This window comes from Mycobacterium sp. DL592, from assembly GCF_011694515.1.
Taxonomy (GTDB): Bacteria; Actinomycetota; Actinomycetes; order Mycobacteriales; family Mycobacteriaceae; genus Mycobacterium.
In genome coordinates this window covers 2630150-2687058 of sequence record NZ_CP050192.1, presented here as the reverse complement: position 1 = coordinate 2687058, position 56909 = coordinate 2630150, and the positions used below count along the sequence as shown (strand labels likewise).

Here is a 56909-nt window from a genome sequence, read left to right as displayed (position 1 = left end):
CCGTCGTCGCGGCGTTCGTCGTCGCGGTGGCCGGCATCATCGTCGGGCTGCTGTACAAAATCAAGTTCACCGGAGCGTTCATCCAGCCCGCCGACCAGGTGGCCGTCGCAACCCTCGGCGTGGTTCTGGGTGCGGCGATCCTGCTGCTGGCGATGCCGCGGGTGCGGGTCGGCCCTGCCGGAATCGCGGTGCGCAACCTTCTGCTGGAACGTGTAGTGCCCTGGGACGAAGTGGTCGACGTCAGCTTCCCCGAGGGGTCCCGCTGGGCGCGTGTGGACCTCGCCGCCTACGAGTACATCCCGGTGGTGGCCATCCAGGCGGTCGACGGCGAGCGGGCCGTCGAGGCGATGGAGGCCATGCGCTCCCTGATGGCGACCTATCGCAACGGCGTCACGCCAGCCTGAGTCGCATCGCCACCTCGGTGCGGCAACCGTCACCGATCTCGACGAATCCGAAGCCCTCGTAGACCGAACGGGCCACCACGTTGTCGCGCGCCATCCGCAGCGTCACCGCGCGCGCACCGCAGCGGCGGGCCCAGTTCAGCGCGGCCGCGACGAGCTCGCGGCTCAGGCCGCGGCCACGCACCCGCGGGTCCAGCCACAGCGAGTACAGGTACACGGTGCCGGGACTGGCCACGTGGGCGGCGATCAGGCCCGCCGGCCGTTCCGCGACGACCGCGACGAACTGGGCGTGCTCGCGCAACCGCTGGCGCCACTGCGGCGCCGACATCGCCGACTCGCTCAGGTACTGCTCATCGGAGGTGCCCAGCGCGTCGGCCAGCGCCCGCAACCGGAGCTGAGCGAATTGCTCCCAGTCCGACTCGGTGAGGCGGGTGATGCGCGCCGTGGGCACGCCCTCGACGGTACTAACCTGAGAACGTGCCCGATCCCGCGACGTACCGCCCGGCGCCCGGATCGATTCCCGTCGAGCCGGGTGTCTACCGATTCCGGGACCCGCACGGACGGGTTATCTACGTCGGCAAGGCCAAGAGCCTGCGCAGCCGCCTGACGTCCTACTTCGCCGACCTGTCCAGCCTGCATCCGCGAACCCGGCAGATGGTGACCACCGCGGCCAAGGTGGAGTGGACGGTGGTCACCACCGAAGTCGAGGCCCTGCAGCTGGAATACAACTGGATCAAGGAGTTCGACCCGCGGTTCAACGTCCGCTACCGCGACGACAAGTCCTATCCGGTGCTGGCGGTGACCCTCAACGAGGAGTATCCGCGGCTGTTCGTCTACCGCGGCCCGCGCCGCAAGGGCGTCCGCTACTTCGGGCCCTACTCGCACGCCTGGGCCATCCGGGAGACTCTCGACCTTCTCACCCGGGTGTTCCCGGCCCGCACCTGTTCGGCGGGAGTGTTCAAGCGGCACAACCAGATCGGCAGGCCCTGCCTGCTGGGCTACATCGACAAGTGCTCGGCGCCGTGCGTCGGGCAGGTCAGCGCCGAGGAGCACCGCAAGATCGTCGCCGACTTCTGCGACTTCCTGTCGGGCAAGACCGACCGGTTCGCCCGGGAACTCGAGCATCAGATGAACGCCGCGGCCGCCGAGCTGGACTTCGAACGCGCCGCGCGGTTGCGCGACGACATCGGTGCGCTCAAGCGCGCGCTGGAGAAGCAGGCTGTGGTGTTCGGCGACGGCACCGATGCCGACGTTGTCGCGTTCGCTGACGACGATCTGGAAGCGGCGGTCCAGGTGTTCCACGTCCGTGGCGGGCGGGTCCGCGGGCAGCGCGGCTGGGTCGTCGAGAAGCCGGGCGACCCCGGCGACTCCGCCGAGGCGCAGCTGGTCGAGCAGTTCCTCGCCCAGTTCTACGGCGATCAGGCCGAATTAGGCAGTGCTGCAGACGAATCCACCAACCCGGTCCCGCGGGAGGTGCTGGTGCCGTGTCTTCCGCCCAACGCCGGGGAGCTGGCCGACTGGCTGTCCGGGCTGCGCGGGTCGCGGGTGACGTTGCGGGTGCCGCAGCGCGGCGACAAGAAGGCACTCGCCGAGACGGTGCACCGCAATGCCCAGGATGCGCTGCAGCAGCACAAGCTCAAGCGGGCCGGGGACTTCACCGCGAGATCGGCTGCCTTGCAGAACATTCAGGAATCCCTCGGGTTGGCCGCGGCGCCGCTGCGTATCGAGTGTGTCGACATCAGCCACGTGCAGGGCACTGATGTGGTGGCATCGCTGGTGGTGTTCGAAGACGGGCTGCCTCGCAAATCGGACTACCGGCACTTCGCCATCAAGGAAGCTGCGGGGGAGGGGCGTTCCGATGACGTCGCCTCCATCGCCGAGGTAACCCGCCGCCGGTTCCTGCGCCACGTGCACGACCAACAGGACCCCGACCAGATGACCGCAGAAGGCAAGTCCCGCAAGTTCGCCTATCCGCCCAACCTCTATGTCGTGGACGGCGGCGCCCCGCAGGTCAATGCGGCGCAGGCGGTGCTCGACGAACTCGGCGTCGACGACGTCGCGGTGATCGGGCTGGCCAAGCGGCTCGAGGAGGTGTGGGTGCCGGCCGAAGCAGACCCGCTGATCATGCCGCGCAACAGCGAGGGTCTGTATCTGCTGCAGCGGGTCCGCGACGAGGCGCACCGTTTCGCGATCACCTACCACCGCAGCAAGCGCTCCAAGCGGATGACGGCCTCGGCGCTGGACTCGGTGCGCGGCTTGGGCGAGGCTCGCCGCAAGGCGCTGGTCACCCACTTCGGATCGCTGGCCCGGTTGCGTCAGGCCACGGTCGACGAGATCACCGCGGTGCCGGGTATCGGGGCCACCACTGCAGCGGCGGTACTGGAAGCGCTAGGGGTGTCGGTGGATTCGCCGGTATCGGCTGCAACCACCGACCCGGTCGACGATGATCGGACTGCGCAACAGGCATCGCGATGACCGAAGACGACACAGCTGAAGACAGGCGGATCCCGGTGGTGGCCGAACCCGATGCGGGTATCGACGTAGTGCTGGTGACGGGCCTGTCCGGCGCCGGGCGGGGAACTGCCGCCAAGGTCCTCGAGGACCTTGGCTGGTATGTGGCCGACAACCTGCCCCCGGAGCTCATCGCGCGGATGGTCGACCTGGGGCTGGCTGCAGGGTCGCGGATCACCCAGCTCGCTGTCGTCATGGACGTGCGTTCCCGTGGCTTCACCGGCGATCTGGACTGGGTCCGCAACGAACTTGCCACCCGCGGGATCCATCCGCGGGTCCTGTTCATGGAAGCTTCCGACGACATCCTCGTGCGCCGGTACGAGAACAACCGGCGCAGCCATCCGCTGCAGGGCAACCAGACTCTGGCTGAGGGCATCGCCGCCGAGCGGACCATGCTGGCCCCGGTGCGCGCGACCGCCGACCTGGTGATCGACACCTCGACGCTGTCGGTGCGGGCGTTGCGGGAGAGCATCGAGCGGGCGTTCGGGGGTGAGACGATCGCCCAGACCAGCGTCACCGTCGAATCGTTCGGTTTCAAGTACGGCCTGCCGATGGACGCCGACATGGTGATGGACGTCCGGTTTCTGCCGAACCCGCACTGGGTCGACGAGTTGCGCCCGCAGACCGGTCAGCATCCGGCGGTCCGCGATTACGTGTTGAGCCAAGCGGGCGCCTCGGAGTTCCTGCAGACCTACCATCAGCTGCTGGAGCTCGTCGTCGACGGCTACAGCCGAGAAGGGAAGCGATACATGACGGTGGCGATCGGCTGCACGGGTGGTAAACATCGCAGCGTCGCCATGGCCGAGGCATTGGCGGGCCTGCTCGACGACAACCGGCAACTCTCGGTCCGGGTCCTGCACCGGGATCTGGGACGCGAATGAGTGTGACGACCGGCGAGGTCAGCCCTCGCATCGTCGCGCTCGGCGGCGGACACGGCCTGTACGCGACCCTGTCGGCGGCGCGTCGTATCACCCCGCACGTGACGGCGGTGGTCACCGTCGCCGACGACGGTGGTTCGTCGGGGCGGCTGCGCAGCGAGCTCGATGTGGTGCCCCCGGGTGATCTGCGAATGGCGTTGGCCGCCTTGGCTTCTGACAGTCCGCACGGCCGACTATGGGCCACCATCATCCAGCACCGGTTCGGCGGCAGCGGTGCCCTTGCCGGCCATCCGATCGGCAACCTCATCCTCGCCGGGCTCAACGAGGTGCTCGCCGATCCCGTGGCCGCGCTCGACGAACTCGGCCGGGTACTCGGGGTCAAGGGGCGGGTGCTGCCGATGTGTCCCATCGCGCTGCAGATCGAGGCTGACGTCGCCGGGCTGGAAGGCGATCCCCGGATGAGCCGGGTGATTCGGGGTCAGGTCGCCGTGGCCACCACGCCGGGCAAGGTGCGCCGGGTGCGCCTGCTGCCCGGTGATCCGCCGGCCACCCGGCAGGCTGTCGACGCGATCATGGCCGCCGACCTCGTGGTGCTCGGACCGGGCTCCTGGTTCACCAGCGTCATCCCGCATGTGTTGGTCCCTGGTCTGGCCGCGGCGCTGAAGGCCACCACCGCGCGCCGCGCCGTGGTGCTGAACCTGGCCGCCGAGCCGGGGGAGACCGCGGGCTTCTCGGCCGAGCGCCATCTGCACGTGCTGGCCCAGCACGCCCCGGGCTTCGCGGTGCACGAGATCGTCGTGGACGCCGCTTCGGTGCCGTCGGACCGCGAACGTGAGCAACTTCGCCGCACCGCGAGCTTGATAGAAGCGTCAGTTCAGTTTGCCGACGTGTCCAGACCTGGTACACCTTTACATGACCCGGCGAAGCTGGCCGCAGCGCTCGAAGTTGTGCGCACACGGGGAACCGTTCCCGCGACACAGACGCTTCCTGCCGCTGCCCCCATGCGAGCCGGGGTGCCGCGACAGGGGGACGGGGTGGAGGGAACGAGTGAAAACGTACCGAGAGGTGACGACCCGTGGCGATGACTGCCGAGGTGAAGGACGAACTGAGCCGGCTGGTGGTCAACTCCGTAAGCGCTCGCCGGGCCGAGGTGGCTTCGCTGCTGAGGTTCGCCGGCGGACTGCACATCGTCGCCGGCCGGGTGGTCGTGGAAGCCGAAGTGGATCTGGGCATCATCGCCCGGCGCCTGCGTAAGGACATCTACGACCTCTACGGCTATAACGCGGTGGTGCACGTTCTTTCGGCCAGCGGTATCCGCAAGAGCACCCGCTATCTGGTTCGCGTTGCTAAAGACGGTGAGGCGCTGGCCCGGCAGACCGGTCTGCTGGACATGCGCGGCCGTCCGGTGCGTGGCCTGCCCGCCCAAGTGGTCGGCGGCAGCGTCGGCGACGCCGAGGCGGCCTGGCGCGGAGCGTTTCTGGCGCACGGATCGTTGACCGAGCCCGGCCGCTCGTCGGCGCTGGAAGTCAGCTGCCCGGGACCCGAGGCCGCACTGGCACTCGTCGGGGCCGCGCGGCGCCTGGGTGTCAGCGCCAAAGCCCGCGAGGTGCGCGGAACCGACCGGGTCGTGGTGCGCGACGGCGACGCCATCGGTGCGTTGTTGACCCGGATGGGCGCCCAGGACACCCGGTTGATCTGGGAGGAGCGCCGGATGCGCCGCGAGGTGCGCGCCACGGCGAACCGGCTGGCCAACTTCGACGATGCCAACCTTCGTCGCTCGGCACGCGCCGCGGTGGCCGCCGCCGCCCGCGTCGAGCGGGCACTGGAAATCCTGGCCGACACGGTGCCGGAGCACCTGGCCGCGGCGGGCCGGCTGAGGGTCGAACACCGGCAGGCCTCGCTAGAGGAACTCGGCCGACTGGCCGATCCGCCGATGACCAAAGATGCTGTGGCAGGACGTATTCGACGACTGCTATCGATGGCAGACCGCAAGGCCAAGCAGGACGGGATCCCCGACACCGAGTCGGCGGTCACCCCGGACCTGCTCGAAGACGCCTGAGCGTCAGCTCGAAAGCTGTTCGGCTGCAGTCACTTCCGGCTGGTTTGCGGCAAGGGCCCAGCGAATCGTGCCCACCAGTGCGCGGCCGGCGAAGCGAATCCCGGTGGCCTCTACCGGGGGCAGGTAGGGCAGCCGCAGCGGCAGCCGCGCCCACGCCGGCAGCATCGCCACCGATGCCGCGGCCAGTACGCCGTAGGGCATCCGCGCGACGAGCGGCAGCGGCGGGGTGAGAAGTAGGAATCGGGCCGCGTCGCGGGCGGCCTCGGTGCTGTGCAGCTCGGGGCGGAACGCGGCGATGCGCTCGGCCAGTTCGGCCTCGTTGCGCGGCGGGTTGGGGACGCCGAGTGCTTCGGCGGTGCGGGCGGTGTCGGCGACGTAGCCGTCGCGCCCCTTCTGGTCGAGCGGGGCGGCGCCGTAGAGCTGATGGGCCAGCAGGAAACTGTCCACCTCGGCAATGTGGACCCACTCCAGAAGATGCGGGTCGTCGGCACGGTACGGCCGGCTGTCGGCGGCGGTGCCGTGCACCCGCCGGTGGATTCCCCGCACCCGGTCGACGGCCCGCTGGGCGTCGTCGGCGGTACCGAACGTGGTGACCGCCAGGAACGTGCTGGTGCGCTGCAACCGGCCCCACGGGTCGCCGCGGTAGTCGGAATGCTGGGCGACACCGGCCATCGCCAGCGGGTGCAGCGACTGCAGCAACAGCGCGCGCAGGCCCCCGACGAACATCGACGCGTCGGCGTGCACCTGGCGGATGGGCCGGTCGGCCGCGAACCAGCGCGGTCCCGGGGTGTTGTGGATGCGGTCGCGGTTCTGCGGGCCGTCCGGTCCGGCAACCATCGCGAACAAGCCCTGCCCGAGGCGTTTCCGGACCGGGCCGAGGTCCGGGGTGATCGCCATGTGCGCGACGGTACGCGTCGCCGGAAGCGGCTGTCGATCCTGCGCGAGGTTCGTTACGGTTTCGCCATGACCGGCGGTGAAGGCGTGTTGCGCGTCGGGGCGGCGTTCCCCGATCCGCCGTTCAACTCGGCGGGTGATGACGGCCGCGGCGGCCTCGACGTCGATCTGATCGAGGCGATCGGCCACAGGCTGGGCCGCGCTGTGGAGTTCATCGCCTACCGGGGGCGCGATTTCAACGGCATCTTCGATGCACTGGATTCGGGCGAGTTCGACTGCGTCACCTCGGGCACCACCGTCACCGGTTCCCGCGCGCTCAAAGCATCGTTCTGCGATCCCTACCTGATCTCGGGCCAAGCCCTGGCCGTCGACACCTCCCGACTGCCCGGGGTGCACTCGGTCGACGATCTCGAGGGGCTGACGATCGGTGTTCAGCAGGGCAACACCAGCCAGCCGATCGCCAACCGGCTTGTCGCCGAAGGCAAAGCCGCCCGGGTTCGGGTCTACGACTACAGCAGTATCCGCACCATCGTGCGCGACCTGACCACCGGACGCTGCGATGCCTTCATGAAGCTGGCGCCGGTGCTCACCGACGTCGTCGCGCCGCTGCCCGGCGTCGAGGTGGTGCAGCGCGGGATCACCGCCGAGAAGATCGCGATCGCCGTACCCACCAGCGACGCGGCACTGTTGGCGCGGATCAACGTGGCGCAGGCCGACCTGGAACGGGACGGGACGCTGCCGTCGATCCGGCAGCGGTGGACCGGGTCGGACAGGCTCGACCAGACCGGCGCGTGAGCCGTATCGAACGGACATCGCAACCGGTCGCGCACGCTGTCGGTGTCGCTACTAGGCTGAGCCCGAGCACTGGAAGCGACTCAAGGAGACAGACGTGACGATCCGGGTTGGCGTTAACGGCTTCGGCCGCATCGGACGCAACTTCTACCGGGCCCTGGCGACGCAGCAAGCCGAAGGCAAAGCCAAAGACATCGAGATCGTGGCGGTCAACGACCTCACCGACAACACCACCCTCGCGCACCTGCTGAAGTTCGACTCGATCCTGGGCCGGCTGCCGGAGGATGTCAGCCTCGAGGGCGAGGACACCATCGTCATCGGCAACACCAAGATCAAGGCGTTCGAGGTCAAGGAAGGTCCGGCGGCTATCCCGTGGGGTGACCTCGGTGTCGACATCGTGGTCGAGTCAACGGGCATCTTCAACGACGCCCGGGCCCGCGGACACCTGGAGTCGGGTGTAAAGAAGGTCATCATCTCCGCGCCGGCCAAGGACGAGGACATCACCATCGTCATCGGCGTCAACGACGACAAGTACGACGGCAGCCAGAACGTCATCTCCAACGCCTCGTGCACCACGAACTGCCTCGGCCCGCTGGCCAAGGTCGTCAACGACGAGTTCGGCATCGTGCGCGGTCTGATGACCACCATCCACGCCTACACCGGCGACCAGAACCTGCAGGACGGCCCGCACAAGGATCTGCGCCGTGCCCGCGCGGCCGCGGTGAACATCGTGCCCACCTCGACCGGCGCCGCCAAGGCCATCGGGTTGGTGCTGCCCGAGCTGAAGGGCAAGCTGGACGGCTACGCGCTGCGGGTGCCGATCCCCACCGGCTCGGTCACCGACCTGACCGTCGAGCTCAGCAAGCACGCAAGTGCGGCCGACATCAACGCGGCGCTCAAGGCCGCGGCCGAGGGCAAGCTCAAGGGCATCCTGAAGTACTACGCGGCGCCGATCGTGTCCAGCGACATCGTCACCGACCCGCACAGCTCGATCTTCGATTCCGAGCTGACCAAGGTCATCGACAACCAGGCCAAGGTGGTGTCCTGGTATGACAACGAGTGGGGCTACTCCAACCGCCTGGTCGACCTCGTCGGCCTGGTCGGCAAGTCGCTCTAACAGCGATGACTGTCAAGACTCTTTCCGACCTGCTCGCCGAGGGTGTGGAGGGTCGGGGCGTCTTGGTGCGCTCCGACCTCAACGTCCCGCTCGACGACGGTGTGATCACCGATCCGGGCCGCATAATCGCCTCGGTGCCGACGTTGAAGGCGCTGGCCGAGGCCGGTGCCAAGGTCATCGTGACCGCGCACTTGGGCCGGCCCAAGGGCGGGCCGGATCCGAAGCTCTCGCTGGCCCCGGTCGCTGCGGCGCTGGGGGAGCAGCTGGGCCGCCACGTCCAGCTGGCTCGTGACGTCGTCGGCACCGACGCGCTGGCGCGCGCCGAAGGCCTCACCGACGGTGATGTGCTGCTGCTAGAGAACATCCGCTTCGACCCGCGCGAGACCAGCAAGGACGACGCTGAACGGCTGGCATTGGCCAAGGCGCTGGTCGAACTGGTCGGGGAAGACGGCGCGTTCGTCTCCGACGGGTTCGGGGTCGTGCACCGCAAGCAGGCCTCGGTGTACGACGTGGCGACGCTGTTGCCGCACTATGCGGGCACTCTGGTGGCGGCCGAGGTCAAGGTCCTCGAGCAGCTCACCTCCGCCGGCGAGCGGCCGTATGCGGTGGTGTTGGGCGGCTCGAAGGTGTCCGACAAACTCGCCGTGATCGAGAACCTGGCCACCAAAGCCGACAGCCTGATCATCGGTGGTGGCATGTGCTTCACATTCCTTGCTGCGCAAGGGCTTTCGGTAGGAAGCTCGCTGCTCCAGGAAGAGATGATCGACACCTGCCGTCAGCTGCTGGAAACCTATGGTGACGTGATCCACCTGCCGGTCGACATCGTCGTGGCGGCGGCGTTCGCTGCGGACTCACCGGCGGAAACCGTTGCGGCTGACAAGATTCCGGCCGACAAGATGGGCCTGGACATCGGGCCGGAGTCGGTCAAGAGGTTCAGCACACTGCTGTCGAACGCGCGCACCATCTTCTGGAACGGGCCGATGGGCGTGTTCGAGTTCCCGGCCTTCTCTGCGGGGACCAAGGGCGTGGCCGAGGCCATCATCGGCGCCACCGCGAAGGGTGCGTTCAGCGTGGTGGGCGGCGGCGACTCGGCGGCGGCCGTGCGTCAGCTCGGTCTGCCGGAGGACGGCTTCTCGCACATTTCCACCGGCGGCGGCGCATCGCTGGAATACCTTGAGGGCAAGTCACTGCCCGGTATCGAGATTCTGAATTAGGAGTCCTGTGTCCCGTAAGCCGCTGATCGCCGGCAACTGGAAGATGAACCTCAACCATTACGAGGCCATCGCTCTTGTCCAGAAGATCGCATTCTCGTTGCCCGACAAGTACTTCGACAAGGTCGACGTCACGGTTATCCCGCCGTTCACTGATCTGCGCAGTGTGCAGACCCTTGTCGACGGCGACAAGCTGCGGTTGACCTATGGAGCCCAGGACCTGTCGCAGCACGACTCGGGGGCCTACACCGGCGACATCAGCGGTGCGTTCCTGGCAAAGCTGGGATGCACGTTCGCCGTCGTCGGTCACTCCGAGCGGCGCACCTATCACCACGAGGACGACGCACTGGTGGCCGCCAAGGCCGCCGCGGCGTTCCGGCACGGCCTGATCCCGATCGTCTGCATCGGCGAGCACCTCGACGTGCGCGAGGCCGGCAATCACGTGGAGTACAACGTCGAGCAGCTGCGCGGCTCACTGGCCGGGCTGACTAATGAGCAGCTGACCAACGTCGTCATCGCCTACGAGCCGGTGTGGGCGATCGGCACCGGCCGGGTGGCCAGCGCGGCCGACGCGCAGGAGGTCTGCAGTGCGATCCGCGCTGAGCTGGCCAACATCGCAACTCCCCAGATCGCTGCGGGTGTACGCGTGCTCTACGGCGGCTCCGTCAACGCCAAGAACGTCGGCGAGATCGTCGCCCAGGAGGACGTCGACGGTGCCCTGGTCGGGGGTGCATCCCTGGATGGGGAGCAGTTCGCAATCCTCTCGGCGATCGCTGCGGGCGGGCCGCTGCCGTAACCGAGGCGCGAACCCGGTATTCTGGCTGCCATGGTTTTGACCCTGCAGATCATCCTGGTGGTCACCAGCGTCCTGGTGGTCCTGTTGGTGCTGTTGCACCGCGCCAAGGGTGGCGGCCTGTCGACCCTGTTCGGCGGCGGCGTGCAGTCCAGCCTGTCCGGTTCTACCGTGGTGGAGAAGAACCTCGACCGCCTGACGTTGTTCGTCACCGGCATCTGGGTGGTGTCCATCATCGGCATGGCGCTGCAGATCAAGTACTCCTGACCGGAAACCATCGGCCGTCGTAGACGGTCCCCAGCACCGGGATCGTGTTGATCGCCCCCGGGTTGACTGCGTAAGGGTCCTCGGCGAGCACCGTGAAGTTGGCCATCTTGCCCACCGTGATGCTGCCCAGCTGGTCTTCCATCCGCCACGAGTAAGCGGCCTCGATCGTGACGCCCCGCAGCGCGTCGTGCACCGAGATCCGCTGTTCGGGTCCGGCTATTCGCCCATCCGGCGTCCGGCGATTGACGGCGCACCAGGCCAGCGTCAGCGGCGCGGCAGGCCCCATAGGGAGGTCGGAGTGCAGCGACAGGGGAATGCCGCGGCGAAGGACCGATGCCGCACGCACCATCGTGTCGGCCCGTCCGGGGCCGAGTCCGTGGCGGGCGTACTGGTCGGCGAAGCCGACGGGGTAGTAGGGGTTGGCTGAGACGATGCAGCCCAACTCGGCGATGCGGTCGACCTGTTCCTCTGTCGAGTTGGCGAAGTGCACTATGACGGTCCTGTGATCGGCACGAGGATGAGCGGCCTGACATTCGGCAATGGTGTCGAGAACAAGGTCGAGCGCGGCGTCACCGTTGACGTGGATGTGCAGTTGCCAGTCGGCGTGCCAGTAGGCCTTCGCGAATGCGCGAAAGGTGTCGGGCTGCATCATCCACTCGCCGTGATGGCACAGGTCGGGGTGGCCCGCGTCGTCGAGATACGGGTCGCGCATCTGCATCAGCTGGCTGATGATCGCGCCGTCGGCGAACAGCTTCACCTGTTTGGGAAGCAGCCGCACCTTGCCCGCGGAGGCGCGAGCCACTTGGCGTTCGGCGTCCGCCACCGCATCACCCGGATCAAGCCCCGAGTCAGCCTGACTACGGGCGTCAACCAGAAACGTTGACAGGAAAGGGGTTTCGTCGTCCGCGAGGAGCTCCTGATACAGCGGCCACGGTTCGATATCCCACATGATGCCGGGCTCGTTGATCGCGGTGACCCCGTTGCGGTGCAGGTAGTCCACCAGCTGGCGTAGCCCCGCGGTGAGCCGCTCAGCATTCATGAACACCGGCGACAGCCGTGTCAGGAGCAGATTCATCCCCATCTCCCACCAGTGCCCGCCATCGAAGTCGACCATCTCGCCGGCTGGGCCCTGGTCGGCCATGTCGGCGGCGGTGAGGCCGAGCGCGTCGATGGCGGCGCTGTTGAGGAACCACTCGTGGCACGAGCGCTGCCACACCGCAATCGGGCGGGTCGAGCTGATGGCGTCGAGCGCCGCTCGGTCCAGCGGCCCGTGCCAGAGTTTGTGGTAGCCCCAGCTGAACAGCCACTCGGCAGGATCGGCCAGTCCCTGGTGGGCCACGGCGAGGCGAGCCCGGTAGCTCTCCGGCGACGTCGCGGCCGGACAGCTCCGTCCCGGGAGGTCCCAGTCTTCGATGGCGATGACCTCTGTGGTCAGCGTCGTCGCTCCGAGGATCGGATGCAGGTGCTGGTCGATCAGGCCTGGGCAGACAATCGCATCGGCGAACGCGTCGTCGACCTCGCCGGAGCCGCGTAGTTCGTCAACCTCGCCGACGGCGACGATCCGGCCGCCGGCCACGGCTACCGCGGTGGCCTCCGGATGCGCCGGATCCATCGTGATGACCCGTCGCGCAATGAATACCGTCGTCGAATCGCCCTGCACACCTGCGATCCTGCCCCGCCTCACGGGGAGTCGCCCCCGTCTTCGAGTAATCGCTCGGGGTGGTGGACCTCGTTGACCCGCGGGGGACCGGTGCCGTCCGACCACGCGATGCGTCCGTCCCCGGTCACCGTCGTGTCGTACACACCGTCGGTCGCCGCGTCGTGGTCGCCGTAGCAGCCGAAGTACAGGTTGTCGGCATCGGTCGGCCCGCCCGCTCGCCAGGCCCGTGCGTGATGCACTTCGCAGTCGTATCCCCGCACGAAGCAATTCGGTTTGGTGCAGCCGCCGTCTCGGGCGTGGCAGATGATCCGATGGTCCGGCGTTGCCAGGCGTTTGGAACGGCCAAGGTAGAGCGGTCGTGCCGAGTGGTCCTCGAATACCGCGAGATAGTGGACGGACCCACTGGCCATGCGGATCAGATCGCGCATCGGAAGCCGGCCGGTTCCCCCGGTCCGCGCCGGCGGCGGCATCGGCACGTCGGGATCGTTGACCGCACGCGCGGCCTGGTCGAGTTCGGACAGGGTGGTCGTCACGACAACGGTCACCGGCATTCCCCGATGCTTGCCCAGGGCACCTGACCCGATCGCCGCTCGCAGGGCCAGCTTCAGCGCGTCGTGGCCGCGTTGTTCGCAGCTTCGGGTGTCGCGCTCGTCGCCGTCGGGCTGATGGCGCCCGGGGCGCACCGCCGCGATCACCGCCTCCAGGTAGGAGCGGGCCTCGGGGTCGAGCCAGCCGGACAGTCGGCTCATCCCGTCGGCGCCCTGGCGGCCCAGCCGCAGGCTGCGGCGCCGGGCGCGATCCTCGTCGGTGAAGTTGCCGTCGGGATTGAGGCAGTCCGCGATCGTCGCGCCGACCACGGTGACGAACTGTGAATCCTGTTCGCGGGCATGGCGTACCAGCGCCCGCTCCGCCCTCTCCTTGTCGCGGGCTGACACCGACGCAGGCAACAGGTCCAGCGCCCGGCAGACGGCGCTGATGTGGTCGTCGCCGACGTCGCCCGCGTGCACCGCGGCGGCCAGCTCGGGCAGTTCAGGTGCGAGCGGTGGCCCGGTCAGCGATCGGCGGGGCCGGATCCGTGCCGCGACCCGGAAGCGTCGGCGCACCTCGCCGCCGGTCAGCCGAAGCCGGGCGGCCAGCGCGTCGCGCATCTTGACCCCGACGGGTAGCCGTCCGTCGTCAGGACCGTCCATCGGCTCGGCGATCTCGCCGAACATCCGGTAGGACAGCCCCCGGTTGGTTCGCTGCTGATATTCCAGCCGTTCGGCCATCTCGATCCGAAAAGCATTGCCCACCAGGTCAGTACATGTCGTCCGCAGCCGGGTGTAAGCACCCTCGATCGCATCGAGCTCGGCGCGAACCACCTCCTGCACCGCCTCGGCGGTCAGCGGTTCGCACGCGGTCATGAACCCACGTTATCGAACATATGTTCCCACTTGGCGGGCAAGCGGCCGGGCTGTGGATGAATCGGGATCTGTGGATGGTCTGGCGCCCCTCGTCCTGCGGGCTGGCCACCCCGCGCCGATACTGGACACATGGCAGAGGTCTCTGATGTGACGCTCGAACCGATCGGTGCCGTGCATCGCACCCAGGTCGGGCGGGAGGCCACCGAACCGATGCGCCGCGACATCCGCCTGCTCGGCGCGATCCTCGGCGACACGGTGCGTGAACAGAACGGCGAGGAGGTTTTCGACCTCGTCGAACGGGCCAGGGTGGAGTCATTCCGGGTCCGCCGCTCCGAGATCGACCGCACTGAACTGGCCCGGCTCTTCGACGGAATCGACATCCACCGGGCTATCCCGGTCATCCGCGCCTTCACCCACTTCGCCCTGCTGGCCAACGTCGCCGAAGACATCCACCGGGAGCGTCGCCGCGCCGTTCACGTCGCGGAAGGGGAGCCGCCGCAGAACAGCACGCTGGCCGCCACCTACCGCAAGCTCGAGGCGGCCGAACTCGACGCCGACACCGTCGCCGCGGCGTTACGCGGGGCGCTGGTCTCGCCGGTGATCACCGCCCACCCGACGGAGACCCGCAGGCGCACGGTGTTCGACACCCAGCACCGCATCACGCAGCTCATGCGGCTGCGGCTGCACGGCCAGGACGAGACAGAGGACGGCCGGCCCGTCGAAACCGAGCTGCGGCTGCAGATCCTCACGCTCTGGCAGACGGCCCTGATCCGGTTGTCCCGCTTGAAGATTCAAGACGAGATCGAAGTCGGCCTGCGCTACTACCCGGCGGCATTCTTCGAGGTGATCCCTAAGGTCAACGCCGAGGTGCGCGACGCGCTCCGCGCCCGGTGGCCGGGCGCCGAGCTGCTGCCCGAGCCGATCCTGCGCCCGGGGTCGTGGATCGGCGGCGACCGCGACGGTAATCCGAATGTCACCGCCGACGTCGTGCGGCTGGCGACCGGCAGCGCCGCCTACACCGCGCTGGCGCATTACTTCGCCGAACTGACCTCGCTCGAGCAGGAGCTGTCGATGTCGGCCCGGCTGGTCAAGACCTCTGACGAACTGCAGGAGCTGGCTGCAGGACTGGACGAGCCGGCCCGCTCCGACGAGCCCTACCGCAGGGCGTTGCGCGTGGTGCACGCCCGGCTGACCGCCACCGCCGCGAACATCCTCGACCGCCAGCCCGAGCACATTCTCGACCTGGGGCTGCCGCCTTACAGCACACCGGCGGAACTGCTGGCCGATCTCGACGTCATCGGTGATTCGCTGGGGCGCAACGGAAGTGGCCTGCTGGCCGATGACCGCTTGGCGCGCCTTCGCGACGCGGTGGACGCCTTCGGGTTCCACCTCAGTGGGCTGGACATGCGGCAGAACTCCGAAACGCACGAGCAGGTGGTCGCCGAGCTGCTGGCGTGGGCAGGCGTGCACGCGGACTACGCGTCGCTGCCCGAGCCGGAGCGGGTGGAGCTCCTGGTCGCCGAGCTGGCCACCCGCCGCCCGCTGATCCGCGACGATGCCGAGCTGTCCGAGCTCGCGCGCAAGGAGCTCGACATCGTGTTCGCCGCAGCGCGGGCGGTGCGGGTCTTCGGCGCTGCGGCGGTGCCCAACTACATCATCTCGATGTGCCAGTCGGTATCAGACATGCTCGAAGCGGCGATCCTGCTCAAAGAAGCAGGACTGCTGGATGTTTCGTCGGAGCAGGTGTACGCCCCCGTCGGGATCGTGCCGCTGTTCGAGACCATCGACGACCTGCAGCGCGGATCGTCGATCCTGGAGTCGATTCTCGACCTGCCGCTGTACCGGGCGATGGTGCACGCCCGGGGCGAGAGTCAGGAGGTCATGCTCGGCTACTCCGACTCGAACAAGGACGGGGGCTACCTCGCGGCCAACTGGGCGCTCTACCGGGCTGAGCTGGACCTGGTCGAATCCGCCCGCAAGACCGGAATTCGCCTACGGCTGTTCCACGGCCGCGGCGGCACCGTGGGACGCGGCGGCGGGCCGAGTTACGACGCCATCCTGGCCCAGCCGCCGGGCGCGGTCAACGGCTCGCTGCGGCTGACCGAACAGGGTGAGGTGATCGCCGCCAAGTACGCCGAACCCCGCATCGCGCACCGCAATCTGGAGACGCTGCTGGCCGCGACGCTGGAGTCGACACTGCTCGACGTCGAGGGTCTCGGTGACGCCGCCGGGCCCGCCTACGAAGTGCTCGACGACCTCGCCGCACGCGCGCAACGGGCATACTCCGAATTGGTCCACGAGACACCGGGATTCGTCGAGTACTTCAAGGAGTCCACCCCGGTCAGCGAAATCGGCTCGCTCAACATCGGCAGCCGCCCCACCTCCCGCAAGCCCACTACGTCGATCTCCGATCTCCGGGCGATTCCGTGGGTGCTGGCCTGGAGCCAGTCGCGGGTGATGCTGCCCGGCTGGTATGGCACCGGCACCGCCTTCGAGGAGTGGATCGCCGGCGACGAGTCCAGGCTCCACGTGCTGCAGGACCTCTATGCCAAGTGGCCGTTCTTCGCCACCGTGTTGTCCAACATGGCGCAGGTGCTGGCCAAGGCCGACATGGGGCTGGCGGCCCGCTACTCCGAACTGGTCGCCGACGCCGAACTGCGGCAGCGGGTCTTCGACAAGATCCTGGCCGAACACGACCGCACCATCCGCATGCACAAGCTGATCACCGGCCACGACGACCTGCTGGCCGACAACCCGTCGCTGGCCCGGTCGGTGTTCAACCGGTTTCCCTACCTCGAACCGCTGAACCACCTTCAGGTGGAATTGTTACGTCGATACCGCTCCGGGGACACCGACGAACTGGTGCAGCGCGGCATCCTGCTCACCATGAGCGGCCTGGCGACCGCCCTGCGCAACAGCGGCTAGCCGAACGTCGCGGAACCGGCGGCCGCCGGGCACCGTCGAAGTCGGTATGACGCAACCCGGTGAGGTCTCGATGGACAACACAGCCGAGCTGATCGGCCCTCTCCCGTTGGTGCCACCCCCGGTTCTGGCCGACTGGAGCGTGGCCGATCCGGCCGACGGCTGGTGGTGACCCCGGCGGGTCGAGGTTTGCCAGATTCTGCCATCCGGGTGTCATGGTTACGTTCGGTGCTCTTCGCCTGAGACACAACATTTTTGGTGGGCCGCGACATCGGCAATATTTGGGTATTGTCCGGGCCGGAACTATGACATCATTCAGCGGCCACCGGTGTCGCCGGCTGGGTGTCGCATCGCTGACCGGAGGCTCATTGACTGTGACCCACGTGCTGTTCGTCGCAGCGCCACACGCATCGGCCCGCGCCTTGGCCGAATCCATGCTGCAGTGTTTCGGTATCAACGCGGCGACGATCGCCGTGGCGGACCAGTGCACGGCCCAGACCGCGTCCGCGGCCGTCGGCCTACCGCTCGGCGTCGACTATCACGCCTTTCGCGGTCCGGAACTTCCCGCCAGGGTCAGCGCGATCAGCTTGACCGGTAGTTACCTGCGCAAGGTTCGCGAGGAGTTTGCCCACGTGCCCGAGTTGCCGACACTTCTGTTCGGCGCGACCCATGTCGTCCGGGTCGTTCACGACCTGGCCGAGGCTGCGGCAGAGACGGCGATCAACGGCTTCGGCCGGCACCACCGCATCCGTCGCCTCGAGGTCGAGAAGCTGCCGGGCTAGCGCTCAGTGGGCGGCGCGACGCACCGCGTTGACCATGCCGCGCACCGCCGATTCGGTCGCCGCCAGCGGTGACATCACCGCTTCGCCGATTCCGACGATCCGCTCCACTCGCGCGACGACGCCCTCCATCCGCGCGACGACGGCGTTGAGCCGCGGTGCCAGTTCGTCGATCCTGGTCAAGGTGGTGTTGAAGACGCCCAAGGTTTCCTCGAAGTACTCCATGGTGCCGTTCATCCCGCTCAACGTCTTGTTCAGATCGGTGAGGGCCTCACTCATGCCGACCAGGATCGTGTCGAGTTGATCGACGGTCACATCGGCGTTCAGCGCCGCCTGCGCGAGCGTCTTGATCCGGTCGCGGCCGCTTCGGGGCGGCGGCGTCTTGTCAACCATCAGGTCAGTGTGTCAGCTTGCTCGCGGCCGTGGCGTCGAGTAGCCAGACCGTCGCCTCGCGCCCGATCGCGCCTGCCGCCGGGATGTCCGCCGGTTGCGCACCGCCGATCGCCTCGGCCACTGCGTCGGCCTTGGCCTCGCCGGAGACCACCAGCCACACCTCCCGCGAGCGCTGCACCGCAGGCAACGTCAGCGTGATGCGCCGCGGCGGCGGCTTGGGGGAGTCGGCCACACCGACCACCAGACGTGTCGTCTCCAGGGTGGCCGCCGAGTGCGGGAACAACGAGTTGACGTGTCCCTCGCCGCCCATGCCGAGCAGATGGACATCGAAAACCGGTGCCGGCTCGCCGGGTTCGGCGATCGCGGCCAGGACGTTCGCATAGTCGGCTGCTGCCGCGTCGAGGTCGTCGCCGAACTCGCTGTCGCTGGCTGCCATCGGATGGACGTTGGCAGCCGGGATGGCAACATGGTCGAGGAGCGCTTCGCGGGCCTGCTTGGCATTTCGCTCGTCGTCGTCGGCAGGCACGTAGCGCTCGTCACCCCAGAACAGATGGACCTTGGACCAGTCGACGTCGTCGTCGTGGGCGCCGACGTGCTTGAGCAGCCCGATGCCGGTGCCCCCGCCGGTGAGCACGATCAGGGCCCGCCCGCGGGCGGCGATGGCGCCGGTGATCGCCCCGACGAGCCGGTCCCCGGCGGCGGCCACCAGGGCGTCGGTGTCGGGGTAGGTTTCGACGATTCGGGTCATGTCGGTGTCAGGCCCCTCACGAGTAGTTCACGTTGTCGATGCCGGCCAGCGCCTCGTGGTAGATCTCGTCCGCGTCGAGACGACGCAGGTCCTCGGCCAGACAGTCGCGGGTCTCCCGGCGTGGCAGCGGCAGCAGCGCCTGGGGCCGGGCCGTGCGGCTCAGCGTGGCGGTGACACCGTCCTGCGGGCGGCTCAGTGTCACCGTCTCCGACGGCCGGACCAGTTGGACCTTCAGTTCGCCGGTGGTGCGTGTGACGGTGCCATCTATCCGGCTGGCCAGCCAGCCGGCCAGGATGTCCAGTGCCGGTTCACTTTCCAGGCCGGACACCACGGCCGAGGTCACCGGCTCGTACGGCGGCTGGTCGATGGCAGAGGCCAGCAGCGCCCGCCAGTAGGTGATCCGGCTCCAAGCCAGGTCGGTGTCGCCATCGGTGTAGCCCGCGAGCCTGCTCTTGATCGAGGCCAGCGGATCTGCTGCTCCCGTGGCGTCGGTGATTCGGCGAATGGCCAAGCGGCCCAGAGGATCCTGGGCGGGCACGGCGGGCGCCGCCCCGGGCCACCAGGCGACCACCGGGGTGTCTGGCAGCAGGAACGGCAGCACCACGCTGCTGGCATGCGCCGACAACGGTCCGGAGATCTTCAGCACCACAACCTCGCCGGCACCCGCGTCGCCGCCCACCCGCAACTGGCCATCGAGGCGTGGCTCGGCGGCCAGGCGGTCGTCGGGCACCACCACGATGATGCGGCAGGGATGCTCGCGGCTCGCCGACACTGCCGCCTCGATCGCGTCCTCGACCTGATCGAGGCTGTCCGGGGCGACGACCAGGGTCAGGACGCGGCCCAGCGTGATCGCGCCGCCCTCCTCGCGCAGCGAGGTGATCCGCTTGTTGAGGTCATTCGTCGTGGTGGCAGGGAAATCGACGATCATGGCCGCCTCCATTCCCGGCCAGAGCGCTGCAGCATCTCGAAGGACGACTCCGGGCCCCAGGTGCCTGACTCGTACGGATCCGGCTTACCGTGTGACGCCCAATAGTCGAGCACCGGATCCAATATCTCCCAAGACAATTCGACCTCGGCGTTGCCGGGGAACAGTGAGGGTTCGCCCAGCAGCACATCGAGGATCAACCGCTCGTAGGCCTCCGGGGAGTCCTCGGCAAAGGCCGACCCGTAGGAGAAGTCCATGTTGACGTCACGCACTTCCATCGCACTGCCGGGCACCTTGGAGCCGAACCGCAACGTGATTCCCTCGTCGGGCTGGACGCGGATCACCAGGGCGTTCTGCCCGAGCTCCTCGGTCATGGTGGCGTCGAACGGTAGGTGCGGCGCCCGCTTGAAAACCAGTGCGATCTCGGTGACCCTGCGCCCCAACCGTTTTCCGGTTCGTAAGTAGAACGGCACCCCTGCCCACCGTCTGGTGTCGACGTCGAGGGTGATCGCCGCGAACGTCTCGGTGGTGGAGTCCTTGGAGAAGCCCTCCTCGTCGAGCAGCCCGACCACCTTCTCGCCCCCCTGCCATCCCGCAGTGTACTGCCCGCGCGATGTGGTCTGATCCAGCGGCTGGGCCAGCGAGGTGGCCGAGAGCACCTTGATCTTCTCGGCCCGAACCTCTCTGGGGTGGAAGCTGACCGGTTCTTCCATCGCCGTCAGCGCCAGCAGCTGCAGTAGATGGTTCTGGATCACGTCGCGCGCCGCGCCGATGCCGTCGTAGTAGCCGCCCCGGCCGCCCAGGCCGATGTCCTCGGCCATCGTGATCTGGACACTGTCGACGTAGTGGCTGTTCCAGATCGGCTCGTAGAGCTCATTGGCGAACCGCAGCGCCAGGATGTTCTGCACGGTCTCCTTGCCGAGGTAGTGGTCGATGCGGAACACCGACTCCTCGGGAAAGACGCTGTTGACCAACGAGTTCAGTTCGATCGCGCTCTGCAGGTCGTGGCCGAACGGCTTCTCGATGACCACCCGGCTCCAGCGGCCCTCCTGCTGGCGGGCCAGCCCGGACTTCTTCAGCTGCTCGCACACCTGGGGGAAGGCCTTGGGCGGAATAGACAGGTAGAAGGCGTGATTGCCACCCGTGCCGCGGTCGACGTCGAGCTTCTCCAGCGTTTCGGAAAGCCGGACGAAAGCAGCGTCATCGTCGAATGTCCCGCAGACGAACCGGATCCCCTCGGCGAGCCGGTCCCACACCTCCTGGCGGAACGGGGTGCGGGCGTGCTCTTTGACGGCGTCGTAGACGATCTTGCCGAAATCCTCGTCGGCCCAGTCCCGCCGGGCGAAACCGACCAGGGAGAACGACGGTGGTAGCAGCCCGCGGTTGGCCAGGTCGTAGATCGCCGGCATCAGCTTCTTGCGCGCCAGATCGCCGGTCACACCGAAGATGACGACCCCGCACGGCCCGGCGATACGGGGCATCCGCTTGTCGCGCTTGTCGCGAAGCGGGTTGCGCCACCCCGCCGGGGCGGGCGCAACCACTCCGGGGACCGGCTGCTGGTCGTCGCTCATTTCGCGGCGTCGAGCTGGCCCTGTGTCGCGTCGAGCAGTTCCTGCCACGACTTCTCGAACTTCTCCACGCCCTCGTTCTCGAGTGTCAGGAAGACGTCGCGAATGTCGATGCCGATGGCGTCGAGGTCGTCGAAGACCTTCTGCGCCGCCTGCGCGGTACCGGTGATCGTGTCGCCGGTGACCACGCCGTGGTCGGCGACGGCGTCGAGGGTCTTCTCCGGCATCGTGTTCACGGTGTTGGGTGCGACCAGTTCGGTCACGTACAGGGTGTCGGAGTAGTCCGGGTTCTTCACCCCGGTCGACGCCCACAGCGGTCGCTGGACCCAGGCACCGGCCTCGGCGAGCGGCTCGAACCGCTTGCCGCCGACGAACACCTCCTCGTAGGCCGCGTAGGCGAGGCGGGCGTTGGCGACACCGGCCTTGCCGCGCAGTGCCAACGCCTCCGGCGAACCGATCTTCTCCAGGCGGGCGTCGATCTCGGTGTCGACCCGGGAGACGAAGAACGACGCCACGGAATGAATGGTGTTCAGGTCGTGGCCGGCCTGCTTCGCGGCCTCGAGGCCGGCGAGGTAGGCGTCCATGACCGCGCGGTGGCGCTCCACTGAGAAGATCAGCGTCACGTTCACCGAAATGCCTTCGGCCAGAACGGCGGTGATCGCGGGTAGGCCCGCCTCCGTGGCCGGGATCTTGATCAGCAGGTTGGGCCGGTCGACGATCTTCCACAGCTCGATGGCCTGCAGGATGGTCTTGTCGGCGTCGTGGGCCAGACGCGGATCGACCTCGATGGAGACCCGGCCGTCGACACCGTCGGAGGCCTCCCACTGCGGACGCAGAACGTCGCACGCCTCCCGCACGTCGTCGGTGGTGACGGTGCGGATCGTCGCGTCGACGTCGGCGCCACGCTCGGCGAGCTCGGCCACCTGCGCGTCATAGGCGGTGCCCTTGGACAGGGCGGCCTGGAAGATCGACGGGTTGGTGGTGACACCGACGACACTCTTGGTGTCGATCAGTTCCTTGAGGTTGCCGCTCCGCAACCGGTCCCGGGACAGGTCGTCGAGCCAGACGGAGACGCCCGCGGCGGCCAGCGCCGCGAGGTTGGGATTCTGTGCCATGGCAGGTTCCTTGTGTGTAGTCGTCGGTCAGTTGTCGATTGCGCGTTCCGCGGCTGCCGCAACGGCTTCGGGGGTGAAGCCGAACTCACGGAACAGCGTCTTGTCGTCGGCGGATTCGCCGTAGTGCTCGATGGAGACGATCTCGCCGGTGTCTCCGACGTACTTGTACCAACTCTGGGCGATACCTGCCTCGACCGCGACGCGGGCCGAGACATCCGGCGGCAGCACGCTGTCGCGGTACTCCTGCGGCTGTGCCTCGAACCACTCCACGCAGGGCATCGACACCACGTAGGCGCGAATGTCCTTCTCCGCCAGGATCTTCTGCGCCTCGACAGCCAGCTGAAGCTCCGATCCGGTGGCGATGATGATCACGTCGGCGTCATCGGCGGGCTTGCCGCCGCCCAGCACGTAGCCGCCGCGGGCGACACCCTCCGAGCTGGTGCCCTCCAGAACAGGGATGCCCTGACGGGTCAGGATGAAACCAACCGGGCCGCTGCCGTTGCCGCGGGCGATGATCGAGCGCCACGCATAGGCGGTCTCGTTCGGGTCGCCGGGCCGTACCACCGACAGCTTCGGGATGGCCCGCAACGCCGCGAGGTGCTCGATCGGCTGGTGCGTCGGGCCGTCCTCGCCGAGCCCGATCGAGTCATGCGTCCAGATGTAGATGGTGTCGATGTCCATCAGCGAGGCCAGCCGCACCGCCGGGCGCATGTAGTCGGAGAACTGCAGGAACGTCCCGCCGAACGCCCGCGTCGGTCCGTGCAGCACGATGCCGGACAGGATCGAGCCCATGGCGTGTTCGCGGATGCCGAAGTGCAGCACCCGGCCGTACCAGTCGGCGGTGTAGTCCTTGGTCGAGATCGACGGCGGGCCAAACGATTTCACGCCGTTGATCGTGGTGTTGTTGCTGCCGGCGAGGTCCGCCGAGCCGCCCCACAGCTCGGGGAGCTTGGGTGCGACGTCGTTGAGTACCTGACCGAACGCCGCTCGGGTGGCCAGCGGTTTGGAACCCGGCTCCCAATGGGTGATGTCGGCGTCCCAGCCCTCGGGCAGCTCCTGGGCCAACAGCCGGTCCAGCAGCGCCTTGCGTTCCGGCTCGCGCGCGGCCCAGGCGTCGAAGTCGCCCTGCCACTTCTCGTGCGCCTCGCGGCCGCGGTCGACCAACTTGCGGGTGTGGGTGATCACCTCGTCGCTGACTTCGAAGGTTTTGTCCGGATCGAAGCCCAGCACCTTCTTGGTGGCGGCCACTTCTTCCTCGCCGAGCGCCGAACCGTGCACGCCGCCGGTGTTCATCTTGGTCGGGGCCGGATAGCCGATGATGGTGCGCACCGCGATGAACGACGGCTTGTCGGCGACCTTCTTGGCCTCGGCGATCGCGGCCTCGATACCGACGACGTTCTCGCCCCCGTCGACTTCCTGGACATGCCAGCCGTAGGCCCGGTAGCGCTCCAGAGTGTCCTCGGACAGCGCGATGTTCGTGTCGTGCTCGATCGAGATCTGGTTGCGGTCGTAGAAGACGATCAGATTCCCGAGCTGCTGGGTGCCCGCCAGCGAGGACGCCTCACTGGTGACGCCCTCCTCGATGTCGCCGTCGGAGGCGATCACGTAGATGTAATGGTCGAACGGGCTGGTGCCCGCCGGGGCGTCCGGGTCGAACAGCCCGCGTTCGTAGCGGGCGGCCATCGCCATCCCGACCGCCGATGCCAGGCCCTGCCCGAGCGGTCCGGTGGTGATCTCCACACCGAGGGTGTGGCGGAATTCCGGGTGCCCCGGGGTCTTGGAGCCCCAGGTGCGCAGCGACTCGATATCGGACAGTTCCAGGCCGAACCCGCCCAAGTACAGCTGCAGATACAGCGTCAGGCTGCTGTGCCCGCACGACAGGACGAACCGGTCGCGGCCGAGCCAGTGGGTGTCGCTGGGGTCGTGGCGCATCACCCGCTGGAACAGCGTGTAGGCCAGCGGCGCCAGGCTCATCGCCGTCCCGGGGTGGCCGTTGCCGACCTTCTGCACCGCATCGGCGGCCAGGACCCGGACCGTGTCGACGGCACGCGAGTCGACCTCGGTCCAGTCTTCGGGATGGTGCGGTTCGGTCAAAGCGGAAATCTCGTCGAGCGTGGTCACTAACTCACTCCTGGCGTCGTCAGGTTGGCTGGCAAGCTGGGCCTCCTTTCACCCTAGTGCCGGATGACGGATTGCCGCACAGTGCCGCTGCCAGCAGCGTTACCAGTAGACGAAGATTTACTCGTTCGATTGCCTCGCGGCGGTGAAATCGCCGTGAATCGCCCCTTGAGTTCCGGCGCAGGGGTGCCTCGGTCTACCATCGCCTGTAGTAGATCGTTGGCGTCGCCGCCGGTTGTCAGGAGTCAGTTGCGTGAGAGTTCGCGAAGTGCACCTCGTCGAAGGGGCGCCGGTCCGGTTCCGCGACAGACTGCTGGGCTACTTGGCCCTGACCAAGCCACGGGTCATCGAACTTCTCCTGGTCACCACGATCCCGGCCATGCTGCTGGCCGGCCGGGGCACCGTTGACCCGCTGCTGATCGCCAACACCCTGTTCGGCGGGATGCTGGCCGCCGCGGGAGCCAACTCCCTGAACTGCGTGGCGGACGCCGACATCGACAAGCTGATGAAGCGCACCGAGCGCCGGCCGCTGGCCAGGGCCACCGTGCCGCGCAGCCATGCGCTGGTGTTCGGCCTGGCGCTCTCGGTGGCCTCGTTCTTCTGGCTGTGGTGGACCACCAACATGCTCTCGGCGCATCTCGCCGCCGCGACCATCGCGTTCTACGTGCTCGTCTACACCCTGCTGCTCAAGCGCCGCACCTCGCAGAACGTGGTGTGGGGCGGTGCGGCAGGCTGCATGCCGGTGATGATCGGCTGGTCGGCGGTGACCGGCACGATCGGCTGGCAGGCGCTGGTCATGTTCGCGATCATCTTCTTCTGGACACCGCCGCACACCTGGGCGCTGGCGATGAAGTACAAGGACGACTACCGCGCCGCCGGTGTGCCGATGCTGCCCGTGGTCGCCACTGAAGAGCAGGTGACCAAGCAGATCGTCATCTACACCTGGTTGACGGTGCTCGCGACGCTGGCCCTGGTGCCCGCCACCGGCTGGCTGTACGCCTCGGTGGCCACCCTGGCCGGAGTGTGGTTCCTGGTGATGGCGCACCGGCTGCACGCCGGGGTGCGCCGCGGTAACCCGGTCAAACCGCTGCGGCTGTTCCTGCAGTCGAACAATTACCTTGCGCTGGTGTTCGTCGCGTTGGCCGTCGACTCCGCGCTGGCCCTGCCGACCCTGTTCTCCTAGGGCAGCCCATCGCGTAGCCCCGCCTCAGACGGGTCATTCCGAGGAGACGGTGAGGTAGACGAGGCCCGAGTTGCCGTCAATGGCTACTTCGCTGCCGTTGACCACTCCCGCGGCGGTAGCCCGGATGCCGCTCACCGCCGGGATGCCGTATTCACGCGCCAGGATCGCCCCGTGGGCCAGCATGCCCCCGGTCTCGATCACCAGACCGGAGAGCAGGGGAAAGACGCTGGTCCATCCAGGGTCGATATTCGGTGCTATCAGGATGTCACCGGCTTGTACGTTGCCCAGATCGCGTAGCGAGGCCGCGATCCGAGCTGTCCCGCGCGCGGTTCCCCGGCTGATCCCGGTTCCCCGCAGCGCCCCCACAGGCACATCCACATCGTCGTGCGAGGTGTCGACGATCTCGGCCTCGACGTCGTCGAAGAGGAATGTGGCCGGTGTCCGGCGCAGATAGATGGCGTAGTCGGCGCGGCGACGGTCCACGGTGGTGGCCAGGTCGCTGTCGACAGGTCCGCCGTCAGCGAGGGTGGTGAATTCGTCTTTGGTCAGCAGGAACACGTCCTCGGGACTGGCCAGGACGCCGCTCTCTGCCAGTCGCCGACCCTGTGCCATGACCAGCGACCGCATATGGGTGATGAGGTAGTCCAGAAAGTAGCGTTGATTCTCCCGATAGCGGGTGTACTGCCGGACGGTCTCGGTCAGTCGTTCGAGGATCAGCCGCCGCACACGGCCCACGGGGCCCCGACCGAGTGCGGCGACCATCGCGTGCTCGGCGTGAGCCCTGCGTAGCCGCGCGATATGTTCGCCAGCTCGGGAGCTGTCGAGTTCCGGTGAACGTAGTCTCGCTCGAACCAGTTCGAGGACCACTTCCGGTTCCTCGAACCAGCGCGGGCTGGCGATGTCACGGCTGGCCGAGCGGTGACCGTGTCGGCTGATGAACCCGTCGTAGCGCTGCCAGAACCCGTCGTCTTCGAAGCGCGACCGTAGTGAACGGTAGTCTTCGCCATCTGCGATCGCCGAGCACAGCGCACCGGTTGTCCTGGATTGTGCTGCAAGCGCGACAATTTCGTTGTTCAATGCGGCCGTGCGGGTGTCGTCGAGCCCACCGATCAGGTGTTGATACAGTTCGCCGCCGTCGTCGGAGCACCACGTCCTGAGCAGCTTGGCCAGCGCCGCGTGCAGGAAGGTGTTGTAGATCGTCATACCCCAACGCACCACGCGGAAGTGTTCGCGTCCGAGCGCCTCGCCCTGGCGGAACTGGAGCTGCCACTCGGCGGGTCCGAGAGCCGAATAGTCCTGGCTCAGCAGGGGAGCGATGTCACGCTCTATCAGAGCGCAATGCTGTTCCAGCGCAATCAGATTGCGTTTCAGCCCGCTATGCTGTCGATCCCGAAGTGGTGCCAGCAGAGCAAGTACCGTCAGTCGGGGCCGCCAAGGCTCGCTGTCGACCCACTCGTCAACCTGCGGCGGAAACCATTCGCTGGCTGTGGTCCTACGCATGGATTTCGGGAGCATCTGAAGTCCCGCCACGTAGTAGCGCGCGCTGAAGTAGGAGTAGCCCTGATAGAGCCGGACGGGCTGGCTAGCGGCCAGATCGGGTCGGCCCTGTAGCCCGGCCATCTCCTGAAAGGCCGCTTCGGTGATCCAGGGCACCATGAGTTCGCCGGGCAGTGGGAGATTGCATTCGGATAGATACTCATCGCCAAACCGCCGTGACCAGATGTCGGCCGGATTCCTGCTGGGCAGGTTTGTGATCGGGCGGTCCTGCAGGACGTAGAGCGTGCCGTCGGCGATGGCCCACTCGATGTCCCGATTCGAGCCGATGGTGCCGTCTGTCTGTTTGGCCACCTGCCACAGATCGCGAATCTGTCCGTCCGTCAGGCACGCCTGTTCACGTTGAGCGCCGTCGACTTCGCGTTCGACGATGCCACCGTCCCATACGATCTCGTGGCGCTTGTCACCGATCCGTCGCTCCAGAATCGCCCCGGTCGTCCGGTTCAGCCGAATGTGATCGGGATCGGTGTGACCGGACACCACCGCTTCGCCCAGCCCCCAGGCGGCATCGATGACGATCTCGTCTGCGAACGGGGCCAGAGGATTGGCACTCAGCAGTACCCCCGCGACCCGCGGGCGCACCATGCGTTGGATTATCAGGGCGATGCCGGTTCCATCGCTGGTCTGGTGCGCGCAGCGGTAGGTCACAGCGCGGGTCTTCGCCAGGGCGGCCCAGCATCTGTTCACGGCGTCGCACAGTCTGGCCAGTGAGTCGATTCCCAATACCGTTTCGTAGACCCCAGCGAACGAGGCATCCTCGAGATCCTCAGCCACCGCGGAACTGCGGACAACCCACAGTTGCCCGCAGTCATCCTCGCCGAGTTGCTCCCACCATGTCGGCAATGCGTCGGCCAGCAGTGACTGGCGCGCAACGTGATCCAGCGAAACGGCGGCGTCGATAGACCAGGCCTCCGGTACGGTGAACCCGGCTCGCATCAGTCGGATTAGGCCGGTTGCCTTGCCGCCAACTGTCGCAATGTCCGCGTTGGTGTCGGCGTGCAGTCGGGTGATCATTGCCGACCTGCCCTGATCGCGCCGATCAACACGGGTGCCAGCCGTGGCGCCCACCTCAAGGTCTCGAAAGCGCTTGCATGCCAAGTATGTTCGACGATGCCCGCACCACCGAGTCGCAGGCCGTCGACCTGAGCTTCGAATCGGGCATGGGTTTCGTCGAGCAGCATCCCACTCTTGAACAGCGGGATGTCACCGGTGACGGCTCCGGTGAGTTGATAATGGCAACCCTGGACGTCGCGGATCGTCAGACGCAGACCGGCCACTCTGTGTGGGCTCTGCCAGGACCGTTCGAGGTCAAAGGAATCGATACCGACACATCGCCCGTCCCGATAAACGAACCCGGATTGGGTTTGTGCACCGGGTTCCCCCGTCTGTGAGGCGGTCACGGCGAAGCGCCCGTCGAACTGGGCCGAGATCCAATCCCAGCCGGTGATGGTTCCCCAGTCGCGCGGCCCCCACGACTTGTCACGGGTGCCGAATCCGGCGATGCGGTATTCGCGCCCTCCTAGCCGGGTCGTACCTGTGACGGAACCGGGATGCTCGAAGTGGCGAGCGGCCAGCACATGACCTCCACCTGATTCGGCGAAATCAAACGGCGAAGCCAGTGCTGTCCATGTCAGGTCCAGGCTGTCTCGGCCGTTGAGGCCGATATGCCACGTCTGTAGTGGTTGTTCCATCCGGAAGGTCAGTCGGCCGACCCGAAAGCCCTCCCGCATAGACGTCGGCGCGGTGACCTTTTGGTTGACTGCGCCGTAGACGAATTCTCGCTGCCCGCCGCGCATCGTGATCACGACCGCGTCGGCGGTGCCTGCGTCGGCCCGGTAGCCGAGTCGCGCGAATCCCACGCTGTCCTCGGCGACCCAGTTGAAGTAGAAGCTTTCCTGCCAGTGGTCCTGCTCTCCGGGTGGGTGGAGTTCTTCGTCGCCGTCGGTGAGGGGAGTGAGCATGCTCACATTAGAATGTAAGTAAATGCTCGCTTTCAACTTGCATCCGGGCTAGCGTTCGAGCATGGCCTCCGTTCTGCGCAAACAGCCTCGGCAGCGCCGCGCCCAAGCCACCATCGAACGCATTGTTGATGCCGGTGCTCGCGTTCTGGTCGAGTACGGCTACGACGGCGCCTCCACCAACCGCATCGCTGAGGAAGCGGGCCTCAGCCCAGGCTCGGTCTATCAGTACTTTCGCGACAAGGACGCGATCGTGCTGTCCGTCATGCAACGTCTCAACGACGACCTGACCGGCAGGATCGCCGCGGCCGTCCCGCTGACCACCGCGCTGTCGCTCCACGAGTTGGCCCGCTCCGTCGTGACGTCCCTTCTCGACGCGCTGGCATCCCAATCGGATCTTCTGGCGGCATTCCTCGACAGGGTGCCCCGGATGGCGTCCGGCAGCCCCTTCGGTGATCTATTGAGCCGTGCCGGTGAACTGACTTACCTGCAGCTCGTTGCCAACCGTAATTGGGTTCGTCACGAGGATTTCGAAGTGACGACGTGGTTCATCGTGGAGACCACCTCACACCTGGCGTTGCGCTACGTCGTCGACAAGCCGGCGATCCCGCGGGACCGGTTCATCGACGAACTCACGGCGCTTCTGGTCGGATACGCATACCGACCCACCGATCCCGCTTGAGGCCGGTCTCAGGGCAGCAACACGATCGAGCCGGTGGTCTTGCGGCCCTGCAGATCGCGGTGCGCCCGCTCTGCCTCGGCGAGCGGATAGTGCCCGCCGACGGTGATGGTGATCGACCCGTCGGCAATCGCATCGAGGAGTTCGCCTGCCCGCCAAGCGAACTCATCGGGCGTGCGGGTGAAGTGCCCGAGGTTGGGCCGCGTCAGGTAAACCGAGCCGGCGGCGTTGAGCCGCTGCGGGTCCACCGGTGGCACCGGGCCACTGGAGGCGCCGAAGAGCGCCAGCGTGCCGCGCACGGCCAGGCTGGCCAGGCTGGCGTCGAACGTCGACTTGCCGACGCCGTCGTAGACGGCGGCCACCCCGTGACCCCCGGTCAGATCCCGGATCCTGGCGGCGAACTCGGCGGGATCCTCCGGATAGTCGAGCACCTCGATCGCACCGGCCTGCCGGGACAACTCGGCCTTGTCGGGTGTCGACGCGGTGGTGATCACCCGCGCTCCCAGGCTGGTCGCCCACTGGGTCAGGATCAGCCCGACGCCACCGGCGCCGGCGTGCACCAGCACCGTGTCGCGAGGTTGCACCTGGTACACCGACTTGATCAGATAGTGCGCCGTCATCCCCTTCAGCAGGGCTGATGCCACCGCGTCGGACTGCACCGCATCGGGAACATAGGCGACGAAATCTGCTGGCGCCGTGCAGAATTCGGCATAGGCACCGGCGGCGTTCGCCGTCACCACCCGGTCGCCAGGGGTGATCGCCACGACCTCCGCACCCACCGCGGCCACCGTCCCGCACACCTCGCTGCCCAGGACGAACGGCACCTCCCGCGGATACAGCCCGGACCGGAAGTAGGTGTCGATGTAGTTGACACCGATCGCGTCGGCCTGGATCAGAACCTCACTCGGGCCGGGGGAGGGCTTGTCCTTCTCGACATAGCGCAGGACCTCGGGACCGCCCGTCTCAGAGACTTCGATTGCGTGCATGTCACTATCATCCCCGGTGTGAAGCCGCCCGTGACGCTGGCACGTCCAGATCTGTTCCATCCCAAGATCGTGCTCGCCGGGTGCCCGCAACTCGTCGCCGGCGACGGCGATGACGACGGGCTGATCGCCGCGTTGCGCGCCCGCGGCCTGCACGCGCACTGGCTGTCCTGGGACGACCCGCAGACCGAGGCGGCGGATCTGGTGATCATGCGCGCCACCTGGGACTACGCCGAGCGGCGCGACGAGTTCCTGGCCTGGGCCACCCGGGTGCCCAACCTGTTGAACGCACCGGCGGTGGTCGCCTGGAACAGCGACAAGCACTATCTCGACGACCTGGCCGGCGCCGGTGTGCCGACACTGCCGTCGTCGTTCTTCGCTCCCGGAGAGAAGGTGCGGCTGCCCAAGGGCGAGGTCGTCGTCAAGCCGGCGATCGGGGCCGGCTCGATCGACACCCGCCGGTTCACCGATCGGTCGGCTGCCCGTGCGCACGCGGCCGCGCTGCAGGACAGCGGACGCTCGGTGCTGGTGCAGCCCTACGACGCCCGCGTGGAGGCCGGCGAGACCGCCCTGGTGTTCCTGGGCGGTGAGCAGTCGCACGCGTTCACCAAGGGACCGATGCTGCCGCCGGAGGGCAAGCTGCCCGAACTCGACGAGTCGGGCACCTTCGCCCAGGAGTCGCTGGCGGCCGCCGACCCGGACTTCGCGATGTGGGATGTCGGGTATGCCGCACTCGAGGCGGCCGCCCGGCAGCTGGGCATCACGCCCGCTGAGCTGCTGTATGCGCGGGTTGACCTGATCGGTGGCCCCGATGCGCCGGTGCTGCTCGAACTCGAGCTGATCGAACCCTCGCTGGGCTGGCGTCAGCTCGGCGAGGAGGCCAGAAGCCTGCAGCAGCGCACATTCGCGCTGTGCGTGGAGTCAGCGTGCGAGCGTCTTGGGCTCGGCCCGCTGTCGCATCGACGCCCATAACGCGGCGGTGGCCGCGGTGCAGGCGGCCGCGCCCGCGACGTGCAGAGCCACCAGGGCCGCAGGCACCCCGGTGAAGAACTGGACGGCCCCGAGCAAGCCCTGAGCGATCACCAGAGCGATCAGCACCGCCAGCCGCCGGATGATCAGGCGTGGCGCGTAGACGGCGACCAGGCCGGCACCCAGGCCGATCAGCAGCGACAGGTAGATGAACAGGAACGTCGAGTGGGCGTGGACCAGCGTGGTGATCTCCACCTCGAGACGTGGGACGACCCGCTGCGGGCTCTTGTCGCCGGCGTGCGGTCCGGCGCCGGTGACGGTGGTGCCGGTGACGAGTGTGGCGGACAAGGCCAGCGCGCTCAGTAAAGCTAAGTGCCGCAACGGTTTCGGAACCAGTGCGGTCGGGATGCCGTCGTCGGGCTCACCGATCTTGACGTAGAGCAGGGTGGCCAGCCAGACCATCAGCATCGAAGTCAGCATGTGGATGGCCACGGTCCACCACAGCAGACCGGTCAGCACGGTGATCCCGCCGATCACCGCCTGCAGCACTGTCGAGGCCGGCATCAGCCATGCGTAGACGAGCACCTCGCGCCGGCGCCGGGCCCGGGTGACCGCCAGCACCGCGAGGATCGCCGTGATCACGACGAGGAAGGTGATCATCCGGTTGCCGAACTCCACCGCCTGGTGGATGCCGGGCACTTCCGGGTGCGGTTGGGGGGTGAAGCTGCCGGGGAAGCACTGCGGCCAGGTGGGGCAGCCGAGCCCCGATGCGGTCACCCGCACGATGGCGCCGGTGACCGCGATGCCGGCCTGGGTCAGCAGCACCGCGGCGGCGATGATGCGCTGGGTGCGCAGGCTGGGCAGCGGAAGCAAGTCCACCAACCGCAGGAATAACCGCACGGCCCGATCGTAGAGGACTGCGAACTACGGCCCGTAGTAGGGCTGGGCTCAGGTGAAGCGGAACCAGCGCAGTGCCGCGACCGCCGACACCGCACCCCAGACCGCGAGCACCGCGATCCCGAACCAGTCGACCGACAACGACATCGCCCGGGTCAGCGCTTCGGTCAGCGCCCCCGACGGTGTAAGTCGGGCCACCCAGGAGACCGCACGCGGGATGGCCTGGGTCTCCAGGGTGAGCGCGCCGAGCCCGGCGAAGACGAACCACAGCAGGTTGGCCACGGCCAGCACGATCTCGGCCCGCAGCGTCCCGCCGAGCAGCAGACCCATCGCGGCGAAACCCGCGGTGCCCAGCGCGATGATCACCGCACCGAGCACCAGGCCGACCGGGTGCGGGCGCCAGCCCAGCGCCAGGCCGATCCCGCCCAGCAGCAGCGCCTGCAGGAACACCACCGTGACGACGGCAAGCGACTTGCCCGCGATGATGCCCCACACCGGCAGTGCGGTGGCGCCGAGACGTTTGAGCGCGCCGTAGCGCCGGTCGAAGGCCACTGCGATCGCCTGGCCGGTGAACGCCGTCGAGATCACCGCCAGCGCCATGATCATCGGGACGAACACGTCCACCCGGTGGTCGCCGAATGACCCCAGCGGCAGCAGCGTCAGACCGACCAGCAGGGTGATCGGGATGAACATCGTCAGGAGCAGCTGTTCGCCATTGCGCAGCAACAACTTCAGCTCCAGGCCGTACTGGGCGGCCAGCATCTTCGGCACCGTGTTGGGCCGCGGATCCGGGCGGAAGGTGCCTGCGGGGAAAAGGTCGGTCACGATCGCAGCTCCTTACCGGTGAGCTCGAGGAAGACGTCCTCGAGGCTGCGCTGCTCGACGCGAACATCGGTGGCCAGCACGTTGAGCCGGGCGCACCACGCGGTCACCGTCGCCAGGACCTGCGGGTCGATGTCACCTTCGACGAGGTATTCGCCGGGGGAGACCTCGGTGGCTGTGTAGTTCTCCGGCAGCGCACTGATCAGCAGGGTCAGGTCGAGACGGCGCGGTGCGGTGAACCGCAGCTGCCGCTCGGCGCCGCTGCGCATCAGGTCGGCAGGCGTCCCCGAGGCCACCGAGGCGCCATGGTCGATGATGACGATCCGGTCGGCCAGTTCCTCGGCCTCTTTGAGCTGATGCGTCGTCAGCACCACGGTCACGCCGTCGCGGCGCAGGGCGTCGATCAGCTCCCACACCACCAGCCGGGCGTGGGCGTCCATCCCCGCGGTGGGTTCGTCGAGGAACACCAGCTCGGGCCGCCCGACCAGGGCGCAGGCCAGTGCGAGTCGCTGCTGCTGGCCGCCCGAGAGCCGGCGGTAGGTGGTGCGGGCGGCGTCGGTGAGCCCGAGAGTGTCCAGCAGCCAGGCGGGGTCGAGCGGATCGGCGGCGTAGGAGGCGACGAGCTTCAGCATCTCGCCGGCCTTTGCCGCCGGGTAGCCGCCGCCGCCCTGCAGCATGACCCCGACGCGTTCGCGCACCCGCGCATTGTCGGCAACCGGGTCCAGGCCGAGCACCGAGATGGTGCCCGAGTCGGGGCGGACGAAGCCCTCGCACATCTCGACCGTGGTGGTCTTGCCCGCGCCGTTGGGACCGAGCAGTGCGAGCACTTCGGCGGCGTGCACATCGAGGTCGAGGTTCGAGACAGCTGTCGTCGACCCGTAGCGTTTGGTGACCCCGCGCAGCCGCACGGGGATTTCGGAGCCGGAACTCACGGGGACTCAGCGTAGGCGTCCGGCGCCGGACGTGGCGTGGCCGGTTGCGTCAGCGGGGGATAAGGCTCCTGACCGCTGAACGTTTCGGTGGTGCCCGGCACCTTGCGCCAGGGCAGCTGGTGGAGCGTCACGGCGATCAGCAGCACCACGATCACGGTGCTGGCCACCGTGGCATCGACGATCTGGAACAAGGCGAAGCGGTCACCGTTGGCGGTGGGCCCGAAGATACCGACGATCAAGGTCACCGCGATGGTGGCGATGCGGAAACCCGGGCGGGTGGCCCACGCGGCGAGCGGGATGATCGCCCACAGCAGGTACCAGGGCTGCACGACGGGGAACAGCAGCACCGTCGCCCCGAGCGCGACGCCGAGCCCGCCGACCGGGTGCAGCCGGCCGCGTAGAACGGCCAGCAGCAGCCAGGTGACGGTGATGGTGATGATCAGCACACCCATGGCGCGAGTCAGCGAGAGTACGGCGGTGGTGTGGTCGCCAAGGCCGAGCAGAATCCCGACCTGGCCGGTGCCCAGCGCCAGCAGCGTCGGCGGGGACATCCAGCTGCGCACCACGTTGGCGGTGCCGAGGGTGAAGATCCAGCCGAATCCCAGCCCGCTGACCCAGCCGATGACGGCCATCACCACCAACGAGATGCTCAGCATGAATGTGCTGGCGAGCAGGAAGGGTTTGACGGTGCCGCCCCAGCGGTGCGCCAGTGCCATCGCCACGAAGCCCAGGGCCAACAGCCCCGGCAGCTTGACTTGTGACGACATGGTGATCAGCACTGCACCGGTGAGGAGCATGGCCAGCGGCACCCAGGCCGCCCAGCCGTCCCGTCCGTGCGGCCAGTGCAGCGGGCGCGGCAGCAGCGTCTTGGCCGAGTCGATGCCGCGCAGCGCGAATTCGGTGCCGGTCAGCATCAAGCCGAGCATGAGTGCCTCGTTGTGGATCCCGGCGACCAGGTGCATGAGTAGCAGCGGATTGGCTGCGCCCAGCCACAGGGCGCTGACCTCGGCGACACCGCACCGGTGTGCCAGCCGCGGCACCGCCCACACGATCAGGCTGACCCCGATCAACACCACCACCCGATGACTGAGCACGGCGGTGACGATGTTCTCGCCGGTCAGCGCGGAGATGCCGCGGCCGATCCACAGGAACAGCGGGCCGTAGGGCGCCGGGGTCTCCCGCCAGAGGCTGGGCACCGACAGCGTGAAGACGTGGTCCAGCCCGAGCCCGGGTGCCGGGCCGACCTTGTACGGGTTGAGCCCGATCCGGGAGATCTGGCTCTGGGCCAGGTAGGAGTAGACGTCCTTGGAGTACATCGGCGGCGCGATCAGCAGCGGCACCATCCACAGCAGCAGGGTGTGGTCGAGCTGGCTGCGCGACATCCGCCGCGGCCCCAGGGTGAACCGGCCCAGCATCAGCCAGGCCAGCGCCATCATCACCGCACCGGTGGTGGTCATGGTCAGCGAGACGGTCTGGATGCGTGAGGGCAGGTTGAGCAGCCGCACACCGAAGGTGGGGTCCTGGACCACCGGCCGGGCCCCGGCGCCGAGCGCGCCGATACCCATCAGCACGGTGCCGGTGGCGCCGAAGAGCCGGGTGCGGCGCATGGCGCGCTCTTCGGCGGGATTCAAGGGCGGCGCCACGGTCCGTTCGTCGCCGTGCAGGCGGGCGATCGAGATACTCAGAGAGCGTTGGCGGGCTGCCACCACAGCACTCTAACCGCCGGGCGTTTCGCCACCCGAAGCCGCTGAGGGTGCCCTTGCTGGACACCGCCCGCCGAATTGCGTCACACTGGTGTTGTGAAAATCCCGTCCGACGTCTCCCCGGTGCCCGCTGCGGGTCCGGCGGCGCACGACGGTCAGACGCGGCGCGCCATCGTGCACCTGCTGCTGGAGTCGGGATCGATCACCGCCGCTGAGATCGGGCGCCGGTTGGGCATCTCCGCGGCCGGGGTGCGCCGGCACCTCGACGCGCTCATCGAAGGCGGGGACGCCGAGGCGCAGGCCGCGGCGGCCTGGCAGCAGGTCGGCCGGGGCAGGCCCGCCAAGCGCTACCGGTTGACCCCCGCCGGGCGCGCCAAACTCGAGCACACCTACGACGACCTGGCGTCGGCGGCGATGCGGCAGCTTCGGGAGATCGGTGGCGAGGAGGCGGTGCAGACGTTCGCGCGCCGACGCATCGACAGCATCCTGGCCGGAGTCACCGGCGGCCCCGACGATGTCGAGTCGACGGCCGAACGGGTGGCCGGTGCGCTGAGCAAGGCCGGCTACGTCACCACCACGACCAAGGTGCGCGGACCCATCCAGGGCATCCAGATCTGTCAGCATCACTGCCCGGTATCCCATGTGGCAGAAGAGTTTCCGGAACTGTGCGAGGCCGAGCAGCAGGCCATGTCGGAGATCCTCGGCACCCATGTCCAGCGGTTGGCGACGATCGCCAATGGTGACTGTGCCTGCACCACCCATGTGCCCCTGAACCCGGCACAACCCTAGAGCTTCACCTTCGGCGCACAGCCCCGCGTCGAAGCCACCACAACGCCGAAGGAGCGTCGCCATGACACTCACCCCGGACACCAAACCGGCCGAGCAGCTGACTCAGGACGAGGCCATCGCCTCGCTGGGCAACTACGGCTACGGCTGGTCGGACTCCGACGTCGCGGGCGCCTCGGCCAAGCGCGGCCTGTCCGAGGCCGTCGTGCGCGACATCTCGGCGAAGAAGAGCGAGCCGGAGTGGATGCTCGACATCCGCCTCAAGGCCCTGCGGACCTTCGAGAAGAAGCCGATGCCCAACTGGGGTTCCAACCTCGAAGGCATCCACTTCGACAACATCAAGTACTTTGTGCGCTCCACGGAGAAGCAGGCCGCGACCTGGGATGACCTGCCCGAGGAGATCCGCAACACCTACGACCGGCTCGGCATCCCGGAAGCCGAGAAGCAGCGCCTGGTCAGCGGCGTCGCCGCGCAGTACGAATCCGAGGTGGTCTACCACCAGATCCGCGAGGACCTCGAGGCGCAGGGCGTCATCTTCCTCGACACCGACTCGGGCCTGCGGGAGCATCCGGAGATCTTCCGGAAGTACTTCGGCACAGTGATCCCCGCCGGGGACAACAAGTTCTCCGCGCTGAACACCGCGGTGTGGTCGGGTGGCTCGTTCATCTATGTGCCGCCGGGTGTGCACGTCGACATCCCGCTGCAGGCCTACTTCCGGATCAACACCGAGAACATGGGTCAGTTCGAGCGCACGCTGATCATCGCCGACGAGGGCTCCTATATCCACTATGTGGAGGGCTGTACCGCGCCGATCTACAAGAGCGACTCGCTGCACTCCGCGGTCGTCGAGATCATCGTCAAACCCGGTGCGCGAGTGCGCTACACGACCATCCAGAACTGGTCGAACAACGTCTACAACCTGGTCACCAAGCGGGCCCGCGCCGAGGCCGGCGCCACCATGGAGTGGGTCGACGGCAACATCGGCTCGAAGGTCACCATGAAGTACCCGGCGGTCTGGATGACCGGTGAGCACGCCAAGGGCGAGGTTCTGTCGGTGGCGTTCGCCGGGGAAGGCCAGCATCAGGACACCGGCGCCAAGATGGTCCACCTGGCTCCGAACACGAGCAGCAATATCGTCTCCAAGTCAGTGGCCCGCGGCGGCGGCCGCGCCTCCTACCGCGGCCTGGTCCAGGTCAACAAGGGTGCGCACGGATCGCGCTCGAGCGTGAAATGCGATGCGCTGCTTGTCGATACGATCAGCCGCAGCGACACCTACCCCTATGTCGACATCCGCGAGGACGACGTCACCATGGGGCATGAGGCCACCGTGTCGAAGGTCAGCGCCGATCAGTTGTTCTACCTGATGAGCCGCGGCATGACCGAGGACGAGGCCATGGCCATGGTGGTGCGTGGCTTCGTCGAGCCGATCGCCAAGGAGCTGCCGATGGAGTACGCCCTGGAACTCAACCGGCTGATCGAGCTGCAGATGGAAGGTGCCGTCGGCTGATGAGCAACCTCAGCGAGGCGGTCGAGGGTTCGCGCCTCACCGCCATCAACTCGGGCTCAACGTTGGCTGCCGCCAACAAGGGCGAGCAGTTCGCCTCTTTCGACGTCGACGCCTTCGAGATTCCCGGCGGCCGCGACGAGCTCTGGCGGTTCACCCCGCTCAAGCGTCTCCGCGGACTGCACAACGGGTCTGCCCCGCCCACCGGCGACGCACAGATCGCGGTGGCCGAGCAGCCCGGTGTGACCGTCCATGCCGTGCGCCGCGGCGACGAGCGGCTCGGCCAGGCGGGTGTGCCCTCCGATCGTGTTGCCGCGCAGGCGTTCTCGTCGTTCAACGAGGCGACCATCGTGACCGTCGGGCGGGCAACGGTCCTCGAGGCCCCAGTCGAGATCGTCGTCACCGGTCCCGGTGAGGGTGCCACCGCCTACGGCCACCTGCAGATCCGGGTCGAGGAACTCGCCGAGGCCGTCGTGGTGATCGACCACCGGGGCAGCGGAACCTACGCCGACAACGTCGAATTCGTCGTCGCCGATGCCGCTCGGCTGACCGTCGTGTGGATCGCCGACTGGGCCGACGACATGGTGCACGTCAACGCCCAGCACGCCCGCCTCGGCAAGGATGCGGTGTTGCGCCACGTGGCCGTCACCCTCGGTGGCGAGGTGGTCCGCATGGCTGCCACCGTCCGCTACGACGCACCCGGTGGTGACGCCGAACTGCTCGGCCTGTACTTCGCCGACGACGGTCAACACCTCGAGTCGCGGCTGCTCGTCGACCACGCGCGGCCGAACTGCAAGTCCAACGTGCTGTACAAAGGTGCGCTGCAAGGCGATCCGGACTCCAAGAAGCCCGACGCCCACACGGTGTGGGTCGGTGACGTCCTGATCCGCGCCGAAGCCACCGGAACCGACACCTTCGAGGTCAACCGCAACCTGGTGCTGACCGACGGCGCCCGCGCCGACTCGGTGCCCAACCTGGAGATCGAGACCGGCGAGATCGCCGGAGCCGGACACGCCAGTGCCACCGGCCGTTTCGACGACGAGCAGTTGTTCTATCTGCAGGCCCGCGGCATCCCCGAGGACCAGGCCCGCCGGCTGGTGGTCCGCGGGTTCTTCGGCGAGATCATCGCCAAGATCGCCGTGCCCGACATCCGTGACCGCCTTACCGACGCCATCGAACGCGAACTCGCCATCAGCGAAGAGAGAACACAGTGAGCACTCTGGAAATCAAGGACCTTCACGTCAGCGTCGCTAACGAGGACGGCTCCGCCAAGGAAATCCTCAAAGGCGTCAACCTGACCGTGAACTCGGGGGAGACCCATGCGGTGATGGGCCCCAACGGATCCGGCAAGTCGACGCTGTCCTACGCCATCGCAGGGCACCCCAAGTACGACGTGACCTCGGGGTCCATCACGCTCGACGGCGAGGACGTCCTGACGATGAGCGTCGATGAACGGGCTCGTGCCGGGCTCTTCCTGGCGATGCAGTACCCGGTGGAGGTGCCGGGTGTGTCGATGTCGAACTTCCTGCGCACCGCCGCCACCGCCGTGCGCGGTGAGGCGCCCAAGCTGCGGCTGTGGGTCAAGGAAGTCAAGGCCGCCATGGCCGACCTCGGCATCGACCCGCAGTTCGCCGAACGCAGCGTCAACGAGGGATTCTCCGGCGGCGAGAAGAAACGCCACGAAATCCTGCAACTGGGACTGCTCAAGCCCAAGATCGCCATCCTCGACGAAACCGACTCCGGCCTCGACGTCGACGCGCTACGCGTGGTCAGCGAAGGGGTCAACAGGTACGCCGAAGCCGAGCACGCCGGTGTCCTGCTGATCACCCACTACACCCGCATCCTGCGCTACATCCAGCCGCAGTTCGTCCACGTCTTCGTCGACGGCCGCATCGTCGCATCCGGTGGGGCCGAGCTCGCCGACGAACTCGAAGAGAACGGCTACGAGCGCTTCACCCAGCAGGCCGCACCAGCGGGAGCATGACGTGACCGCCTCGGTAGATCTTGACGTCACCAACCTGGCCAAGATCCGCGCTGACTTCCCGATCCTGAGCCGGGTGATGCGAGGCGGACACCAGTTGGCGTACCTGGATTCCGGGGCGACCTCGCAGAAGCCGCTGCAGGTTCTCGACGCCGAACGTGACTTCCTCACCCAGCACTACGGCGCTGTGCACCGCGGAGCCCATCAGCTGATGGAGGAGTCCACCGACGCCTACGAGCAGGGCCGCGCCGACATCGCATCTTTCGTCGGTGCCGCCCCTGACGAGCTGGCCTTCACCAAGAACGCCACCGAGGCGCTCAACCTGGTGTCATATGTGTTGGGCGACAGCCGGTTCGAGCGGGCCGTGGGTCCGGGCGACGTCATCGTCACCACCGAACTGGAGCATCACGCCAACCTGATCCCCTGGCAGGAACTGGCGCGGCGCACCGGCGCCACGCTCAAGTGGTATGGCGTCACCGATGACGGCAACGTCGACCTGGACTCGCTGCAGCTCGACGAGCGGGTCAAAGTTGTTGCCTTCACTCACCAATCCAACGTCACCGGTACGGCACCCGCGGTCGCCGAGATGGTCGCGCGGGCCAAGGCGGTCGGTGCGCTGACGGTTCTCGACGCCTGCCAGTCGGTGCCGCACCAGCCCGTCGATTTCGGCGCCCTCGGCGTCGACTTCGCCGCGTTCTCCGGCCACAAAATGCTGGGCCCCACCGGAATCGGCGCCCTCTACGGTCGCGCCGAGCTGCTGAACAGCCTGCCGCCGTTCCTCACCGGCGGATCGATGATCGAGACCGTCACGATGGAGGGCGCCACCTACGCCCCAGCACCGCAGCGGTTCGAGGCCGGCACCCAGATGATCTCGCAGGTGGTCGGATTGGCCGCTGCCGCACGCTATCTCGACGCCATCGGCATGCAGGCGGTGGCAGCCCACGAGCATCGGCTGGTGGCCGCGGCGCTCGAGGGCCTCGCCGCCATCCCCGGGGTGCGGATCATCGGACCCACCAACGCCGAGCATCGGCACTCGCCGGTGGCGTTTGTGGTCGACGGTGTGCATGCCCACGACGTGGGTCAGGTACTCGACGACGACGGTGTCGCGGTGCGGGTGGGCCATCACTGTGCCTGGCCGCTGCACCGGCGCTTCGGCGTCGCCGCGACCGTGCGCGCCTCGTTCGCGGTCTACAACACCCTCGACGAGGTGGACCGGCTGGTCGCCGGCGTCCAACGAGCCATCGAGTTCTTCGGCAGCTAAGACGACGTGAGACTGGAGCAGATGTACCAGGAAGTCATCCTGGACCACTACAAGCACCCGCACCATCGCGGGCTGCGCGACCCGTACGGCGCCGAGGTCTACCACGTCAACCCCACCTGCGGCGACGAGGTGACGCTGCGGGTGGCGCTCTCGGCGGACGGTGAACTCGTCGAGGACGTGTCCTATGACGGCCAGGGCTGTTCGATCAGCCAGGCCGCCACCTCGGTACTGACCGACCAGGTGATCGGCCAGAGCGTCGGCGACGCATTCAAGACAGTCGCCGCGTTCACCGAGATGGTCTCCTCGCGCGGCACCATCGAGGGAGACGAGGACGTGCTCGGCGACGGCGTGGCCTTCGCCGGAGTGTCGAAGTATCCCGCACGAGTGAAATGCGCGCTGCTGGGCTGGATGGCGTTCAAAGACGCGGTAGCCCAGGCGTCGCACCGACAAGACGTGGAGGACAAGAAGTGAGCGAAGAAACAAGCGCAACGGTCTCCGAGGAGCTGCTGGCCGACATCGAGGAGGCCATGCGCGACGTCGTCGACCCCGAACTCGGGATCAACGTCGTCGACCTCGGCCTGGTGTACGGCATGAACGTCGAGAAGGGCGACACCGGCACGGTGGCCCTGATCGACATGACGTTGACCTCGGCGGCCTGCCCGCTCACCGACGTCATCGAGGACCAGACGCTGACCGCGCTGGTCGGCGCCGGACTGGTCAACGAGGCCAAGATCAACTGGGTGTGGAACCCGCCGTGGGGCCCGGACAAGATCACCGAGGACGGCCGCGAGCAACTGCGCGCACTCGGTTTCACGGTCTAGGCGGCCGTCGCGGTGAGTGCGCCGGCGTCCATCGTCGCGACCCGCCGTCAATTGCACGGGGTCGCCGAGAGTCTGGTCGCCGGTCCGCAGTATCGCAGCGCAGGCACCATCCGCCTCGCGGTGCGCCCCGATGGCTTCACCGCCACCGCGGTAGCGATCGAGGTGCACGGCACCACGTGGTCGTGGCCTGACGGTTCGGCGCCGCTGGCCGGTCCGGTGCGAACGCTGGTCGCGGCCTCCGGGCTCGACTTCGGCCCGCCGCCCGACGACATCTACCACTCGGTCGCGTCGCTGGAGCTCGACACCGTTCTCGATATCGACGCCGCCGCCGCCGAGGTGCTCTACCGCAGCCTCTACGCCGGCGGTTTCGCCATCAAAACCGTTTTGCCCGAAGCGCATCCGGTGCTGTGGCCGGAACACTTCGACGTCGCCGCGACCGACGACGAAGTCAACTACGGGGTATCGGCCGGCGACGACGGCCATCCGCTGCCGTATGCCTACGTGGGCCCATGGGATTTCTCGGAGAACCCGCGCACCGGTGCGGTGTGGAACGCCACCTTCGGGGCCCTGCATCCCTTGGACCTCGACGCCGACGTCGATGCACTGGCAGCCCAGATCACCGACTTCTTCCGTGTCGCACAGTCACGCCTCTAGGCCACTAGCATCTGCAGTCGATGATGACAGCCGCGGACGAGTCTGCTCTGATCGCGGCGCTGCGCGCCCGCGACCAAGCGGTGTTCGCCCGGCTCGTCGACCAGCACACCCCGGCGCTGCTGCGAGTCGCCCGCGGCTATGTACCCAGCCGCGAGATCGCCGAGGAGGTGGTGCAGGAGACATGGATCGCTCTGGTCAAGGGGGTCGACAAGTTCGAAGGCCGGTCGTCGCTGCGCACCTGGCTCTTCGCGGTGCTGATCAACATCGCCAAGGCCCGCGGTATCCGGGAGCGCCGCAGTGACGACGCCGAGATCGCCGCGTTCACCGGCTCGACCGTCGAGGCGTCCCGCTTCCGCCCACCGGGGCAGCGCTGGGCAGGCCACTGGAAGAGCGGCGAAGAGCCGTCGCCGTTCCCGGACACACCCGAGGGGTCGGTCCTGGGCCGCGAACTCGCCGATGTCGCACGAGCGGCGCTGGACTCCCTGCCCGAGCGGCAACGGCAGGTGGTGACGATGCGCGACATGTTGGGCTTCGATTCCACCGAGGTCTGCGAGCTCCTCGAGATCAGTGCCGCCAACCAGCGGGTGCTGTTGCATCGCGGCCGGGCCGTCGTTCGGCAGGCACTCGAGACCTATCTGTCGGAGCGCCCATGACGCCGTTGAACTGTGATGAACTCGTCGAGCTGGTCACCGCCTACCTCGACGGGGCATTGGACCCCGACACCCGGGCCCGGTTCGACCTCCACCTCGCCGAGTGCGACGGATGCGAGAACTACCTGCAGCAGTTCCGCGCCACGGTGAGCACCCTGGGGCGCATCGAGCGCGACGACCTCGACCCCGATTTCCGCGACCGGCTGATGCAGGCCTTCCGGGATTTCACCGACTGACCGTCAGCCCCGGGAATGGCGCCCGCCACTACGCGTGTTGACTAGCCACATGACCGAAGACGCTCGAGTGCAGGAACTGTTCGCCCCGCTGACCGTCGGCTCGCTGACCCTTCACAACCGCTTCGCGATGGCCCCGATGACACGGGCGGCCTCACCCGGCGGAATCCCCGGCTCGAACGTCGCGGAGTACTACGCGCGCCGCGCGGCAGGCGGAACCGCACTCGTCATCACCGAGGGGGTGCGGATGCCGCACCCGGCCGCAGGCTGGCCCGACGCCATTCCCGAGCTTGACGGCGCCGAGGTGCTGCGCGGCTGGCGGGCGGTCACCGACGCAGTGCACGCCGAAGGCGGCGCCATCGCCGCGCAGCTGTGGCATCAAGGGGTGGCCCGCGGCGAGCACGACGGCGACACCCCCGAGCAGCTGCCGGTCAGCCCCTCAGGTCTGGATGTTCAGGGCAATCCGGTCGGCCGCGCACTGGCGACCGACGAACTGCCCGCGGTGGCACAGGCCTTCGCCCTCGGCGCGCGCAACGCCCGCGACGCCGGGTTCGACGCCGTGGAGATCCACGGTGCACACGGGTACCTGCTCGACCAATTCCTTTGGGCGGAAACGAATCACCGCACCGACGGCTACGGCGGTTCGCTGGCGGCCAGGACCCGGTTCCCCGCCGAGGTCGTCGCCGCCGTGCGTGCCGCGGTGGGGCCGGGCTTCCCGATCATCTACCGGTTCTCGCAGTGGAAGATGAACCGCTACGACGCCGCGATCGCCCAGAACGCCGCCGAACTCGAGCAGGTGCTGGCCCCGCTCGTCGACGCCGGCGTCGACGTCCTGCACCCGTCCACCCGTCGCCACTACCTGCCCGGCTTTCCGGAGGAGGACCCGCAACTGAGCCTGGCCGGTTGGACCAAGAAGGTCACCGGGCTGCCAGTGATCGCGGTCGGGTCGGTCGGCCTGGAAACCGAATTCAAGCCCGGCGAGCCCGGCGGTCTGATCCCGCCGGCGGCCGTGGACCGGCTGCTCGACCAGTTCGACGCCGGCGAGTTCGACATCATCGCCGTCGGGCGCGCGCTGCTGGCCGACCCCGCCTGGGTCAACCACCTGCGCGAGGGTGCGCTTGGCGAGTTCGCCGGATTCGATGCGGCGACCGCCCTGTCCCGTTTGTACTGATTCCCACAGGGAACACACCGGATCTACCTGACGTTAGGATTTTCGTGGCTACTCGAGACCTCACCGCAGACGAATTCAACGACACCATCACCGGCAACGACATCGTGCTTGTCGACTTCTGGGCGTCCTGGTGTGGTCCGTGCCGCGCCTTCGCGCCGACGTTCACCGCTTCCTCCGAGAAGCACCCCGACGTCGTGTTCGCCAAGGTGGACACCGAGGCCGAGCAGCAGCTGGCCGCGGCCGCCGAGATTCGCTCGATCCCGACGCTGATGGCCTTCAAGAAGGGCAAGCTGGTGTTCAACCAGGCCGGCGCACTGCCGCCCGCCGCCCTCGAAGACCTGATCCGGCAGGTCAAGGAATTCGACATCGACGCTGCCGTCGCTCAATCCGAAGCCGAGGACGTCTAACTATCTCGGTTCGGCACGCGATAGCGTGCAACGGTGATTCGTGACTCTGGCTTCGTCCTCGTCGAACAACCGCAACCGCACGTCGCGCTCGTCACCCTGAACCGCCCGGAGCGGATGAACTCCATGGCGTTCGACGTGATGGTTCCGCTCAAAGAGGTGCTCACCGAGCTGACCTACGACAACTCGGTGCGCGTGGTCGTCCTCACCGGGACCGGGCGGGGCTTCTCCTCGGGTGCCGACCACAAGTCGGCGGGCTCGGTGCCGCATGTGGCGGGCCTCACCCGCCCCTCCTACGGTCTGCGGTCGATGGAACTGCTCGACGATGTGATTCTGGCCATGCGCCGGCTGCACCAGCCGATCATCGCCGCGGTCAACGGCGCGGCGATCGGCGGTGGGCTGTGCCTGGCGCTGGCCGCCGACATCCGGGTCGCCGCCAGCGACGCCTACTTCCGCGCGGCCGGCATCAACAACGGCCTGACCGCCAGTGAACTGGGGCTGAGCTACCTGCTACCTCGGGCGATCGGCTCATCGCGGGCCTTTGAGATCATGCTGACCGGTCGTGACGTCGACGCGGCCGAGGCCGAGCGGATCGGTCTGGTGTCGCGGCAGGTGCCCGCCGAGGACCTGCTGCCGACCTGTTACGAGATGGCTGCCCGGATCGCGGGGTTCTCCCGGCCGGGTACCGAACTGACCAAGCGCACGCTGTGGACGGGTCTGGACGCCAGTACCCTGGAAGGGCACATGCAGGCCGAGGGCCTCGGGCAGCTCTACGTGCGCCTGCTTACCGCCAACTTCGAAGAGGCGGTTGCCGCGCGTGCCGAGAAGCGGGCCCCGGTCTTCACCGACGAGAAGTAGAGCCCTGAGCGCAGCGACCCGGGGAAGGTAGAGGAGACACGCAGCGTGATAACCGCAACGGACCTGGAGGTCCGCGCCGGCGCGCGCACGCTGCTGCTCGCCGAGGGCCCGGCGCTTCGGGTGCAGCCCGGTGACCGGATCGGCCTGGTCGGGCGTAACGGTGCGGGCAAGACGACGACGATGCGGATCCTGGCCGGCGAGGGTGAGCCCTACGCCGGGACGGTGGTGCGGTCGGGGGAGATCGGCTACCTGCCACAGGATCCGCGCGAAGGTGACCTCGACATGCTGGCCCGCGACCGGGTGCTCTCGGCACGTGGCCTCGACACGCTGCTCGCCGACTTGGAGAAGCAGCAGGTCCTGATGGCCGAGGTGGTCGACGAGGCGGCCCGCGACAAGGCGGTCCGCCGCTACGGCCAGCTCGAGGAGCGGTTCGCCGCGCTCGGCGGGTATGCCGCCGAATCCGAGGCTGGTCGGATCTGCGCGAGCCTCGGTCTGCCGGAACGGGTGCTGACCCAGCCGTTGCGGACGTTGTCCGGCGGGCAGCGCCGCCGCGTCGAATTGTCCCGCATTCTGTTCGCCGCCTCTGATACAGGTTCCGGATCGGCGACCACGCTGTTGCTCGACGAGCCGACCAACCACCTAGACGCCGACTCCATCGGCTGGCTACGCACCTTCCTGCAGAACCACACCGGTGGGCTCGTGGTCATCAGCCACAACGTCGAACTCCTTGCCGAGGTGGTCAACCGGGTGTGGTTCCTCGATGCGGTGCGGGGCGAGGCCGACGTCTACAACATGGGCTGGCAGAAGTACCTCGACGCCCGCACCACCGACGAGCAGCGCCGTCGCCGCGAACGTGCCAACGCCGAGAAGAAGGCCTCGGCGCTGCGTACCCAGGCCGCCAAGATGGGCGCTAAAGCCACCAAAGCTGTTGCCGCACAAAACATGCTGCGCCGTGCTGAGCGCATGATCTCCGAACTCGACGCAGAGCGGGTGGCCGACAAAGTAGCCAAGATCAGGTTCCCCACTCCGGCGGTCTGCGGGCGGACGCCGTTGGTAGCCAAGGGGTTGACCAAGACGTACGGCTCGTTGGAGATTTTCACCGGCGTCGACCTGGCGATCGACAAGGGTTCGCGCGTCGTCGTGCTCGGTCTCAACGGTGCGGGCAAGACCACGCTGCTCCGGATCCTGGCAGGCGTGGAAAAAGCCGATGCCGGCGCCATCGAACCGGGTCACGGGCTCAAACTCGGCTACTTCGCGCAGGAGCACGACACCATCGACGGCGGCGCGACCGTCTGGGAGAACATCCGCCACGCCGCGCCCGACACCGGCGAGCAGGAGTTGCGTTCGCTGCTGGGCGCGTTCATGTTCACCGGCCCGCAGCTCGACCAGCCCGCCGGCACGCTGTCCGGCGGTGAGAAGACCCGGCTCGCGCTCTCGGGCTTGGTCGCCTCCACGGCCAACGTGCTGCTGCTCGACGAACCGACCAACAACCTGGATCCGGCCTCCCGCGAGCAGGTGCTCGACGCCCTGCGCAGCTACGTCGGCGCGGTGGTCCTGGTCACCCACGACCCCGGTGCGGCCGAGGCGCTCGACCCGCAGCGGGTGGTTCTGCTGCCCGATGGCACCGAGGACTATTGGTCGGACGACTACCGGGACCTCATCGAGCTCGCCTGACAACGGGCGCAAACCATTTCGGTCAATCCGGCCACATCCTCGACCGGCACTTCTACGCTGTGGGGCGTGGGGGCTGATGAACCGGGGAGGGTGTCGATGAGAAAGCCGAACCAAGCTCGTGACCAGATGGTCCACGACTTGCGCCATGCGTATGAGGGCGGTGCCAGTATCCGGACCCTGGTGGCGTCCACCGGCCGGTCCTACGGCTCCATCCATGCGATGCTGCGCGAGTCGGGGGCCGCGATGCGCAGTCGCGGCGGCCCCAACCACCGAACCCGCGCTCGCTAGCTGTCAGCGCGCACCGACGCCTCGACCACGTCGAGCACTGCCGACAGCCGGGCCGGATCCTCGCCCGCGGCCAGCCGGGCCACCAGCCCGTCGAGCACCAGATCCAGGTAGCACTGCAACACGTCCCTGGGCACGTCGTCGCGGAGTCGGCCGGCCTGCTTCTGCCGGTGCAGCCGGTCGCTGGTGGCCGCCGACAACTCCGCGGAACGCTCTGCCCAGCCCTGGTTGAACACCGGGTCGTTGCGCAGCTTGCGGGCGATCTCCAAACGCGTTGCCAGCCAATCGAATTGGTCTGGCGCGGCGAGCATGTCGCGCATCACCTGGATCAGGCCCTCGCGGGAGGCGACCTCGGCCATCCGCTCGGCGTCCTCGCGGGCCAGCTCGAAGAACAACGTGTCCTTGTCGCGGAAGTGGTGGAAGATCGCGCCACGTGACATTCCGATGGTCTGTTCGAGCCGGCGCACGGTCGCCTTGTCGTACCCGTACTGGGCGAAGCAGCGTCGTGCGCCGGCGAGGATCTGGCGGCGGCGGGCCGCCAGATGATCCTCGCTGACCCGGGGCATCTCCTTGTCCGATCGAGGTCCGGTCTAGCCGGCCCGCAACATGTTGCGCAGCACGTACTGCAGAATGCCGCCGTTGCGGTAGTAGTCGGCCTCACCTGGGGTGTCGATGCGCACCACCGCGTCGAACTCCACTGCACCGCCATCGGCCTTGGTTGCCTTGACGTGCACCGCCTTCGGCGTCTTGCCCGAGTTGAGGGCGTCAATCCCGGTGATGTCGAAGACCTCGGTGCCGTCGAGCTTGAGCGAGGCCGCCGACTCCCCGGCGGGGAACTGCAGCGGGATCACACCCATGCCGATCAGGTTGGAGCGGTGGATGCGCTCGAAGGACTCGGTGATCACAGCGCGCACGCCCAGCAGGCTGGTGCCCTTGGCCGCCCAGTCACGCGACGAGCCGGACCCGTACTCCTTGCCGCCCAACACCACCAGCGGGATTCCCGCCTTCTGGTAGTTCTGCGAGGCGTCGTAGATGAACGCCTGGGGCCCGTCGGGCTGGGTGAAGTCACGGGTGTAGCCACCGGAGACATCGTCGAGCAGCTGGTTCTTGAGGCGGATGTTGGCGAAGGTGCCGCGGATCATCACCTCGTGGTTTCCGCGCCGCGAGCCCAGCGAGTTGAAGTCCTCCGGCTTGACGCCGTTGGCTTCCAAGTACTGCGCGGCGGGGGTGCCTTTCTTGATGCTGCCGGCCGGCGAGATGTGGTCGGTGGTCACCGAATCACCCAGCAGGGCAAGGACTCTGGCGCCGGTGATGTTCTTGACCGGCTCCGGGTCGGCGGGCATGCCGTCGAAGTAGGGGGCCTTGCGCACATAGGTCGAGGCGTCATCCCACTCGAAGGTGTTGCCCGACGGTGTGGGCAGGTTGCGCCAGCGTTCGTCGCCCTTGAAGACGTCGGCGTAGCTGCTGGTGAACATGTCACGGTTGATCGAGGAGGCGATGGTGTCCGCGATCTCCTTCTGGGTGGGCCAGATGTCCTTGAGGAACACGTCGTTGCCTTCGGTGTCCTTGCCGAGCGGGTCGGACTCGAAGTCGAAGTCCATGGTGCCCGCGATGCCGTAGGCGATGACCAGCGGCGGGGACGCCAGGTAGTTCATCTTGACGTCGGGGGAGATGCGGCCCTCGAAGTTACGGTTGCCCGAGAGCACCGCGGTCACCGAGAGGTCGTTGTCATTGATGGCCTTCGAGATCTCCTCGGGCAGCGGGCCGGTGTTGCCGATGCATGTCGTACAGCCGTAGCCGCCCAGGTAGTAGCCGAGCTTCTCCAGGTACGGCCAAAGGCCGGCCTTGGTGTAGTAGTCGGTGACCACCTGCGAGCCGGGCGCCATGTTGGTTTTGACCCACGGCTTGGAGGTCAGCCCCTTCTCGACGGCCTTCTTGGCCAGCAGCGCCGCGCCGAGCATCACCGACGGGTTGGAGGTGTTGGTGCACGAGGTGATACCGGCGACGACGACCGCGCCGTGGTCGAGCACGAACTCGCCGTGCTCAGCCGTCTTCACCAGGACCGGCTTGGACGGCCGGCCCGAGGACCCGTTGGCGGCCGACGGCCGCGCGTCGACGGCGCCGTCGTCGGCGAAGGACAGCGACACCGGGTCGCTGGCCGGGAACGACTCCTCGACGGCCTCGTCGAGCTTGGTCTCCGGCGCCGGGTGGTTCTCCTCGACGTAGTTGTGGATGTCCTTGCGGAACGCCGTCTTGGCATCGGTGAGTTCGATGCGGTCCTGCGGGCGCTTCGGCCCGGCGATCGAGGGGACGACGGTGGACAGGTCCAACTCGAGATACTCGGAGAACACCGGCTCCTTGGCCGGGTCGTGCCACATGCCCTGCTCTTTGGCGTACGCCTCGACCAGCGCCAGTTGTTCCTCGGTGCGCCCGGTCAGCCGCAGGTAGTTGATGGTCTCCTCGTCGATCGGGAACATCGCTGCGGTGGAACCGAATTCGGGACTCATATTGCCCAGGGTGGCGCGGTTGGCCAGCGGCACCTCGGCCACGCCCTTGCCGTAAAACTCGACGAACTTGCCGACCACACCGTGCTTGCGCAGCATGTCGGTGACGGTGAGCACGACGTCGGTGGCGGTGACGCCCGGCTTGATCTCGCCGGTCAGCTTGAAGCCGACGACGCGGGGGATGAGCATCGACACCGGCTGGCCAAGCATGGCCGCCTCCGCCTCGATACCGCCCACACCCCAGCCGAGCACGCCCAGGCCGTTCTCCATCGTGGTGTGGCTGTCGGTGCCGACGCAGGTGTCCGGATAAGCAACCTGGATCTGTTCCCGCCCAGCTCCGCCCGCCCGACCGCGCGTCATCACGACGCGGGCCAGGTATTCGATGTTGACCTGGTGCACGATGCCGGTGCCCGGGGGGACGACCTTGAAGTCGTCGAACGCGCCCTGGCCCCAGCGCAGGAACTGGTAGCGCTCGCCGTTGCGCTGGTACTCGAGTTCGACATTGCGCTCGAACGAGTCTGCGGCGCCGAAGAAGTCGAGAATCACGGAGTGGTCAATAACCATCTCGGCGGGGGAGAGCGGGTTGACCTTGTCCGGGTCGCCGCCGAGTGCGGTGACGGCCTCACGCATGGTGGCCAGGTCGACGATGCACGGCACACCGGTGAAGTCCTGCATCAGCACGCGGGCGGGGGTGAACTGGATCTCGATGCTCGGCTCGGCCGAGGGATCCCAATTGGCGATCGCCTGAATGTGGTCTTTGGTGATGTTGGCGCCGTCTTCGGTGCGAAGCAGGTTCTCCGCGAGCACCTTGAGGCTGTATGGAAGCTTCTCGGTACCGGGTACCGCGTCGAGACGGTAGATCTCGTAGCTGTTGTCGCCGACCTTCAGGGTGTCGCGCGCTCCAAACGAATTCAGTGAATCATTGCTGCTCACATCAACTCCCGGCGTTGTCTTCGATGTCGACGGGCTGTGTCGACACCGGTCTCCATACTAACAGTACGGTTGTCCTGCAAAGCGGGCGGACCCCTTGCCGGTCCCGGCAGTGGTGCCTGGTATCAGTCTTGTCGCACTCGGCGCGTGGTGCCACCCCTGACAGTGCCGCGCGGTACGGTCTGGGATCGTGACGATTCCGCACGCGCCGACATATATACCGGTGGATGTGTGCAGCACCGTGGGCCTGGCCCCGGTTACGCCGCTCGAGCAGTGCATGGCCGCTGTGCAGTCCGAGGTGAAAAAGGGCGGGGTTGCCGCCCCGGGCGCGGATACCCCGGCCCTGCAGAAGATCGTCACCGCAGCCAACGAGAGGGGCATCGACCTCAAGGTCGTGGTGATGCCGACCAGCCCGCCCATCGACACCCCGTTGCGCGATATCGCCACCGAGATCGGCCACGCGAATCCCGGCGCGACGGTGCTGGTCCTTAGCCCCGGCTGGGCCGGTACGTACAGCCCCTCGTTCGATCGGGTGATCCTCGAGGCCGGCCAGGACGTGGCCAAGACCGCGCCCAACCCGGTGATCGGTACGCAGGCATTCGTCGACCAGTTGGAAACGCCCGATTTCTCCTGGATGGGATTAACGGTCGCATTGGTCGTCGGGGTCGCCGCAGCGGCGGTTTTGACCCGAGTTCTGCAGCGTCGGGCGGCGCATACGCGAAATAGCGAAAGTGCTGCTGAGCTGCAGAAATAGCCGACTCTGGCAAATCAATAAGATTACTTTTCGGCAACATCCCGTAAATGACAAAGATGTAATTCTTGCGTGAAGTTTCCCTTGCGACAAATGTGACGTACGGTGCAACTGTCGCCATTGTTATTGATGAGGCTCATGTGACATCTGTTGCTGGCGTGACTGTGTGTGTGGAGTAAAGGGGACCAGAGTCGAATGAGAAGTACCGATCGCGGCTCTCTCTTCCGGCCGGCGTTTCGTATCACGAAACCGATGTGCCCGCTGGTGCTCAGCGTCGGGCTGATGCTGAGCATGCCGGGGATGGCGCAGGCCGAGCCGAGCCCGGGGCCTAATTCGATGGCCGCGCTCATCGCCGACGTCGCCCAGGCCAACCAGCGCCTCGACGACATCGGCGCCCAGGTCCAGCAACAGCAGGAGAGCGTCAACAAGGCGATCGTCGCCGTTCAGGACGCACGGGACGCCGCCGCAACCGCCCAGCAGCAGGTCACCGCCAGCCAGGATGCCGTCAAGGCGGCTGATGCCGCGATCGGCGACGCCCAGAAGCGCTTCGACACCTTCGCCGCGGCCAGCTACATCAACGGGCCCTCGGCCTCGTTGGTGATGGCCACCAACCCCGACCAGATCATCTCCAGCGCCGCGGCCAGCCAGACCCTGGCCGTCAGCGCCGAGCAGGTCATGACCGACCTGCAGCGGGCCCGCACCGAAGTGGTGAACAAGGAATCCGCGGCGCGACTGGCCAAGCAGAAGGCCGACCAGGCCGTGATCGACGCCGAGTCCAGCCAGAACGCGGCCGTCACCGCGCTCACCGAGGCGCAGAAGACGTTCCGGACCCAGCAGGCCCAGATCGACCAGCTGGCCGCCGAGCGCAGGACCGCACAGCAGAAGCTCGACGCCGCCCGGCAGTGGTCGGCTCCGGCCGCTTCCGGGGCGGGTGCGCCCGCCGCGGTGCCACAGGCGGCGGCCCCGGGCGCAGGTGGCTCGGGGGACCGGTGGGATCCGGCCGCGCCGGGTTCGGCCGCGGCTCCCGGTGACGCCAAGGTGCCCTACGGCAACGCCTCGGAGTGGGATCTCACCCTGCCGGCGGTGCCCAGCGCTTTCGTCTCCGGTGACCCGATCCAGATCATCAACGCGGTGCTGCAGATCGCGTCGAGTTCCCTGCAGACCACCCAGCAGCTCGGCAAGAGCTTCCTGCAGAAGCTCGGCATCCTGAAGCCGGACGACACCGGGATCACCAACGGTGCCATCCCCTACGTCTATGGCTCACAAGCCATCGAATACGTCATCAAGCGAGGGATGTCGCAGATCGGTGTGCCGTACTCGTGGGGCGGTGGCACCGCCAACGGCCCCAGCAACGGCATCGACAGTGGTGCGGGCACAGTCGGGTTCGACTGCTCCGGGCTGATCCTCTACTCGTTCGCCGGGGTCGGCATCAAGCTGCCGCACTACTCGGGATCGCAGTACAACATGGGCACCAAGATCCCGACGTCGCAGATGCAGCGCGGTGACGTGATCTTCTACGGCCCCGGTGGCAGCCAGCACGTCACCCTCTACCTGGGTAACGGCCAGATGCTCGAGGCGCCCTACACCGGCTCGACGGTGAAGATCTCGCCCGTGCGCACCAGTGGCATGACGCCCTACGTGATCCGCTACATCAATTAGGGACGGAGTAAATCCCATGTCTCGCAATGCCTCTCGACGCCTTCACGCCGTCGGGACGATCCTGACCGTGCTGGCTCTGGCACTGGGTTTCGCCAGTCCGGCCCAGGCGGACCCGGGCGAGTGGGATCCGACGTTGCCGAAAATTCTGAGCGCCGGAGCGCCCGGTGATCCGGTCGCCGTCGCCAACGCGTCGCTGCAGGTGACTCAGCAAGCTGCCCAGGCCACGATGGACCTCGGTCGCAAGTTCCTCTCCGGCCTCGGGTTCGGTGGCGGGTCGCCCACCGCGCTGGCCGGCGGCAGGGTGAGCGGGCCGCAGGCCATCGAATACGTCATCGCCCGCGGCGCCTCCCAGCGTGGTGTCCCGTACTCGTGGGGCGGCGGCGCGGTCAACGGACCCAGCGCCGGCGTGGAGCAGGACGCCGGAAAGATCGGCTACGACTGCTCGGGCTTCGTGCGCTACGCATACGCCGGCGTTGGTGTCCTGCTGCCCAAGTACTCCGGCGACCAGTACACCGCGGGCAGGCACATTCCGCCCTCGCAGGCCAAACGCGGCGACTTGATCTTCTACGGCCCCGACGGCACCCAGCACGTCACCATCTACCTCGGCAACGGCCAGATGCTGGAGGCGTCGTCGGCCGCCGGGCAGGTCACCGTCAGCCCGGTCCGCACCGCGGGCATGACCCCGTATCTGACGCGCATCATCGAGACCTAGGCGCCGACTCCGGGCCCGGTCCCCGACGCGCCAGCAAGCGGGCACATCGACGGATTCAGGAACGCCTGGAATAGTTGTGTCAGGGCGCGCCCGTGCACAACGGTGGCGCCCGAGTAATCCAACAGCTGTGGAGGAAGTTGATGACGTCACCAGGTGGGTCGGTCCCGGGTTCTCCTGCCCCCGGGGGTTTTGCCGGCCCGAGTGGATCCCCGGCCGCGCCGCCGCCGAGCGGTAATGGGCTGGCCGGTGAGGTGCACACCCTGGAACGGGCGATCTTCGAGGTCAAGCGCATCATCGTCGGCCAGGACCAGCTGGTCGAGCGGATCCTGGTCGGGCTGCTCGCCAAGGGCCATGTGCTCCTCGAGGGTGTGCCCGGCGTGGCCAAGACGCTGGCCGTGGAGACCTTCGCCAAGGTCGTCGGCGGCACCTTCGCCCGCATCCAGTTCACCCCCGACCTGGTGCCCACCGACATCATCGGTACCCGCATCTACCGTCAGGGCCGCGAGGAGTTCGATATCGAACTCGGCCCGGTGGTCGTCAACTTCCTGCTCGCCGACGAGATCAACCGTGCTCCGGCAAAGGTCCAGTCGGCCCTGCTCGAAGTGATGGCTGAGCGCAAGATCTCCATCGGCGGCAAAACCTACCCGCTGCCCAAGCCCTTCCTGGTGATGGCGACGCAGAACCCGATCGAGAACGAGGGCGTCTACCCCCTGCCCGAGGCGCAGCGCGACCGCTTCCTGTTCAAGATCAACGTCGACTACCCGTCGCCGGAGGAAGAGCGCGAGATCATCTACCGGATGGGTGTCACCCCGCCGGAGCCCAAGCAGATCCTCGAGACCGGTGACCTGCTGCGGCTGCAGGATGTGGCCGCCAACAACTTCGTGCACCACGCACTGGTCGACTATGTGGTGCGTGTGGTCACCGCGACTCGGCGCCCCGAGCAGTTCGGGCTCAGCGACGTCAAGGCATGGATCGCTTTCGGCGCCTCGCCGCGCGCCTCGCTGGGCATCATCGCTGCCGCCCGGGCCCTGGCTCTGGTGCGTGGCCGTGACTACGTCGTCCCGCAGGACGTCATCGACGTCATCCCCGACGTGCTGCGGCACCGGCTGGTGCTGACCTACGACGCGCTTGCCGACGACGTCAAGGCCGAGACGGTGATCAGCCGGATCCTGCAGACCGTCGCGCTGCCCCAGGTGAATGCCGTTCCGGCACAAGGACATTCGGTGCCACCGGTGGTTCCCGCCGCGGCAGGTTCTAACGGTCGGTGAGCGAGTCCGAGACCGTCCACCCGCCGTCGTTCCAGCGCGGTGAGATCGGTGACGCCAAGCTGTCGGCCGCATTGCGGACCCTCGAGCTCACCGTCAAGCGCAAGCTCGACGGGGTGCTGCAGGGCAACCATCTCGGCCTGATCCCCGGCCCCGGTTCGGAGCCGGGGGAGTCGCGGATGTATCAGCCCGGCGACGACGTCCGGCGGATGGACTGGTCGGTGACCGCCCGCACCACCCACCCGCACGTCCGGCAGATGATCGCCGACCGCGAACTGGAGACCTGGCTGGTGGTCGACATGTCGGCCAGCCTCGACTTCGGCACTGCAGGGTGTGAGAAGCGCGACCTCGCCGTCGCGGCGGCCGCGGCGATCACCTACCTCAACAGCGGCGGCGGTAACCGCATCGGCGCCATCATCGCCAACGGCGACCAGATCGTGCGGGTGCCCGCGAAGTCCGGCCGGCAGCACGAGCAGACGCTCCTGCGTGCGATCGCCACCTCGCCGCGGGCCCCGCTGGGCGTCCGGGGCGACCTGGCGTCGGCGATCGACGCCCTGCGCAGGCCCGAACGC

55 protein-coding genes (2 of these 55 running past the window's edge) are annotated in these 56909 nt (G+C 67.6%); 36 read left to right on the top strand and 19 right to left on the bottom strand.

Annotated elements, in window-relative coordinates:
* Window positions 1-404: the 3' portion of a PH domain-containing protein gene (locus HBE64_RS12930; protein ID WP_167102557.1), read on the top strand. Its footprint begins 61 nt before the window's first position; 404 of the gene's 465 nt are visible here — the last part of the coding sequence; its start codon lies beyond the left edge, outside the window; the stop codon is at window positions 402-404.
* Here HBE64_RS12930 and HBE64_RS12925 read toward each other — a convergent pair.
* Window positions 391-852, bottom strand: a complete 462-nt coding sequence (locus HBE64_RS12925; RefSeq protein ID WP_243841309.1) for a GNAT family N-acetyltransferase — start codon at window positions 850-852, stop codon at window positions 391-393. The genes HBE64_RS12930 and HBE64_RS12925 overlap by 14 nt on opposite strands.
* A gap of 26 nt (window positions 853-878) precedes the next feature.
* On the opposite strand from HBE64_RS12925, the gene uvrC reads away from it, so the two are divergent.
* The 4 genes from uvrC to whiA are packed head-to-tail and all read left to right on the top strand — an operon-like array spanning window position 879 to window position 5849.
* Window positions 879-2876, top strand: a complete 1998-nt coding sequence (gene uvrC / locus HBE64_RS12920) for an excinuclease ABC subunit UvrC (protein WP_167102554.1) — start codon at window positions 879-881, stop codon at window positions 2874-2876.
* Entirely contained in the window at window positions 2873-3793 is a 921-nt protein-coding gene (gene rapZ / locus HBE64_RS12915; protein ID WP_167102551.1) for an RNase adapter RapZ, read from the top strand. Before uvrC ends, rapZ begins: the two co-directional genes overlap by 4 nt.
* The gene (yvcK, locus tag HBE64_RS12910; RefSeq protein ID WP_167102549.1) at window positions 3790-4875 is read left to right on the top strand and encodes a uridine diphosphate-N-acetylglucosamine-binding protein YvcK; all 1086 of its coding nucleotides are present in this window, start codon (window positions 3790-3792) and stop codon (window positions 4873-4875) included. Before rapZ ends, yvcK begins: the two co-directional genes overlap by 4 nt.
* Complete coding sequence (gene whiA, locus HBE64_RS12905; RefSeq protein ID WP_167109141.1) at window positions 4872-5849, top strand: DNA-binding protein WhiA; 978 nt, start codon at window positions 4872-4874, stop codon at window positions 5847-5849. The genes yvcK and whiA overlap by 4 nt, the downstream gene beginning before the upstream one ends.
* Before the next feature lie 3 nt (window positions 5850-5852).
* Here whiA and HBE64_RS12900 read toward each other — a convergent pair whose 3' ends face one another.
* Window positions 5853-6746 carry an oxygenase MpaB family protein gene (locus tag HBE64_RS12900; protein WP_167102546.1) on the bottom strand — a complete coding sequence of 298 codons (894 nt, stop codon included), beginning with the start codon at window positions 6744-6746 and terminating at the stop codon, window positions 5853-5855.
* Between the two features lie 66 nt (window positions 6747-6812).
* On the opposite strand from HBE64_RS12900, the gene HBE64_RS12895 reads away from it, so the two are divergent.
* The 5 genes from HBE64_RS12895 to secG all read left to right on the top strand — a co-directional run bounded on the left by HBE64_RS12895 (window position 6813) and on the right by secG (window position 10923).
* The gene (locus tag HBE64_RS12895) at window positions 6813-7538 is read left to right on the top strand and encodes an ABC transporter substrate-binding protein (protein ID WP_167102543.1); all 726 of its coding nucleotides are present in this window, start codon (window positions 6813-6815) and stop codon (window positions 7536-7538) included.
* Window positions 7539-7632: 94 nt separating this feature from the next.
* Window positions 7633-8652 (top strand): type I glyceraldehyde-3-phosphate dehydrogenase, encoded by a 1020-nt coding sequence (gap, locus tag HBE64_RS12890; RefSeq protein ID WP_167102540.1) that lies wholly within the window; start codon window positions 7633-7635, stop codon window positions 8650-8652.
* A gap of 5 nt (window positions 8653-8657) precedes the next feature.
* Window positions 8658-9866, top strand: a complete 1209-nt coding sequence (gene pgk, locus HBE64_RS12885) for a phosphoglycerate kinase (protein ID WP_167102536.1) — start codon at window positions 8658-8660, stop codon at window positions 9864-9866.
* Window positions 9867-9873: 7 nt separating this feature from the next.
* On the top strand, window positions 9874-10659 hold the full coding sequence (gene tpiA / locus HBE64_RS12880) for a triose-phosphate isomerase (protein WP_167102533.1): 786 nt from the start codon (window positions 9874-9876) through the stop codon (window positions 10657-10659).
* Between the two features lie 30 nt (window positions 10660-10689).
* The gene (gene secG / locus HBE64_RS12875) at window positions 10690-10923 is read left to right on the top strand and encodes a preprotein translocase subunit SecG (protein WP_047330334.1); all 234 of its coding nucleotides are present in this window, start codon (window positions 10690-10692) and stop codon (window positions 10921-10923) included.
* On the opposite strand, the gene HBE64_RS12870 is transcribed toward secG, so the two are convergent.
* Together HBE64_RS12870 and HBE64_RS12865 are read right to left on the bottom strand one after the other, a co-directional pair.
* Window positions 10910-12583: an amidohydrolase gene (locus HBE64_RS12870; protein ID WP_167102530.1), complete on the bottom strand. Its 1674-nt coding sequence runs from the start codon at window positions 12581-12583 to the stop codon at window positions 10910-10912. The two genes, secG and HBE64_RS12870, sit on opposite strands and share 14 nt — an antisense overlap.
* Window positions 12584-12603: 20 nt before the next feature.
* Window positions 12604-13986 carry an HNH endonuclease signature motif containing protein gene (locus tag HBE64_RS12865; protein WP_167102527.1) on the bottom strand — a complete coding sequence of 461 codons (1383 nt, stop codon included), beginning with the start codon at window positions 13984-13986 and terminating at the stop codon, window positions 12604-12606.
* Between the two features lie 129 nt (window positions 13987-14115).
* Between HBE64_RS12865 and ppc the strand changes: the two genes are divergently transcribed.
* From ppc to HBE64_RS12855, 3 genes are all read left to right on the top strand, one after another.
* Window positions 14116-16911 (top strand): phosphoenolpyruvate carboxylase, encoded by a 2796-nt coding sequence (ppc, locus tag HBE64_RS12860; RefSeq protein WP_167102524.1) that lies wholly within the window; start codon window positions 14116-14118, stop codon window positions 16909-16911.
* Window positions 16912-16957: 46 nt separating this feature from the next.
* On the top strand, window positions 16958-17080 hold the full coding sequence (locus HBE64_RS24860) for a hypothetical protein (protein WP_256367272.1): 123 nt from the start codon (window positions 16958-16960) through the stop codon (window positions 17078-17080).
* A gap of 196 nt (window positions 17081-17276) precedes the next feature.
* The gene (locus HBE64_RS12855; RefSeq protein WP_167102521.1) at window positions 17277-17690 is read left to right on the top strand and encodes a hypothetical protein; all 414 of its coding nucleotides are present in this window, start codon (window positions 17277-17279) and stop codon (window positions 17688-17690) included.
* 3 nt (window positions 17691-17693) lie between these two features.
* Here HBE64_RS12855 and HBE64_RS12850 read toward each other — a convergent pair whose 3' ends face one another.
* From HBE64_RS12850 to tkt, 6 genes are read right to left on the bottom strand one after another with little or no spacing between them, the layout of a single operon-like run.
* Window positions 17694-18080 (bottom strand): ATPase, encoded by a 387-nt coding sequence (locus tag HBE64_RS12850; RefSeq protein WP_167102518.1) that lies wholly within the window; start codon window positions 18078-18080, stop codon window positions 17694-17696.
* Between the two features lie 4 nt (window positions 18081-18084).
* Entirely contained in the window at window positions 18085-18828 is a 744-nt protein-coding gene (gene pgl, locus HBE64_RS12845; protein WP_167102515.1) for a 6-phosphogluconolactonase, read from the bottom strand.
* 16 nt (window positions 18829-18844) lie between these two features.
* Window positions 18845-19756 (bottom strand): glucose-6-phosphate dehydrogenase assembly protein OpcA, encoded by a 912-nt coding sequence (gene opcA / locus HBE64_RS12840; protein ID WP_167102512.1) that lies wholly within the window; start codon window positions 19754-19756, stop codon window positions 18845-18847.
* On the bottom strand, window positions 19753-21324 hold the full coding sequence (gene zwf / locus HBE64_RS12835) for a glucose-6-phosphate dehydrogenase (RefSeq protein WP_167102509.1): 1572 nt from the start codon (window positions 21322-21324) through the stop codon (window positions 19753-19755). Before zwf ends, opcA begins: the two co-directional genes overlap by 4 nt.
* Entirely contained in the window at window positions 21321-22436 is a 1116-nt protein-coding gene (gene tal / locus HBE64_RS12830; protein ID WP_167102506.1) for a transaldolase, read from the bottom strand. The genes zwf and tal overlap by 4 nt, the downstream gene beginning before the upstream one ends.
* Window positions 22437-22463: 27 nt before the next feature.
* Window positions 22464-24557, bottom strand: a complete 2094-nt coding sequence (gene tkt, locus HBE64_RS12825) for a transketolase (protein ID WP_167102503.1) — start codon at window positions 24555-24557, stop codon at window positions 22464-22466.
* A 250-nt stretch (window positions 24558-24807) separates the two neighbouring features.
* Here tkt and HBE64_RS12820 point away from each other — a divergent pair, with 250 nt between their 5' ends.
* Entirely contained in the window at window positions 24808-25737 is a 930-nt protein-coding gene (locus HBE64_RS12820; RefSeq protein WP_167102500.1) for a heme o synthase, read from the top strand.
* 33 nt (window positions 25738-25770) lie between these two features.
* On the opposite strand, the gene HBE64_RS12815 is transcribed toward HBE64_RS12820, so the two are convergent.
* Together HBE64_RS12815 and HBE64_RS12810 are read right to left on the bottom strand one after the other, a co-directional pair.
* Complete coding sequence (locus HBE64_RS12815; protein ID WP_167102497.1) at window positions 25771-28305, bottom strand: PEP/pyruvate-binding domain-containing protein; 2535 nt, start codon at window positions 28303-28305, stop codon at window positions 25771-25773.
* Window positions 28302-29288 (bottom strand): hypothetical protein, encoded by a 987-nt coding sequence (locus HBE64_RS12810; protein WP_167102494.1) that lies wholly within the window; start codon window positions 29286-29288, stop codon window positions 28302-28304. The genes HBE64_RS12815 and HBE64_RS12810 overlap by 4 nt, the downstream gene beginning before the upstream one ends.
* 25 nt (window positions 29289-29313) lie before the next feature.
* Between HBE64_RS12810 and HBE64_RS12805 the strand changes: the two genes are divergently transcribed.
* A complete protein-coding gene (locus HBE64_RS12805; RefSeq protein ID WP_167102491.1) occupies window positions 29314-29931 on the top strand; it encodes a TetR/AcrR family transcriptional regulator in 618 nt (205 codons plus the stop codon).
* A gap of 8 nt (window positions 29932-29939) precedes the next feature.
* On the opposite strand, the gene HBE64_RS12800 is transcribed toward HBE64_RS12805, so the two are convergent.
* Window positions 29940-30914, bottom strand: coding sequence for a quinone oxidoreductase (locus tag HBE64_RS12800; protein ID WP_167102488.1), 975 nt, complete (start codon window positions 30912-30914; stop codon window positions 29940-29942).
* A gap of 30 nt (window positions 30915-30944) precedes the next feature.
* Between HBE64_RS12800 and HBE64_RS12795 the strand changes: the two genes are divergently transcribed.
* Window positions 30945-31883, top strand: coding sequence for a RimK family alpha-L-glutamate ligase (locus HBE64_RS12795; RefSeq protein ID WP_167109139.1), 939 nt, complete (start codon window positions 30945-30947; stop codon window positions 31881-31883).
* Here the strand turns inward: HBE64_RS12795 and HBE64_RS12790 are convergent.
* From HBE64_RS12790 to mptB, 4 genes are read right to left on the bottom strand one after another with little or no spacing between them, the layout of a single operon-like run.
* Entirely contained in the window at window positions 31833-32780 is a 948-nt protein-coding gene (locus HBE64_RS12790) for a heme A synthase (protein ID WP_167102485.1), read from the bottom strand. The two genes, HBE64_RS12795 and HBE64_RS12790, sit on opposite strands and share 51 nt — an antisense overlap.
* A gap of 48 nt (window positions 32781-32828) precedes the next feature.
* Window positions 32829-33605 (bottom strand): ABC transporter permease, encoded by a 777-nt coding sequence (locus HBE64_RS12785; RefSeq protein WP_167109137.1) that lies wholly within the window; start codon window positions 33603-33605, stop codon window positions 32829-32831.
* Window positions 33599-34531: an ABC transporter ATP-binding protein gene (locus HBE64_RS12780; protein WP_167102482.1), complete on the bottom strand. Its 933-nt coding sequence runs from the start codon at window positions 34529-34531 to the stop codon at window positions 33599-33601. The genes HBE64_RS12785 and HBE64_RS12780 overlap by 7 nt, the downstream gene beginning before the upstream one ends.
* The gene (mptB, locus tag HBE64_RS12775) at window positions 34528-36237 is read right to left on the bottom strand and encodes a polyprenol phosphomannose-dependent alpha 1,6 mannosyltransferase MptB (protein WP_167102479.1); all 1710 of its coding nucleotides are present in this window, start codon (window positions 36235-36237) and stop codon (window positions 34528-34530) included. The genes HBE64_RS12780 and mptB overlap by 4 nt, the downstream gene beginning before the upstream one ends.
* A gap of 75 nt (window positions 36238-36312) precedes the next feature.
* On the opposite strand from mptB, the gene HBE64_RS12770 reads away from it, so the two are divergent.
* The 15 genes from HBE64_RS12770 (at window position 36313) to HBE64_RS12700 (ending at window position 48519) form a co-directional block, all read left to right on the top strand.
* Window positions 36313-37023: a metalloregulator ArsR/SmtB family transcription factor gene (locus tag HBE64_RS12770; RefSeq protein WP_167102476.1), complete on the top strand. Its 711-nt coding sequence runs from the start codon at window positions 36313-36315 to the stop codon at window positions 37021-37023.
* 61 nt (window positions 37024-37084) lie between these two features.
* Window positions 37085-38527: a Fe-S cluster assembly protein SufB gene (gene sufB / locus HBE64_RS12765; RefSeq protein WP_167102473.1), complete on the top strand. Its 1443-nt coding sequence runs from the start codon at window positions 37085-37087 to the stop codon at window positions 38525-38527.
* On the top strand, window positions 38527-39738 hold the full coding sequence (sufD, locus tag HBE64_RS12760) for a Fe-S cluster assembly protein SufD (protein WP_167102471.1): 1212 nt from the start codon (window positions 38527-38529) through the stop codon (window positions 39736-39738). The genes sufB and sufD overlap by 1 nt, the downstream gene beginning before the upstream one ends.
* Window positions 39735-40508: a Fe-S cluster assembly ATPase SufC gene (gene sufC / locus HBE64_RS12755; RefSeq protein WP_167102468.1), complete on the top strand. Its 774-nt coding sequence runs from the start codon at window positions 39735-39737 to the stop codon at window positions 40506-40508. The genes sufD and sufC overlap by 4 nt, the downstream gene beginning before the upstream one ends.
* A gap of 1 nt (window position 40509) precedes the next feature.
* Window positions 40510-41766 carry a cysteine desulfurase gene (locus tag HBE64_RS12750; RefSeq protein WP_167102465.1) on the top strand — a complete coding sequence of 419 codons (1257 nt, stop codon included), beginning with the start codon at window positions 40510-40512 and terminating at the stop codon, window positions 41764-41766.
* Between the two features lie 21 nt (window positions 41767-41787).
* On the top strand, window positions 41788-42237 hold the full coding sequence (sufU, locus tag HBE64_RS12745; protein WP_208300467.1) for a Fe-S cluster assembly sulfur transfer protein SufU: 450 nt from the start codon (window positions 41788-41790) through the stop codon (window positions 42235-42237).
* Window positions 42238-42293: 56 nt separating this feature from the next.
* Complete coding sequence (locus HBE64_RS12740; RefSeq protein WP_243841648.1) at window positions 42294-42587, top strand: metal-sulfur cluster assembly factor; 294 nt, start codon at window positions 42294-42296, stop codon at window positions 42585-42587.
* A 12-nt stretch (window positions 42588-42599) separates the two neighbouring features.
* On the top strand, window positions 42600-43241 hold the full coding sequence (locus HBE64_RS12735) for a hypothetical protein (protein WP_167102456.1): 642 nt from the start codon (window positions 42600-42602) through the stop codon (window positions 43239-43241).
* 20 nt (window positions 43242-43261) lie between these two features.
* Window positions 43262-43894: an RNA polymerase sigma factor gene (locus HBE64_RS12730; protein WP_167102453.1), complete on the top strand. Its 633-nt coding sequence runs from the start codon at window positions 43262-43264 to the stop codon at window positions 43892-43894.
* On the top strand, window positions 43891-44127 hold the full coding sequence (locus tag HBE64_RS12725; RefSeq protein ID WP_208300466.1) for an anti-sigma factor: 237 nt from the start codon (window positions 43891-43893) through the stop codon (window positions 44125-44127). Before HBE64_RS12730 ends, HBE64_RS12725 begins: the two co-directional genes overlap by 4 nt.
* 49 nt (window positions 44128-44176) lie before the next feature.
* Window positions 44177-45295 carry an NADH:flavin oxidoreductase gene (locus tag HBE64_RS12720; RefSeq protein ID WP_167102450.1) on the top strand — a complete coding sequence of 373 codons (1119 nt, stop codon included), beginning with the start codon at window positions 44177-44179 and terminating at the stop codon, window positions 45293-45295.
* 44 nt (window positions 45296-45339) lie between these two features.
* Window positions 45340-45702, top strand: coding sequence for a thioredoxin (gene trxA, locus HBE64_RS12715; RefSeq protein ID WP_167102447.1), 363 nt, complete (start codon window positions 45340-45342; stop codon window positions 45700-45702).
* 33 nt (window positions 45703-45735) lie between these two features.
* A complete protein-coding gene (locus HBE64_RS12710; protein WP_167102444.1) occupies window positions 45736-46557 on the top strand; it encodes an enoyl-CoA hydratase in 822 nt (273 codons plus the stop codon).
* Window positions 46558-46602: 45 nt separating this feature from the next.
* The gene (locus tag HBE64_RS12705; RefSeq protein ID WP_167102440.1) at window positions 46603-48231 is read left to right on the top strand and encodes an ABC-F family ATP-binding cassette domain-containing protein; all 1629 of its coding nucleotides are present in this window, start codon (window positions 46603-46605) and stop codon (window positions 48229-48231) included.
* Between the two features lie 96 nt (window positions 48232-48327).
* Window positions 48328-48519: a helix-turn-helix domain-containing protein gene (locus HBE64_RS12700; RefSeq protein ID WP_167102437.1), complete on the top strand. Its 192-nt coding sequence runs from the start codon at window positions 48328-48330 to the stop codon at window positions 48517-48519.
* Here HBE64_RS12700 and HBE64_RS12695 read toward each other — a convergent pair.
* Entirely contained in the window at window positions 48516-49082 is a 567-nt protein-coding gene (locus tag HBE64_RS12695) for a TetR/AcrR family transcriptional regulator (RefSeq protein ID WP_167102434.1), read from the bottom strand. The genes HBE64_RS12700 and HBE64_RS12695 overlap by 4 nt on opposite strands.
* Before the next feature lie 24 nt (window positions 49083-49106).
* A complete protein-coding gene (gene acnA, locus HBE64_RS12690) occupies window positions 49107-51953 on the bottom strand; it encodes an aconitate hydratase AcnA (protein WP_167102431.1) in 2847 nt (948 codons plus the stop codon).
* Between the two features lie 187 nt (window positions 51954-52140).
* Here acnA and HBE64_RS12685 point away from each other — a divergent pair, with 187 nt between their 5' ends.
* The 5 genes from HBE64_RS12685 to HBE64_RS12665 form a co-directional block, all read left to right on the top strand.
* Window positions 52141-52704 (top strand): DUF6676 family protein, encoded by a 564-nt coding sequence (locus HBE64_RS12685; protein WP_167102428.1) that lies wholly within the window; start codon window positions 52141-52143, stop codon window positions 52702-52704.
* A gap of 192 nt (window positions 52705-52896) precedes the next feature.
* The gene (gene ripA, locus HBE64_RS12680; RefSeq protein ID WP_167102426.1) at window positions 52897-54360 is read left to right on the top strand and encodes an NlpC/P60 family peptidoglycan endopeptidase RipA; all 1464 of its coding nucleotides are present in this window, start codon (window positions 52897-52899) and stop codon (window positions 54358-54360) included.
* A 16-nt stretch (window positions 54361-54376) separates the two neighbouring features.
* Window positions 54377-55072 (top strand): NlpC/P60 family peptidoglycan endopeptidase RipB, encoded by a 696-nt coding sequence (gene ripB, locus HBE64_RS12675; RefSeq protein WP_167102421.1) that lies wholly within the window; start codon window positions 54377-54379, stop codon window positions 55070-55072.
* A gap of 140 nt (window positions 55073-55212) precedes the next feature.
* Window positions 55213-56340, top strand: coding sequence for a MoxR family ATPase (locus HBE64_RS12670; protein WP_167102418.1), 1128 nt, complete (start codon window positions 55213-55215; stop codon window positions 56338-56340).
* Window positions 56337-56909, top strand: the 5' portion of a protein-coding gene (locus HBE64_RS12665) for a DUF58 domain-containing protein (protein WP_167102415.1). The gene runs 372 nt beyond the window's last position; the window shows 573 of its 945 coding nt (coding positions 1-573); its start codon is at window positions 56337-56339; its stop codon lies beyond the right edge, outside the window. Before HBE64_RS12670 ends, HBE64_RS12665 begins: the two co-directional genes overlap by 4 nt.

Excerpts from the sequence above, each read along its gene's own strand:
- HBE64_RS12720 (WP_167102450.1), top strand. The coding sequence starts at position 44,177 with ATGACCGAAGACGCTCGAGTGCAGGAACTGTTCGCCCCGCTGACCGTC.
- opcA (WP_167102512.1), bottom strand. The coding sequence starts at position 19,756 with ATGATCGTCGATTTCCCTGCCACCACGACGAATGACCTCAACAAGCGG.
- ppc (WP_167102524.1), top strand. The coding sequence starts at position 14,116 with ATGGCAGAGGTCTCTGATGTGACGCTCGAACCGATCGGTGCCGTGCAT.
- tal (WP_167102506.1), bottom strand. The coding sequence starts at position 22,436 with ATGGCACAGAATCCCAACCTCGCGGCGCTGGCCGCCGCGGGCGTCTCC.
- pgk (WP_167102536.1), top strand. The coding sequence starts at position 8,658 with ATGACTGTCAAGACTCTTTCCGACCTGCTCGCCGAGGGTGTGGAGGGT.
- HBE64_RS12725 (WP_208300466.1), top strand. The coding sequence starts at position 43,891 with ATGACGCCGTTGAACTGTGATGAACTCGTCGAGCTGGTCACCGCCTAC.
- yvcK (WP_167102549.1), top strand. The coding sequence starts at position 3,790 with ATGAGTGTGACGACCGGCGAGGTCAGCCCTCGCATCGTCGCGCTCGGC.
- sufD (WP_167102471.1), top strand. The coding sequence starts at position 38,527 with ATGAGCAACCTCAGCGAGGCGGTCGAGGGTTCGCGCCTCACCGCCATC.
- sufU (WP_208300467.1), top strand. The coding sequence starts at position 41,788 with ATGTACCAGGAAGTCATCCTGGACCACTACAAGCACCCGCACCATCGC.
- HBE64_RS12730 (WP_167102453.1), top strand. The coding sequence starts at position 43,262 with ATGATGACAGCCGCGGACGAGTCTGCTCTGATCGCGGCGCTGCGCGCC.
- HBE64_RS12670 (WP_167102418.1), top strand. The coding sequence starts at position 55,213 with ATGACGTCACCAGGTGGGTCGGTCCCGGGTTCTCCTGCCCCCGGGGGT.
- ripA (WP_167102426.1), top strand. The coding sequence starts at position 52,897 with ATGAGAAGTACCGATCGCGGCTCTCTCTTCCGGCCGGCGTTTCGTATC.
- zwf (WP_167102509.1), bottom strand. The coding sequence starts at position 21,324 with ATGAGCGACGACCAGCAGCCGGTCCCCGGAGTGGTTGCGCCCGCCCCG.
- HBE64_RS12850 (WP_167102518.1), bottom strand. The coding sequence starts at position 18,080 with ATGGTTGACAAGACGCCGCCGCCCCGAAGCGGCCGCGACCGGATCAAG.
- HBE64_RS12800 (WP_167102488.1), bottom strand. The coding sequence starts at position 30,914 with ATGCACGCAATCGAAGTCTCTGAGACGGGCGGTCCCGAGGTCCTGCGC.
- HBE64_RS12815 (WP_167102497.1), bottom strand. The coding sequence starts at position 28,305 with ATGATCACCCGACTGCACGCCGACACCAACGCGGACATTGCGACAGTT.
- pgl (WP_167102515.1), bottom strand. The coding sequence starts at position 18,828 with ATGACCCGAATCGTCGAAACCTACCCCGACACCGACGCCCTGGTGGCC.
- HBE64_RS12900 (WP_167102546.1), bottom strand. The coding sequence starts at position 6,746 with ATGGCGATCACCCCGGACCTCGGCCCGGTCCGGAAACGCCTCGGGCAG.
- HBE64_RS12805 (WP_167102491.1), top strand. The coding sequence starts at position 29,314 with ATGGCCTCCGTTCTGCGCAAACAGCCTCGGCAGCGCCGCGCCCAAGCC.
- whiA (WP_167109141.1), top strand. The coding sequence starts at position 4,872 with ATGACTGCCGAGGTGAAGGACGAACTGAGCCGGCTGGTGGTCAACTCC.
- HBE64_RS12865 (WP_167102527.1), bottom strand. The coding sequence starts at position 13,986 with ATGACCGCGTGCGAACCGCTGACCGCCGAGGCGGTGCAGGAGGTGGTT.
- HBE64_RS12695 (WP_167102434.1), bottom strand. The coding sequence starts at position 49,082 with ATGCCCCGGGTCAGCGAGGATCATCTGGCGGCCCGCCGCCGCCAGATC.
- HBE64_RS12740 (WP_243841648.1), top strand. The coding sequence starts at position 42,294 with ATGCGCGACGTCGTCGACCCCGAACTCGGGATCAACGTCGTCGACCTC.
- rapZ (WP_167102551.1), top strand. The coding sequence starts at position 2,873 with ATGACCGAAGACGACACAGCTGAAGACAGGCGGATCCCGGTGGTGGCC.
- HBE64_RS24860 (WP_256367272.1), top strand. The coding sequence starts at position 16,958 with ATGACGCAACCCGGTGAGGTCTCGATGGACAACACAGCCGAGCTGATC.
- sufB (WP_167102473.1), top strand. The coding sequence starts at position 37,085 with ATGACACTCACCCCGGACACCAAACCGGCCGAGCAGCTGACTCAGGAC.
- HBE64_RS12895 (WP_167102543.1), top strand. The coding sequence starts at position 6,813 with ATGACCGGCGGTGAAGGCGTGTTGCGCGTCGGGGCGGCGTTCCCCGAT.
- HBE64_RS12700 (WP_167102437.1), top strand. The coding sequence starts at position 48,328 with ATGAGAAAGCCGAACCAAGCTCGTGACCAGATGGTCCACGACTTGCGC.
- secG (WP_047330334.1), top strand. The coding sequence starts at position 10,690 with ATGGTTTTGACCCTGCAGATCATCCTGGTGGTCACCAGCGTCCTGGTG.
- ripB (WP_167102421.1), top strand. The coding sequence starts at position 54,377 with ATGTCTCGCAATGCCTCTCGACGCCTTCACGCCGTCGGGACGATCCTG.